Below are 52,884 nucleotides of genomic sequence, written 5' to 3'. Positions count from 1 at the left end.
CCGATGATCGGACCAGCGCTCGCCCGCTGGCAACGCGATTACCGCTGGGCGTGCGATCGGGTACAGGCCGAGGAAGTGCCGCAGGGCTTAATCCGTACCGGCCGCGTTCGTTCGTCCGTCCGAACGACGCCAGCCGAAATTCATTCAACCAGGAGTTTTTCCATGCCAGTTACTGTTGTCACCGGTTCGGCCTCGGGTATCGGCGCGGCTGTCTGCAAGGTTCTCAACGCTGCCGGCCATCGCGTCATCGGAATCGATCGCGGCGCTGCGGACACGAATGTGGATATCGTGGCCGATCTGTCCACCCCGGCCGGTCGCCAGTCGGCCGTCGATGCGGTCATCGAGCGCTGCAGCGGCGTGCTTGACGGCCTCGTGTGCTGCGCCGGCGTCGGTGTGACCGCACCCTCGGCCGGGCTCATCCTCGCCGTCAATTACTTCGGCGTCACCGCGCTCGTCGATGGCCTCAGCGAAGCGCTCGCGAAAGGCAAGCGGCCGGCGGCCCTGATCATCGGTTCGGTCGCTTCCACCCAGCCGGGTGCGGACAGCCAGCCGATGGTCGCGGCGATGCTCGCTGGCAACGAGGCCGACGCACGGGCGCAGGCCGATGTGCTTGGCGCGCCGCACGTCGCCTATGCCAGTTCCAAGTATGCGGTGACCCGCTACGCGCGTCAGAAAGCGGTCGTGTGGGGGGCGCGCGGAATGCGGCTCAACGTCGTCGCCCCCGGTGCCGTGGAAACGCCGCTGCATCAGGCTTCCAAGGAAGATCCGCGCTTCGGCGAGGCTGTGAAGAAGTTTGTTGCGCCGCTGGGCCGCGCCGGTCAGCCGGATGAAATCGCGGCCATGGTCGCCTTCCTGCAGTCGGACCAGGCCGCCTTCATCCACGGCAGTGTCATGTTCGTTGATGGCGGTATGGACGCGATGGTGCGCCCGGACCGCTTCTGACGGTGGGTGTCCGACGAGAACGATGAGACCGTCGAGCAGCGCTTCGGCAAGGTTGGCAGTCAGGCTTGAAGAGGTTGACGCCGCGGCGACGACTTGCCGGCCTGCTGACCTCGTCCAGATTGATGATGTAGCGCGCTCCCTTTCGAAGGACTATCGGACCATCGACATGGCAACGAGAAAACTGCAATGACCAAAGTCGCATTCATCACCGGCGCGAGCCGGGGGATCGGCCGCGAGACCGCGATCGCGTTTGCGCGCGCCGGCTTCGATGTCGCGATCAGTGCGCGCACCCTTGAAGAGGGCGAGTCGCACGCCCACGCCCTGCGCACTGCCGACGGCAGCCCGTTGCCCGGCAGCCTCGCGTCGACGGCTAAGGCATTGCGGACGTTCGGCCGCAAAGTGCTTGTGATCCGCATGGACCTGCTCGACGATGCGTCGGTACTGGCCGCTGGAGAGGCGGTCCTGAAGGAGTTCGGTCGCATCGACGTGCTGGTGAACAACGCCGTCTACCAAGGCAGTGACCTGAATCTTCCGTTCATGGACCTGGAACCCGCGACGCTGCAGCGCGTGTACCAAGGCTATGTGATGGCCCCCTTCCTGCTGACGCGCGCGCTGCTGCCGCGGATGATCGAACAGGGCGGCGGCGTGGTTATCAACGTGAGCTCCGGTGCCGGCGAGAGCGACCCTCCGGTCGCTGCCGGGCGCGGCGGTTGGGGTTATGGATATGGCGTGGGCAAGGCCGCAGTATCACGACTGTCCGGCATCCTGTCGGTGGAACTGGGCGAGCGCGGCATCCGCGCCTATACGGTCAATCCCGGCGTCGTTACCACCGAGGCGCTTAAGGCGACGATCGGCGACAAGGGGGTGATCGCGCTGCGCAACGGTTCCGCACCGCCGGAAGTTCCGGCCGCGGTGCTGCTGTGGCTCGCGACCGCACCGGAGGCGGAGCGCTTCCAGCGTCGCACTATCGCGGCCCAGCCCTTCGCGCGTGAGCAGGGCATTGTGCCCGAGTGGTGGGAGGCTGCTGCTCCGCGGGGGCAGGTGTGAGCGTTGCTGCGGGTGGTTCTGCGAGTGGGGAATTTTCATGAGTAACAATCGCGAATCAATGGAATTCGATGTCCTGATCGTAGGCGGCGGCCCGGCAGGGCTGGCGGCGGCGATCCGGCTCAAGCAGCTCGCCAGCGAGAAAGGCACGGAGCTGGCGGTATGCCTGATCGAGAAGGCTTCCGAGATCGGCGCCCACATCCTGTCGGGCGCAGTCATGGACCCGCGCGCGCTGACCGAACTGATTCCCGACTGGAAAGCGCAGGGCGCGCCGGTCAATACCCAGGTGTCCGAAGACCGCGTGATCTTCCTGAGCGAGACCGGCGGGCGCAAGGTGCCGAACAGCCTGCTGCCGGCCTGTTTCCTGAACCAGGGCAATTACATCGTGCGCCTGGGCAACGTCGTCAAGTGGCTCGGCGAACAGGCCGAGGCGATGGGCGTCGAAGTCTATCCGGGCTTTGCCGGCGCCCAGATCCTTTACGACGAGCGCGGCGCGGTCAAGGGCGTGGCGACCGGCGACATGGGCGTCACGCGCGACGGTCAGCCCGGCCCGGCCTACCAGCCCGGCATGGAGCTGCACGCCAAATACACGCTGTTCGCCGAAGGCTGTCGCGGCCATCTGGGCAAGCAGCTCGAGGAAAAGTACCGCCTGCGCGACGGCGTCGACCCGCAGACCTACGGCATCGGCCTGAAAGAGCTGTGGGAAGTGCCGGCCGAGCGGCACGTGCCCGGCCTGGTCGTCCACACTGCCGGCTGGCCGATGGACAGCGCCACGTACGGCGGCGGCTTCGCGTATCACCTCGAAGACAACCTCGTTGCCGTCGGCTATGTCGTGGGGCTCAACTACACGAACCCGCATCTGGCGCCGTTCGAGGAGTTCCAGCGCTACAAGACGCACCCCGAGATCCGCAAGTTCCTCGAAGGCGGCAAGCGGCTCGCCTATGGCGCGCGCGCGCTCGCAGCGGGCGGCCTGCAGAGCCAGCCGAAGCTGGTGTTCCCGGGCGGCGCGCTCGTCGGCGATGACGCCGGTTTCCTCAACGCCGCGCGCATCAAGGGCAGCCATGCCGCGATCAAGTCCGGCTCGCTCGCCGCCGAGGCGGCCTTCGGCGCGCTGGCCGCAGGGCGCAGCCGCGACGAACTGGCCGCGTTCCCCGATGCGTTCCGCGCGAGCTGGCTGTACGAGGAACTGCACCAGACGCGCAACTTCAAGCCCTACATGAAAAAAGGCCTGTGGATGGGGTCCTTGCTGTTCGGCATCGACCAGCAGGTGTTCCGCGGCAAGGCGCCGTGGACGCTGCACAACACGGCCGACCACACTGCGCTCAAGCCCGCGTCCGAGTGCTACAAGATCGCCTATCCGAAGCCCGACGGCGTGCTGACGTTCGACAAGCTGTCGTCCGTGTTCCTGTCGAACACGAACCACGAGGAAGACCAGCCCTGCCACCTGCAGCTGAAGGATCCGTCGATCCCGATCGCGATCAACCTCGCGAAGTACGACGCCCCCGAACAGCGCTACTGCCCGGCCGGCGTCTACGAGATCGTGCGCGACCCGGACGGCACCCACCCGCGCCTGCAGATCAACGCGCAGAACTGCGTGCACTGCAAGACCTGCGACATCAAGGATCCGACGCAGAACATCAACTGGGTCGTGCCGCAGGGCGGTGAAGGGCCGATCTACCAGGGGATGTGAGCCTCGGGATGGCGCAGTACCGGTTTCCCGGGGGTGTCGCAAATACGCTTTGGGACTTTAAGCTGCTTTCCTCTCCGCCCTTCTGCGTGACACCTTCGCTTTTTTTTTTGCTAAAGCGGCGCCGGTAACGGAGGTGGAGCGTTACCGGCGCTCCGGTGCGAATGCACCGTGTCAGTCATGGCTCAACGCGGCGCTGCAAGAACCTGTTCGGCGAAGTGTTCGTCGATCTGCACGCCCTTCGCAATGAGCTGGCGATACTTCACGAAGTCGATCGTGTCCTTGCCCGTGAGCTTGCGTGACTCGAACGCGTTGAACCCGAGCCACGCCTCGTTGTTCATGTTCGCCGCGAGCCAGTGGCGCTGCGCTGCCTTCTGCTGGTCCCAGAAGAACCTCTTCTTGCCGCGGATGGCGTCGATCGAATTCATCAGGCAGTTGGGGAAGAGGTTGGTGAAGCGCCAGATCAGCGCATTGACCTCCTTGTCCAGCAGCTCGAAATCGACCGTGCACTCGGCGATCACGGCCTCGGCCTCGTTCAGTGCCGCACCCTGGACCATTTCCCCGTACACCACCTGACCATTTTCGGCCCAGGTGTCGGTGCGCACCTTCGGGTTCGGAACCCATTCGCCAGCCTTCTTGAGCACCGGGACCACCTTTGAGATCATGCCCTTGAACTTCATCTTGTACGCACTCCACAGCTCGCACGAGACGCAGTTGTAGATCGCATCCTCCATCGACAGGAACCACGGGAGGAAATCCGTTGACCCGCCCACCGGAGCACTGCCGTGTTTCGGCCCCGCCTGGCCATACACTGCCATGTCCGACGAAACTGTGAGGTCGGTCGCCATGCCGATTTCCTGCCCGCCGGCAACTCGCATGCCGTTCACCCTGCAGATCACCGGTTTCTTGCAGTTGAGGATCGAATCCACCATCCCCACGAACAGGTCGATGTAATCGCCATACTCGGTCGGGCGACGCGAATAATAGGACGCGTATTCGGCCGTGTTGCCCCCGCTGCACCAGGACTTGTCGCCCACCGCCGTAAATACGGCTGCGACCACGTCGCGGTCAGATGAGGCGCGCTGGAAGGCTGCGATCACGCCCTTCACCATTTCAGTCGTGTAGGAGTTGTATTGCGCCGGGTTGTTCAGCGTAATCCAGGCCGAGTACAGGCCGTCGATCGCCTTCCCGTCCGGATCGGTGACCGGCCGGCGCTCGTAGATCACCGACGGTTGCTCCTCTCCGAAATATTCGTCTCCGATCAGCGAGTGGTCTTTCAACTCGTTGTCCCTGCGCAGAAAATCTAACGACATATATTCATCTCCGAGTGTGTGAAGCGGTGCCCGGGCGGCGCCGTTCATAGAAGGTCAGACGTGCCGGAGCCCGCAAGCCAGTGCTCTGCGCGCGTGCGAAACATCGCGATGACCGATTCCTTGTTGATTCAACCGTGCCTGATCTGCAGTTATTGGGACTGATTAATTGATTGACTGATCGGTCAGGCAATTTGAAGGCTATCCGAACCTGCTTGAGGACGAATCACCCAAACGGATGATGCGGAGGTCGCGCACTCGTCTACGGTAAGTGATCCATGAACCCCCTCCTTTTCAGGCGAGGGATTCAGTGGCCAAATCGGTACCATGCATATTCCACGGCAGCAGCGCCTCGAAGTCTTCCACGGAACGTGCCTTCGGCAGTTGCCTGAGCACTTTGCGCAGCCAGGTGTAGGGCTCGAGCCCGTTGGCCTTGACGGTCTCGATCAACGAGTAGATCAGCGCGCTGGCCTGGGCGCCGGCTTGCGTGTCGCAGAACTGCCACGCTTTCCGGTTATCGAAACATTTCGATAAGCGCAATTATCCTCGGTCAACTATTAGGCAAGGTTTGCTCGCTACCGTCCGCGAAGCCTAGGGCCATCGGGGGTCTCAGCTCTCATTGCTGTCGGCGAACCTGCCATAAGAATTGGTGTTTCCTGTGAGTCCGATCCCTCACCACAGGAGCACACCATGCCTACGGATGCGTGCCTGACGAACTTTGCTCGTCGCGACTGGCTGACTGACGGCCCGCTCAACGACGTCGTCGCCCCCTACATCGAAGCGTTGCGCAACCAGCGCTATCCCGATCACACCATCCGCGCTTATCTGGGCGGTCTGGCCCATTTCAGCCACTGGATCAAGACTGACGAGATCAGGATGTCGCGCCTTGATGCTGCGCTCATCAAGCGCTTCTTGCACGACCACCTCCCTGCCTGCACATGCCCGGCGCCTTGCTATCCCTCTGCCGCCAGTTCAGGCGCAGCGCTACGGCATATGCTCCGCCTGCTGCCCGGCGACCCATCGGCAGCGACATTGACGGATCCGGTGGCGGTTGAACTCGAGCGGTTTGGCGAGTACCTCTCGAACATTTGTGGGTTGGCTCCCGTCACCCGTGACCGCCGAGTTCACCATGTCGGCACCTTCCTTGTTCGCGAGTTTGGAGTTTCAACTCCCGTGATCGCGCAGCTGTCCGCAGCGCGCTTGGATACATTCTTTGCCGAGTTGAGTTCACATTTGCGGCCGTCATCGCTGCGCGTCGTCGGCAACAGTCTGCGCAGCTACTTTCGTTACCGTGCCCTGCTGGGTGAGTCGACCGCTGCCTTGGCGGCCTCCCTGCCAAGAATTGCGGACTGGCGCCGCACCACTCTGCCCAAAGTGCTCGCGGACGCCGAACTGGATGCCTTCCTGAAGGCATTCGATCGCGCTGACCCTGTCGGACTGCGCGATTACGCCATCGCGCGCTGCCTGCTCGATCTTGGTCTGCGCGGCCATGAAGTCACCTACCTGACCCTGGAGTCGGTGGACTGGCGCAGCGCAACGCTGACGATCAGCAGCACCAAGAGCAAACGCGTGCAGCAGTTGCCCCTGCCGGAGTCCACCGGCGAAGCCATCGCTCAGTACCTACGGCGGGGACGACCGCAGACCGTGAACCGGGCATTGTTCGTACGACACCGCGCGCCCTTCGACAAACCGTTGGGCGTACCGGCGATCCGTAATTCGATGAATCGCGCCTTTGTTCGCTGCGGGCTGAGCGATCGGTTCTGCAACACCCATGTACTTCGGCGGACCATGGCGACGCATCTGCAGCGCTCAGGGGCCTCCGTCAAAGAAATCGCCGACTTCCTGCGCCACCAAAGCCTCGACACGGCCAACAGCTACGCGCGCGTCGATCTGGAAGGCTTGCGGGCCGTGGCCCTGCCGTGGCCCGGGAGTCGGTCATGAACGCCCCGGTTTCCTGGATGACTCGGGTCGAGACGTATCTGGCGTATCGCCGCCGTCACGGATTCGAGCTCAGCATCGATGCCACGCAGCTTCGATCCTTTGCCCGCTTTGCTGACCGATGTGGTACCGCAGATCACCTGACGGTGGCGCTGGCCAGCGCATGGGCACGGTCTTCGCAGCGCCCAAATCCGCTCACGTGGGCACGCCGTATCGACGTTCTGCGTGGCTTCGCACGCTTCTGCCTGCGCGACGATCCGGCGACGGAGATGCCACCACGAGGTCTCTTCGGCCCGGCGCACCGGCGCCTGGTGCCGCATATCTACACCGAGGCGGAGTTGATCGCGCTGCTCGATGCAGCCAATGGCCTGGCGCCGGAGCATGGTTTGCGGCCGGCGACTTGCCGGTGCATCTTCGGCTTGCTCGCCGCCAGCGGCCTGCGCATCTCCGAAGCGCTCGGGCTCACACGCGCCGACGTCGACCTCGAGGCCGGAATCCTCCGTATCCGGGAAGCCAAGTTCCACCGGCAGCGGTTGGTGCCGCTTCATCTGACCGTAACTGAGTACCTGGACGCATATGCTCTTCAGCGTGACCGGCTCGTGCCTCGACCCGCCTGCGACCGGTTCTTCCTGCGCGATGACGGCCATTGTGCGAATCGGCGCGACATCCTGTACGCCTTGCAGGCGCTGTGTCAGCAACTCGGCTGGCAGCCCCGCGGCGACTACCCGCATCACCGCCTGCATGACATGAGGCACACCTTCATAGTCAGGAGCACTTTGCGCTTCTACGAGCAGGGCATCGATGTCGACCGGGCCGTCCTGGCGCTATCGACGTACGTCGGACATGCCAAGGTGAGCGACACCTACTGGTACTTCACCGGTATTCCAGAACTGATGGCGATTGCCGCCGAACGCTTCCATCGTTACACCGAGGGAGCGACGCGATGAACCCCTTGCTCGCAGTTCCCGCCGACTTCGCCACCTTGCTCCAGCGCTTCTTTGCCGAACGTCTGATCCAGCAACAGAACGCCAGTCCGAGAACGGTTGTGGCCTATCGCGATACCTTCCGGCTGCTGCTGACCTATGCAGAACGAGAACGGGGCAAGCCACCGGCCAAGCTGACGCTGGGGGATTTCGATGCGGCACTGGTCCTCGACTTCCTCGCCCACCTCGAAACCGAGCGCCGCAACACGGTGCGCAGCCGCAACGCACGACTGGCTGCGGTGCGCGCCTTTGCCCATTACGTGGCCTTGCAATGCCCGCCGGCGTTGCAACTCGCGCAGCAGATTCTGGCAATACCCATGAAACGCTTCGAGCGGCCCCTGCTCGAGTATCTCTCCCGCGATGAGGTTCAAGCCGTTCTCGCCGCCCCCGACACGAGCACCTGGTGTGGTCGTCGTGATCGGATGATGTTCGCGTTGCTCTACAACACCGGCGCGCGGGTTTCCGAGATGATCGGCATCCGGGTCGCCGATGTCACGCTCGGCGCGACGTCCTCGGTGCGTCTGCATGGAAAGGGCCGCAAGCAACGAACCGTGCCGCTGTGGAAAGAAACGGCGGCCGAAATCCGTCACTGGTTGAAGTATGCAGATTTGCGCACCGACCAGCCCCTCGTCCCCAACCGCAGCGGGCGAGCGATGACCCGCACGAATGTCGCCGAGCGACTTGCCCTCGCGATCACGGCGGCGACGACGCAGTGTCCGCGGCTGGCGGGGCGCAGAATATCGCCCCATTCCTGGAGGCACACGACCGCCATGCATCTGTTGCAGGCCGGCGTCGACATCACGGTCATCGCCTTGTGGCTGGGGCACGAGAGCCCGGTCACGACCCATGGCTACGTCGAGGCCGACCTGGCAATGAAGGAACGTGCCCTCGATACGCTCGCGCCGCCGGAGACCAAGCGCAAACGCTACCGCCCAAGCGACGCTGTCCTCAAATTCCTCGAAAGCCTCTGAAATTATGCAAACTCAAGTACGCGGCCCGCCACACAAGTGGCCGATCCCGGCGGCAGACCTTGCCTAATAGTTGACCGAGGATAATTCCTGCCGACGACGAAGGGACGGATGGCGTTTTCGGCCGCGTAATGCCGACTCCCGGATTATGCCGATTCATGGGTTAAAGGTTCTGGTGTCGACTGACGTTCGACGATTTCAGAGTCGGCATTATTCATATGATTTCTTCAGGCTGGCAATCAGGCTGGTCGAGGAGCATTCATATGACCACGAACGACACATTCGAAGATGGCGCGTGCCCCGGGCTGCGCGAACATCATATTGACGCGTTTCTTGAGCATCTGCGCCAGGCGGGTTACTCCGAAGTAACACTGGGTAAGAAGCGACGGGTATTGAACGCCTTTTCGCGATGAATGCGGAGTCAGGGCTTCCGCACTCGGAAAGCATTTTCACTGATGGCATAGCACTTTCAAAATAGTCGTTAACCTTCAACATCTTATGCATTCATCTTGTGAACCCTTCGAAAATCACGTCTACTCTCGTCTTTTGGACGAAGAGCGTGAGTGCGACGCAAAGGGTATCCTTGATGAGCTGTCTGGACGAAATCGATGATCCGCGCAAACCGAGCAACGGTACCTTGCACGACTTCCGGGAGATTCTGGTGATCATGATCGCCGCTGTGCTCTCGGACTCCGACGCTGTCGAGGACATTGCCTTCTGGGCGCGCAAGAAGGAAGCGTGGCTGCGCCGCTTCCTCGTGCTCAAGAACGGCGTCCCGTCCGAGGAAACCTTCCTGCGCATCCTGCGGGCGCTCGACCCGAAGCAGTTCGAAGCGGCCTTCCGGCGCTGGGTCGGTGGCGTCGTGGGGGCGCTCAGCGACGATGCTGCGCTGAGCGGCACGATCGCCGTCGACGGCAAGACGGTGCGCGGCTCGGGCAGTGGCGGCGAAAGTGCAATCCACATGGTCAGTGCGTTCGCCACCGATCTGGGGCTCGTGCTCGGCCAGGAGAAGGTGGCGGCCAAGAGCAACGAGATCACCGCGATTCCCGAGCTGCTCGAGGCGCTGTCGTTCAAGGGACTGCTGGTCACCATCGACGCCATGGGGTGCCAGAAAACCATTGCCAAACAGATCGTTGCGAAGAAGGGCGACTACTTGCTGATGGTCAAGGGCAACCAGCCCAAGCTGCTTGAGGCGATCGAGACCGCCTTCATCGATCAACACGGGGGCGAGTCGGTCGACCGCGAACACCTGGTCGAGCGCGGTCACGGGCGCACCGTCGGTCAGATCGCCTCGGTGCTGCCAGCCAAGGGCATCGTCGATCCGGCCGAGTGGCCCAAATGCATGACGATCGGGCGTATCGACTCCATCCGTGTCGTCGGCGACAAGGAGTCCGAGCTTGAGCGACGCTACTACATCAGCTCCCGCGCGCTCAGCGCCGAGGAGCTGGCTGCAGCGGTGCGTGCGCACTGGGGCGTGGAGATAGTCTGTACGCAAATGACAAAAACGGACGTGCTCGCTGCTCCGGTCGGTGGGAATCACATAGTGGATTTCCACCGCGGTGTCCGTGACGATGACCCGATCGATCAGCAGTTCGACCAACTGGCGCTTCTGCTCGAAGCTGGCGTTATCCAGTCCAGCGCATACGCGGGCGCAGAAGTTCTCGATGGCGATGGCGGTGCCGGCGAGTTCCTCATGCCGGTCGGCTTGGGCGGACAACTGGCGCTCCTGTTCCGCCAACGCCTGATCGCGCTGTTCCAAGTCGCGACGCCGCCGCTCGTACTCAGGCAGGGCAATGACGTCGTGCAGGTAGGCTTCCGTCAGGCGGTCGATCTGCTGGCCCAGGCTGACCCGGCCTTGGCGCAGGTTCTCCCGGCGTGCCTGCAATTCCTGCGGCAACCACTGTCCGCCGTGCGCCCGCTCCAGCGCCCGCGTGAGTTCAGCCGGATGGGTCAGCACTTCGCACAAGTCGCGCCACACCAGATCATCGAGTTGGCCGGCCGGAGCAAAACGCGCATGGCAAGGCTCACGCCCCAACATGGCCCATCTGAGCTTGCTCGAACACATGTAATACGAATAGGGAGAACGGACCGCCGTGCGACCGATACAGGCATACCGGCAGTAGCCGCAGCTGACCAGCGCCCGCAGCAGGTAGGGGTGCGCCGTGTTGTTGCGTTGCGAAAAGCATCGATTCTTCGCCAACTCGCTTTGTACCAGGTCAAACTGTTCGGTGGCCACGATGGCCGGCACCGTCGCCACCGCAATCCATTCGGCGCGTGGCACCGGGATGCGGCTTTCGTGCGGCCGGCCAATCGGGTGGGTCGCCGAACGCCGGATACGGGGTGGGCGGTAACGTACTCGTCCAGTATAGACCTGGCCGGTATAGGCGGGATTCGTCAGTATCCCGTGCAAGGTGGCGACTGCCCACACCGACTTGCCGCCGGGCGACGGTATATGACGTTCGGCAAGCGTGCGCGCCAGTTGCAACAGGCTCACCTGGGGCTCCAGGTAAAGCGCAAAGATTTCCGCCACCACGGCGGCCTCGCCGGGTTCCAGCACCACCCCGCCCGGATCGCGCGGCCGATCGGGATGAAGGCGGTAGCCGTAGGGCGCCCGCGTCCAGGGCAACAACACTCCGGCGCGCAGCTTTGCCTGGCGGCCACGGCGCATCCGTTCGGTGATGAGGGTGCGTTCGTATTCGGCCACCGCTCCGCGAATCTGCAACAACAGCTGGTCGTGCGGATCCTGGCTCATCGGGCGGTCGAGAAATTCGACCTGGCAGCCATGCTCTTCGAATTCTTCCAGCAGCAGCATCTGATGGACATAATTGCGCGCCAGCCGATCCGGCGCCGTCAGCACCACCCGATCGATACTGCGCTCCCGTATGGCATCGCGCAGATGATCCAACCCGGGACGGTTCAGGCGCGCGCCGCTGAAGCCGTCGTCACGGTAGATGTTCTGATCCGTCAGGGTAAGGTCCTGTGCTTGGAGATGGGCTCGCAGGCGATCGAGTTGCTGATCAATGGTCTGCTGGTGGACTTGGTTCGAGGTCGATACCCTCACATACACGGCAACTCGCATCATCCTTCTCCTTTGCCGGTGGATGCGGAGGCGCCGCCGGACACCGGCTCCATTCCAGCAACAGCTGGTAGGCTCGATCCCACCGCTGCTGACCGTCCGGCAACGGCTTCGTCTGCCGGCGAATCTGCCATTGGTGTTTCATGGCCCCCTCCGCAGAGAACACTCTCCGCGGAAGGACACGCAGCATGCTGAGCCGTGCCCTGTCGCCGCCAGTCATGGCGCGGCGAGGTCAGTGTCAGCCGGACAAAGCGGGTGACGCAGAATTTGTCGTTTGTGATCAGACCATCGAAAACCGGCTTCACTGGGTCCTCGATGTCAGCTTTGGCGAGGACGCCAGCACGCTGTGCAAGGACAATGCGCCGCAGAATCTCTCGCTGCGTAAGCATCCGGCGAAGTCATCTGCGATGGAGCGCCGCGATTGAGGAGGATGGTGTCCACCATCAACGATCGTGGACACCATCATGGAGATTGCGAAACCGCAACGCCAGAAGCGGCAGCACAGCGAGGAATTCAGGCAGGCCGTTGTTCAGGCGTGCGGCGAGCCGGGAGCATCGGTGGCTTGGGTGGCGCTGGCCAATGGCGTGAATGCCAACCTGGTGAGGAAATGGATGAAGCTGTCCCGATTGCGGAGTCAGGACTTTTATCAAATGACCGTCGTGGTGCGGAAAGTTGGCGCAGTCACCGTGGCCTTCCGCTCAGGACGGTCGTTGTGGCGTGCCGTGCCTTGCGGCGCAGCAGCATCACCGGCGCGCAACGCTCCGGATCGTGATAGATACCCACGCAGTCGAGGCACTGAAAGCAATCGTCGTAGCGGATGGCGCCATTGCGGTCGATCGCGTCGTAGGCGCAGCGATGGCGGCAGCGCTGGCAGGGTTTTCCGCATTCGCTGCGGCGTGGCAGCCAGCGCAGCAGGCGCAGTTTGCCGCCGAGCACCATGGCGGCACCGAGCGGACACAGGTAGCGGCAGAAGAACTTGTAATACACGGTGCCGAGTGCGAGCAGCACTCCGGCATAGGCGACGAAGGGCCAGGTGCGGTCGAAGCCGACGGTGATCGCAGTCTTGAACGGTTCGACTTCGACCAGCTTCCCGGCCACTCGCGGCGCGAATGCTGCCGCGCCGACGAGGGCGAGCAGCAGCGCATAGCGGCCGCGGTCGAGCCACTGCGCAAGACGTCGCGGCAGGCGTCGCTGCGGCAGGCGACACAGGCGGCCCAGGTGCGCCGCGAATTCCTGCAGCGCGCCAAACGGGCACAGCCAGCCGCAGAAGGCGCCGCGGCCCCAGGCGAGAAAACTCGCCAGCGTGAAGGCGATGAGCAGCAGCGAGACCGGATCGTAGAGGTAGCTCGCGAGGCTCTGGCCGGCATAGAGCATCTTGACCGCGCCGGTGAGCTGCACGATCGACAGCTGGCCTTGCGCATGCCAGCCGAGGTAGCCGAGCGTGAAGGCGAGGAAGCCGAAGCGGAACAGCTTCAGCCGGCGCGGCGACAGGCTGATCCAGCGCGGGCGCGCGAGCACCGCGGCGAGCAGTGCGAGCGCCGCGCCGATCACTGTGAGATCGGTGCGCCGGTCCTGCCAGGCGATCAGCCAGTCGGGCGGCGGTGCCGGGGGGCGCTCGAAGTAGGACTCCGGCGCGCGGTAATTCACCTGCACGCCGCGGTGGGTGATCTCGGGCAGGATGGCGCCGCGCGCACGGGCCAGCGTCAGTCCGAAATCCTGCACGCTGCCGGGGTCGACGCCGGCCAGCGGCGCCGCCTTGAGGACCAGCGCTGCGTTCAGCGGTGGTGCGCCGGGCGGTGTGCGCGGATCGAGATCCGCATCGCGCAGCTCGAAGGGCACGCCGCCCTGCCTGAGCGTCAGGCGGGCCGGCGCGGTGCCGCGCACGAAGTGCTCGTCGAGGAACGAGGTGCGTCCGGCGGTGGCGACCCACCACGCCTGCTGGCCGGGCTCCAGCGCACGCTGCAGTTCGGCGAAGCCCGCGTCGCCGAGGATCGCGCGGCCGATGCCCGGTGGATTGAGCCAGGCGACGTAGAACTCGACGAAGGTCTCGTCGGGCGCGGCGAGTGCTGCTGGATCGAGTCCCGCGGCGTCGCTGTCGGCGAACAGCGCCTCGGCGTCGCGGTTGGCGAGGCGCAGCGTGGCGATCGCGCCGGTGTCGAGCAGATCATTGAAGCTGCGCTGCTCGTACCGGTCCTCGCGCGCCCGTGCGGGCGGGCCGGCGATGGACGGCGCCGCGAAGCCCAGGCGGGCGCGCGCGACCGCGACCGCGGCGGTGAGGACGGTCTGATTGACGATGCGGACCGACGCGGTGGCCTTGGTGATGCCGTCGAGCACGACCCGATTGCCGGCACCCTCCGCTGCGGAGGAGGCGCCGTAGACGGTCGATACGGTGATCGACTGGCTCAGGTTGCGGTTTGCGTACTGGCGCACGAACTCGTGCAGCGGGCTTTCGCCAAGCCCGCCGAGGAACACCGGCTCGTGCTGGCGCAGCACCTCGACGCTCATGAAGTTGCCGCGCGCATCGAGCGCGATCAGCAGGTTGATCGGCGTGCCTTCGAAGCCTGGAATGGGCGCGAGATCGATTGACTCGAACGCCCAGCCGACGGGGCCGTCATCGGGCGCGAGTTCGCTGCCGATCGGCCACACCGGCACGTCGCCGGCCTTGTCGCCGACGCGCAGCGGCGGGGCGAAGCGCCGTTCGAGGTCGGCGCGGGTCAGCTCGCCGGCGAAGGACGTCGTTGCAGCCATGGCGCCGATCAGCACGCACAGCACCGCGGCGAACCGGCGGATGAGCGTGCTCACGGCGTGGGAAGCGGTTCCGGTACGCGGCGCACGGTCATTGATGTCGCGCTTCACACCGTGATCAGGCCGCTGCGCACGGCGATCAGCGCGAGTTCGGCGGCATTGGTGGCGTTGAGCTTCTGCTTGATGTGGTAGAGATGCGTGCCGATGGTGCTCGGGCTGAGCTTGTGGGTGGTGGCGACCTGGTTCACCGAGTTGCCCTGCGCCAGTTGCAGGAAGACGGCGAATTCCTTGTCGGTGAGGGCATCGGCCGGATCGCCGTTGCCGCCGAACTGGGCCAGCGCCAGTTGCGGCGCCAGTTCCGGGTCCACGTAACGCTGACCGCGTGCGATCCGCGCCACGGCCCGCACCAGTTCGTGCGGCTGGGCGCGCTTGGACAGGTAGCCGGTGGCGCCGGCGCGCAGTGCGCGCAGCGGAATCTGCGCATCCTCGTGGGCGGAGAGCATCAGCACGCGGGCATCGGGGCTGCGCGCGAGCAGGCGTTCGAGCGCGGCGAGCCCGCCGATGCCGGGCATCGATACGTCCATCAGCAAGGCATCGGGGCGGTGTTCGGCGAAGGCCGCGAGCGCCGCCTCGCCGCTGTCGGCTTCGGCGACCACGTGCGCGCCGGCGCCTTCGAGCAGCATGCGAAAACCCATGCGGACGACGGCGTGGTCGTCGGCGAGGATGAGGCGGAGGCTTTCAAGCGGTGCGCAGGCCATCGGGGAGTTCCTCGCAAGGCGGGTTTTTCGGTAGATGCGCGCTCACGCGCAGGCCGCCGCCGGGCGGCGTGTCAAGGCGCAGTTCGCCGCGCCATTCGGCGACGCGCTCCTTCATGCCGGCGAGGCCGAAGCGTCCGGCACCGGGTTCGGCTGCCAGGCCGCGACCGTTGTCGCAGACTTCGAGCGCGACCGCATCGGACTTGAACTCCAGGCGCACTTCGACGCGCGACGCGCCGGCATGGCGGGCGACGTTGGTGAGACTTTCCTGCAGCAGGCGCAGCACGGTGAGCCCGAGCGCCTCGTCGGTCGCTGCTCCCGGCGGCGAGGTGACGCAGTCGACGCGGATATGCGGATGGTGGCCGGACCACAGGCGGCAGTAGTCGGCCACCGCGCGGTCGAGCTGGCCGTTGCCATTCGCGCTGGCCGGACGCAGGCGCTGCAGGATCGCGCGCACGCCGTCCTGCATCTGGCCGGTCATCGCGAGGATCGCCTGCGCGCTGCCGTAAATCTGCGGCTGGTCCTCGCAGCGCTGCAGGATCGCGCCGGAGATCGCGCGCACTGCGGTGATCGCCTGGCCGAGCTCGTCGTGCAGCTCGCGCGCGATCACGCGCCGCTCCTCCGCGAGGCGCGCCTGCACGGCGCGCGCAAACGCCTGGTCCTGTTCCAGCCGCAGGTTCTGCGCGCGCGCCTGGTCGAGGGTATCGGCAAGACGGTTGTAGCTGCCGGCGAGGCGGTCGAGTTCGATGACACGGTAGCCCGGCAGGCGGATATCGAAGCGGCCGTCGGCGCCGCGTGCAAGGGCCGCATCGATGCGGGCGAGCGGGGCGAGCGCGCGGTTCAGCGCCAGCCGTGCGGCGAGCGCGACGAGCAGCAGCAGCGCCAGCGCCGAGCCCAGTCCGGTGCTGAGGTCGTCCCAGGCGTCGAGGATCGCGCGCGAGGCGTCCGGGCGCAGCACGATGCGCTGATCGCCGGCATCGAAGTGGCGCGGGGCCACGGCCGGCGCGAGCCAGCCGGCAAACCACTCGGGCGCGAAGCGGCCGGCCTTGTAGGTCGGTTCGGGCGACAGGTACCTGCGCACGCCGTCGGCCGCGATCACTTCGAGCTGGTTGGCGCGCAGGCGCCCGACCGCGCGCAGATGCGCCATCAGCCGCACCGGCCCGTCGGTGGGGTCGCGCAGGGTTTCGGACACCAGCACGTCGATCCACTGCTGTGCGACATGGCTTGCGGCCTGGACTTCCTCGTGGATCGCCCGGCGCGTCTCGCGCACCCACCACCCGGCGCCCGCAAGCATGATCAGCGCGAGCGTGGCGATCAGCGCAAGGCCCACACGGGTGCCGAGCGTCGTCGACTTAGCATGCATCGCCAGCGCCCCGGACTGCCGGTTCGGCGGCGGGAAAGCGATGCGCGACCGGACGGCGGTACGCCTCCCCGGACTCGGCCCGGCGGCGGAACTGCGGCGGCATCGGGAGGGCAGGCATTTCAATCGCGTCGCGTCCTGCGCGGTGCATGCGCCGACAACGGCGACCGACTCGAAGGCCACGATTCGTCCGCACCAAACTGACAATCAACATGAAACCCCCTCCGCCGGGCGCGGGACGCCGCGCTATGACCGGCTTTCAGCAAGGCCTGTGCCATGGCGGTGACGCGGCGGGCCCGGGACTCGCGGATATCCGTGCTGTTCCGAAACGGAACGACTGCTGTCATTCGCTACAGGTTTACGGCGAGAAATTCCTGCGCTTGCGGCCGGGAATACCTATTTTGGTATATGCCTGCCGATGGCATGGCCCTTGCGGGAATGGCTGTCGAACCGGACGAACCTGTCCGGGGGCGTTCCCGAACAAAACGACGAGAAATGCAAGGAGGAAGGTAAATGAAGCAGATCCGGAAAAACATACGGGGGCCCGTCGCCGCCACGGTTCTCGCGCTCGCTCTCGCGGGCGTCGGAGTCGCCCAGGCGAAGGAAGTGACCGATGCGGACATCCTGAACGACGACACGGTCACCACGCAGGTGGTTACGCACGGCCTCGGCACGAAAGGGCAGCGCTTCAGCCCGCTGACGCAGATCAACCCGGAGACGGTCAAGAATCTCGTGCCGGTGTGGTCGTTCTCGTTCGGCGGCGAAAAGCAGCGCGGGCAGCAGTCGCAGCCGATCGTGCACGACGGCAAGATGTTCGTCACCGCGTCCTACAGCCGCATCTTCGCGCTCGACGTCAAGACCGGCGAGAAGCTGTGGAAGTACGAGCACCGCCTGCCGGACGGCATCATGCCGTGCTGCGACGTCGTCAACCGCGGTGCCGCAATCTATGGCGACCTGGTGATCTTCGGCACGCTCGACGCGCAGCTCGTCGCGCTGAACAAGGACACCGGCAAGGTCGTATGGAAGGAGAAGATCGAGGACTACAAGGCCGGCTACTCCTTCACCGCGGCGCCGCAGATCGTCAAGGGCATGGTCATCACCGGCAACTCCGGCGGCGAATTCGGCATCGTCGGCCGCGTCGATGCGCGCGATGCCAAGACCGGCAAGCTGGTGTGGACGCGGCCGGTCGTCGAAGGCCACATGGGTTTCAAGTACGATGCGGCCGGCAAAGAGGTCGAGAACGGCATCTCGGGCAAGACCAACGCGACGTGGCCGGGCGACCTGTGGAAAACCGGCGGCGCCGCACCGTGGCTGTCGGCCTACTACGATCCGGACGTCAACCTGATCTTCATCGGCACCGGCAACCCGTCGCCGTGGAACAGCTGGCTGCGCCCGGGCGACAACCTGTATTCATCCTCGACGGTCGCGATCGATCCGGACACCGGCAAGATCGTCTGGCACTACCAGACCACGCCGCACGACGGCTGGGACTATGACGGCGTCAACGAATTCGTGTCCTTCGAATACAAGGACCCGAAGACCGGCAAGACGGTCAAGGCCGGCGGCAAGGCCGACCGCAACGGCTTCTTCTTCGTCAATGACCGCACCAACGGCAAGCTGCTGAACGCCTTCCCGTTCGTCAAGCAGATCGACTGGGCGAAGGGCATCGACCTCAAGACCGGACGGCCGATCTACGATGACACGAAGCGTCCCGGCAACCCGTTCACCGAAGGCGGCGGCGACGGCAAGAAGGGCACGACCGTGCTCAACGCCCCGTCCTTCCTCGGCGGCAAGAACCAGATGCCGATGGCGTTCAGCCCGAAGACCGGCTACTTCTACGTGCCGGCCAACGAATGGGCGATGGACATTTGGAACGAGCCGGTGTCGTACAAGCGCGGCGCCGCCTACCTCGGCGCAGGCTTCACGATCAAGCCGCTGCACGACGATTACATCGGCGCGCTGCGCGCGGTCGACCCGGTCAGCGGCAAGATCGTCTGGGAAGTCAAGAACAACGCGCCGCTGTGGGGCGGCGTGCTGACGACCGGCGGCAACCTGGTGTTCTACGGCACGCCGGAAGGCTATCTGAAGGCGGTCGACGCGACCACCGGCGCCGAGGCGTGGAAGTTCCAGACCGGTTCCGGGATCATTGCGCCGCCGATCACCTGGGATGACAACGGCGAACAGTACGTCGCGGTCGTGTCGGGCTGGGGCGGCGCGGTGCCGCTGTGGGGCGGCGACGTCGCCAAGCGCGTGAACTTCCTCGAGCAGGGCGGTTCGGTGTGGGTGTTCAAGCTGCACAAATCCTGATGTGCTGACTCCCCGGCGGCAACAGCCGAAATCCGGGGGAGCGGTGGCGGCACTTGCGTGACAGCGCAGGTGCCGCCTGTGCAACGGCGCCGCCGCATCGATGCCGGGAGGAACGGTGAGATGGATGAGAACCGAATCGTCGCACGGCTGATTCTTGTTTTCGCGATGCTGATCGGGATCGCTGCTCTGTCCCGTGCGCCCGCTGCCGGGGCTGCAGAAGCTCCGGGCGGCGTGACGATTCTCGTCGAAGGCGAGGGGTGGGGCTCAGCCGATCGCGAGGAGATCGAAACACTGCTCCGTGCCGTCGCCGACGAGTTGATCAGCCGCCGCGGAGGTGTGCTCGATCAGCCGATCCTGGTCACGCATGCTCCCGGTAGCCCGGTAACCCTCTATGAAAGGGGAGGCGCCGGCGAATACCAGATACGGCTGTCGGCGCGCAACCGGAGCTGGGCGCAATACGCGTACCAGTTCGGACATGAGCTGTGCCACATCATGTCGAACTTCGCGGGCGCCGCCGGCGTCGCGGGGCGCAAGCGCAACCAGTGGTTCGAAGAGGCGGTTTGCGAAGCCGCGGGCCTTTACGCGCTTCGCAGCATGGCAACCCGCTGGCAGACCGACGCGCCCTATTCAGCCTGGAAAGATTACGCTGCGGCGCTGCGCGGCTATGCAGACCGCCTTGTCGCCGAGCCGCATCGCCGTTTGCCCGGAGGTGTTTCGGCGGGCCGATGGTTGCATGCGAAGCTCGATGTCCTCGCCGGCGACCCGTACCGCCGCGACGACAACGAGGTCGTCGCGAACCTGTTGCTGCCTTTGTTCGAACGGGCTCCCGAGCACTGGGCTGCGCTTCGCTACCTGAATCTGCATCCGGCCGACGCCACCGTCGACTTGTCACAGTACTTGCGTCACTGGCGCAGCAACGCGCCGCGCGAGCACCGGCAATTCATCGACGAGGTGGCGGGCGAACTCGGCCTTGGTGGCCTCCCGGATCTTCGCGACGTGCAACCCTCTACCGCAATCGCTGCGGCTGACCCGCCGCGTCCGGCCGGCGTTCAGGCCGGCAGCGCGGGTCCGCTCCCGCAATGAAGTTCGCGAGCACGCCCGGCCGGGATGCAGGCCCGGCGCGGGATGGCGTTAGTGGAAACCGGCCGAATCGCGGTCTGCGATCGCGTTTCTCATGCGAATCTCAAACCCCAGCCGCTGGACGTAGCGATCGAGATCGCGGTCGCCCACCGAGCTTCCGCGCGGGCCTTCCTCGCCGGGAACGTCGCCGGGCCGTCCGAACACGCCCGCGTCCTGTTTGAGTTCCACCCGTTCTTGCACTGCCCGCGCCTGCTCGTCGAAGGATTGATCCCTGACTTTGTCGGGAGCCGCCATGCTCGGCGGCACGATCAGCGCCAGTGTTGCCATCGCCGCCAGGAAAGTTGATCTGGTGTCCATGTTCCTTCTCCCGAATGCGTTGCTCCCTGGAGTTTCTGCCGGTCTGTGCCGAGCGTTTGCATTTCCACTATAGGTGTCGCCGGTGCGGACACAACGCTCGCTTCGAGGGTGCGTGCCAGCCTTCGAACCCTGCCGGAAGCGCCTCGAGGCGGCGTTGAGGGGGGCGGGGTGTGCGGAATGGCCGGCCTGGACCCGGTGTCACGGCCGGCGCCGGCGTGGTCAGAATGGCATATACCTTGCATGCACGGGGCCTGAAGGACGCCGAGGGCACGCACTCGTCGCCGGGATGATCGACAAGCTCAAGTCCGCAGACGAGCCGCCCATCGCGTACATATGGCGCAATCCGGTGACGAATCGCGTCGAGAACAAGCGCTCGTACGGGCGCCGCGAAGGCGGCGCGCTGATCGGTGTCGGGCATTACATCAACTAAGGAAGATCGAGACAGCCGGTATGACCAAGTCATCAAGAACCCTGCCGGGGAGGGCAGGCAGGAACGCTTTGCGGGACGATTCCGGTATCCGCGCAAGATACCTTCTGTCGATGACGACATGCTCGCAGCTCGCATTGGCCGCTGCGATGATGGCAGGCGGCAGCGCCGAGGCGCAGAACGCGATGCCGCCGCAGGCGGCGGAGGCGATGCTCGAGCCGGTGGAGATCATCGGCACGACGCTGTTGCCCGGTATCGGCCTGCCGCGTGAGCAGATTCCGGCCAATGTGCAGACGATGCCCGCGCAGAGCTTGCGCGAAGCGGGCGGGGTTTCGCTCGCCGAGAGCCTGCAGCGCCGGCTGCCGAGCATCAACGTGAATGAGATGCAGGGCAATCCCTACCAGGCGGACCTGAACTACCGCGGCTTTTCGGCGTCGCCGCTGCTCGGTACGCCGCAGGGGCTGTCGGTGTTCCTCGACGGCGTGCGCGTGAATGAACCGTTCGGCGACGTCGTGAACTGGGACCTCATCCCGCGCTCGGCGATCGCGTCGATGACGCTGGTGCCCGGCTCGAATCCGCTCTACGGCCTGAATACGCTGGGTGGAGCCCTGGCGCTCGAAACCAAGCGCGGCGACACTCATCCGGGCGGTGAGTTCGAGGTGTACGGCGGCTCGTTCGGCCGTCGCGGCGGTGCGATTCAACACGGCGGCACGCGCAACGAAGCGTCATGGTTCCTGGCCGCCGAAGGGCTCAAGGAGGACGGCTGGCGCGACCACTCGCCGACCGATGTCGGCCAGGTCTTCGGCAAGTTCGGCTGGACCGCCGGCGTGACGGACCTCGCGCTCACGCTCACCCACGCCCGCACCGATCTCGTCGGCAACGGCGTCGTGCCCGAAAGCCTGCTGCGCGCCGAGGGGCGCGAGGCCGTCTTCACCCATCCGGACCAGACCCGCAATCGCGGCACGCTGCTGGCGTTGTCCGGCAGCCACTGGCTCAACGACAGCGACCAGCTTTCCGGCACGGCCTACGTGCGGCGCACGCACACTCGCACCTTGAACGGCGATCTCGAAGACGATTTCGAGGCCGGCGACGATGAGAACGGCGCGCTCAACCGCACCGCGACGCGCCAGAATGCGGCGGGCGTCGCACTGCAGGGAAGCCGCATCGCCGGCGCGCACCAGTTCGCGCTCGGCGCGTCGCACGACCGCGGCCGCAGCAACTTCCGCCAGACCGGACAGGAAGGGGAACTCGACGGCAGCCGCGGCGTCCAGCCCACCGACGACGAGGAAGAGGTCAATGAACTGCTCGGCCGCACGCGCACCACGAGCATTTACGTCACCGACAGCGTCGCACTGACGCCGGCGGTGCAGATGACCGGTTCGCTGCGTTACAACCACACTCGTGTCATCAGCGATGATCGCCTGCGCCCGAACGCGCCGGGCAATCTCGACGGTGATTTCACGTATCGCAAATTGAACCCCGCGCTGGGTTTCACCTGGCAGATGAGTCCGGACCTCACGGGCTATGGCGGCTTCAGCCAGGGCAACCGGGCTCCGTCGCCGATCGAACTCGGTTGTGCCGATCCGGAAAACGCCTGCAGCCTGCCCAACGCGATGGCGGCCGACCCCTTCCTCGAACAGGTCGTGACGCGCACGTTCGAACTCGGCCTGCGTGGCCGGCTGTCGGATGATGTTCGCTGGAACGCCGGCGCGTTCCGCAGCACCAACCATGACGACATTCTCTTCGTCGGCACCGGCGGCAGCCTCGGCTACTTCACGAACTTCGGCAAGACGCGACGCGACGGCATCGAGCTGGGACTGGATGGCGAAACCGGCTCGCTGGACTGGCAGCTGCACTACAATTATCTGCGCGCCGTGTTCCGCTCTTCGGCCTGCGTGCTGGCCGAAAACAACAGCACCGCAGGCCGGGACGGCTGCGGTGAGGACGAGATCCTCGTCTCCAGCGGCGACCGCCTGCCGGGGCTGCCCGCACATAGCCTCAAGGTCGCGCTGTCCTGGCGCGCCACTGCGGCGCTGCGCGTCGGAGCCGACCTGGTTGCATATTCGAGGCAGTACGCCCGTGGCAATGAGAACAACGCGCATCGCGCCGGCGACGAGTTCGGCGGGCGCGGCAGGGTGCCGGGCTATGCCCTGTTCAACATGAGTGCCGACTATCGGCTGGGCAGCGGCTGGATGCTGTTCGGCCGCCTCGACAATGTCTTCGACAAGCGCTATTCGACGGGCGGCGTGCTGGCCGAGAACTCTTTCGTCGGCCCCAATAGCGCCTTCGCAGCGGATCCGGACGCGTGGCGCAGCGAGCAGGCCGTGGCTCCCGGTGCGCCGCGAACCGCGTGGATCGGCCTGCGTTATCGGTGGGGAAGCTGACGGGTGTTCCTGCAGCTGTTCCAACTTGAAACATTTCTGTTGCGGTGATTCCTCCCGCGGTGCGTCGAAGCGGATCACGTGTTGCTGCGAAATGCAGTAAATGAACGCTAAAAACTCCGAAAAGCGATCAAATCCTGATCACGAAACACTTGGCCCAAGCCTTGCGAAGAGCATGCAGGCGCGCTTGAACGCGTGGCCGCAATGCGCCGGCCGCCGATAGGGGCGGACCGTGACATGAACAAGGCAAAGAACAGGGCCAAGGAGGAAAGAATGAATAGCGGATTGAAAATGGCGGCGTCGGGTCGCATCGTGCTCATCACGGCAATGTGCGCGGCCGCCGTCGGACAGGCGCACGCAGTGAGCTTCTCGCAGGGCGATGCGACGCTCGACATCAACGGCACGATCAACGGTTTCTATGCGCACCGCACGCAGGAAGTCGGCGACGTCAAGACGAAGGACTCGGCACTGACGAACGGCCTGCTGCCCGGCTGGATCAACTTCGTGTTCACGACCAAGGTCGAGGGTCTCGACATCAAGGCCCACGTCGGCTTCGCACCCGGGATCAACGACAAGTCCGACGTCGTCGGCCTGCCGAGCGACCCGTCCTGCGGCGGCGATCGCGGCTGTGACAGCCCGTTCTCGCAGATCGATACCCGTAACCTGTACTTCCAGTTCGGCTCGAGCGACTGGGGCACGGTGAAGCTCGGCCGCGACATCGGCCTGTTCGGCCAGAAGATCATCCTCGCCGACATGACGCTGCTCGGGGTCGGTGGCAACAGCTACGCTGCGACGCCGTTCAACACCACCTTCGGCATGATCGGCCACGGCTACATGTACACAGGCTTCCAGCCGCAGATCACCTACACGACGCCGACGATGGGCGGCTTTTCGGCTTCCGCCGGCATCTTCGACCCGAACCGCTTTGCCGGCGACGAGACCGAGGATCCGGGCTTCCAGGCGATGCTGAACTACGACTGGAAGGCGGGCGACACGACGAGCGGCTCGGTGTGGGCGGGCGGGGTCCACCAGACGACCAGCGGCGACGGCAGCTTCGACGCCAGGGGCCTCGAACTCGGCGCGAAGCTCGGATTCGGCAATTTCGAGGCGGTAGCGTACGGCTTCGACGGCAAGGGGCTGGGCCTGTCGACGGTCGGCGCATTGTTCTTCTCACCGTTCGAGGAGACCAAGGGCAGGGGCTATTTCGTGCAGGGGATCTACAAGTTCGGCAAGACGAAGGTCGGCCTGAACTATGGCGAGAACCGCGACAAGGACGGGCTGCTGGCGGAAACGAACAAGTTCCGCTCGGCGACGTTCGGCGTCTATCACAGCCTCAACAAATACGTCACCCTGGTCGGCGAGTACAACCGCGAAAAAGGTACCGGCGCCGATCTCTTCCCCGGCGACCTGGAGACGCGGACGATTTCGCTCGGCGGCATCCTGTTCTTCTGATCGCGCAATTGCCCCGCCCGGATGGACTTTCCCGTCCGGGCGCGCCTTGCAGGCTGTTTTCCCGTAACAGCAGGAAACGGTAGCGCGGCTGCCCGCTTATTCGTAGATACTTTCGCCTTCCAAAATAAATGCCGACTGATCGGGCGCAAGCGCCGGGCGGTTGGCCCAACGAGAAGGGAAGAGCATCTGCAATGGATAACGGACTGACCAATGCGCAATGGTTCCTGCTGGTCGGCGGGCTGCTGCTCGTCAGGGGCCTCGCCTCGTCGATGATCCGGCGTCTGCCGGTAACAGCGGCGATCATCTATCTCGCCGTCGGCCTGATCGTGGGCCCGACGGTGCTGAACCTGTTCCACTTTAATCCGCTCAAGGAATCGGCGCTGCTCGAAGTGCTGACCGAAGCGGCGGTGCTGATCTCGCTCTATGCGGCGGGCGTAAAGATGCCGGTGCCGGTGAGCCTCGCGCGCTGGCGAGCGCCGATCCTGCTGGCATTCGCATCGATGGCCGTGACCGTGGGCCTGGTCGCGGCGTTCGGACATTACGTACTCGGGCTGCCGCTGGGCGCAGCGGTGCTGCTCGGCGCGATCCTCGCTCCGACCGATCCGGTGCTCGCAACCGACGTTCAGACGCGCCACCCCGGCGACCGGGACCGGCTGCGCTTCACGCTGACCTGCGAGGCGGGGATGAACGACGGCAGCGCGTTTCCGTTCGTGATGCTGGGTCTGGGCCTGCTCGGACTGCACGAGCTGGGCGAGTTCGGGCTGCGCTGGGCGCTCGTCGACGTGGTGTGGGCGACCGTCGCGGGGCTCGCGATCGGCGTCGCCTGCGGCATGACGATGGCGCATGGGGTGGCTCGCCTGCGCCGTGCTGACGCGGCCCACGGTCTGCTCGACGATTTTCTCGGCCTCGGCCTCATCGGCATCGTGTATGGCTTGAGCGTCATGGCGAGCGCGTGGGGCTTCCTCGCGGTGTTCTTCGCCGCCGTCGCGTTGCGGCAAACCGAACGCAGGCTCGCAGGCGCCGCGCCCGACAAGGCCGACCGGCTGCAGACGGGAGAGAACGCGGCGCGTGCCGCGCCGGTTCACGACGTGCCCACCCTCAGCGAGGGGTCGCTGATTTTCAAGGAGCATCTCGAGCGCCTCTCCGAACTGTTGCTGATCCTGCTCATCGGCGGCACGCTGTTCGTCGATTCGTGGAGCTGGCGCGCGGTCGGGATGGCGCTGTTCCTGTTCCTCGTGGCGCGCCCGGTGAGCGTGATGATCGGCCTGATCGGCACGCGCACGCCGTGGCGCATTCGCGGACTCGCCGGCTGGTTCGGTGTGCGTGGCATCGGTTCGCTGTATTACCTGATGTACGCGATCCAGCACGGCCTGCCGGAAGATGTCGCGCTGGAGCTGATTCACATGACGCTGATCGTCGTGACCCTGTCGGTGATCTTCCACGGCACCAGCGTCAAGCCACTGATGGAGCGTTTCTGGCCGGAGGGACGGCCGGCAGCGATCGGCACGCACCGGCGCGGGTGATTCAGGCCTTGCGCCACACGGTCGCGAGCCACGGTTGCTGGTCGCGCGGCAGGCCGGGCGGCCGGTAGTAATGCTCGATCTCGGTGAAGCCTGCGGCGCCGACATAGCCGCGCCAGGCTTCGAGGTCGTGGAAGCAGCCATAGCGCTCGCCATTGAAGCCTTCCTCGTTGTTGCCGCGCGGATTCGACGAGAACAGCACGCCACGCGGCTTCAACGTGGCGTGCAGCTTGCGCAGCACCTCGGGCAGCGCGGCGCTCGGGACGTGGAACAGCGAGGCGTTCGCGAACACGCCGTCGAAGCGGCCCGCGGGCAGATCCAGCGCGAGGAAATCCTGGTGCAGCACTTCGCATCCCGAATAGGCCCGCGCCATCGCCACGAACTCCTTCGCCCCGTCGAGGCCGACGGCTTCGTGGCCGAGCCGGCGCAGGCGCAGCAGATCGCGTCCCGGTCCGCAGCCGAAATCGAGGATTGAATACGGCGGCTCGCCTTCGATCGCATTCAGCAGCGCAGCCAGGTTCTGGCTGACGTCGTGGTCGCGCGTGCCCGACCAGTACGCCGCGGCGTTATGCTCGTAATGCGCGAGCGTCCGTGCCGTCGCCTCCGGTAGCGCGGGCGCGCGGCCGGAGGGCTTCTCCGGGTTGCTCATTGCCGCCCCTCCCGCTTCAACGATACTTCCGGTACACCGCGGCGGCGTCCTGGTGCGCGCGATCCAGCGTGCACAGCGACGGATCGTCGTCGTGCCCGCTGAAGAAATCATCGGCTTGCGCGCGCATCGTCATGCGGATCGCCTCGTCGTCTTCGACGTCGTATTTCTCGGTGATCAGCGTCGTGACTTCGTCCAGGTGTTCTTCGTAGGTCATTTCGCGTTTCCCCAATCGGGCGGCATCACTGCGAGGCCGGCGGCAACGGCGCGAACTCGGCCGGAATCCAGCTGTAGATGCCTTTGCCGTCGGCACGCACATGGCCGATGCCGGGGAACGGCAAGTGCATGCCCGCGACCAGCGTCTTCGTTGCCGCCAGCGAATACATCAGGCTTTTCCTCGTCGCCACCGCCTGCTCCTTGTCGACGTCGAACTCGAACGCGACCTCGGGCCGGGCGAACTGCACCGCGTGCGAATGCACGACATCGCCCCAGATTAGCAGCTTCTTGCCATTGGACTCCACCGCGTACGCGGTGTGCCCGGGCGTGTGGCCATATGCCTTCACGGCGCGGATGCCGGGGACCACTTCGCTGCCTTCGGCGAAGGTTTTCCATTGTCCGCGGGCCTGGTAGGGCGCGGCGGCGTCGACGGCCATCTTGAAGAACGGCTGTATCTCGGCAGGCGCTTGCGCCGCCATTTGCTGCGACAGCCAGAAGTCGTTGTCGGGCTGCGCGACATGGATGGTCGCGTTCGGAAACACCATCTGGCCGGCGGAATCCCCGAGGCCGCCGATGTGGTCGCCATGCAGGTGCGTGACGATCACCGTGTCGACCTGGGCCGGATCGTAGCCGGCCGCGCGCATGTTGCCGACAATGTGGCCCAGCCCCGGCCCGAACAGCTTCGCGGCGCCGGCATCGACGAGCACGAGGTTGCTGCCGGTGTTGATCAGGTAGGCGTTCACCGCGGTCTGCATCTTCGGCCCCGCAACGAACATCCGCGACAGCAGCCGCTCGAGGTCCTGTTCCTTGACGTTCTTCAGCAGCTGCGGGTCGAGTTCGATCGCGCCGTCATAGAGTGCGGTGATCTCGAACTGCCCGAGCATCGTGCGGTAGTAGCCCGGCACCTGTGTCTTGACCATCGGCGCCTCGGCCTGCGCGGGTGCGACCGGCGCGAGGACGGCGAGCGTGCCGCAAAAAGCAAGCATCCACTTGAAGGTTTTTTTCATCTTGTATGGCTCCCGGTGATAAATCGTTCAGCGGCTGATCGGCTTGTAGCGGATGCGTTTCGGCTTGGCGCCTTCCTCGCCGAGGCGCTTCTTCTTGTCGTCTTCGTATTCCTGGTAGTTGCCGGCGAAGAACGTCCATTGCGAGTCGCCTTCGGCCGACAGGATGTGCGTGCAGATGCGGTCGAGGAACCAGCGGTCGTGGGAAATGACGAGCGCGCAGCCGGCGAATTCGAGCAGCGCGTCTTCGAGGGCGCGCAAGGTCTCGACGTCGAGGTCGTTGGACGGTTCGTCGAGCAGCAGCACGTTGCCGCCGGCGATCAGCGTCTTGGCCAGGTGGAGTCGCCCGCGCTCGCCGCCGGATAGGTTGCCGACGATCTTCTGCTGGTCGCCGCCCTTGAAGTTGAAGCGGCCGAGGTAGGCGCGGCTGGGCATTTCGAAGCGGCCGACGGTGAGCACGTCGGCGCCGTCCGAGATCGCATCGAACACCGTCTTGTCGTTGGCGAGGCCTTCGCGAGTCTGGTCGACGGCGGCGATCTTGACCGTCGGGCCGACGACGACTTCACCGGCGTCCGGCTTGTCGCGGCCTTCGATCATCTTGAACAGCGTCGACTTGCCGGCGCCGTTCGGGCCGATGATGCCGACGATCGCGCCCGGCGGGATGCTGAAACTGACGTTGTCCATCAGCAGCTTGTCGCCGAACGCTTTCGATACGCCGTTGAATTCGATGACCTTGCTGCCGAGGCGCTCGCCGGGCGGAATGAAGATTTCCTGGGTCTCGTTGCGCTTCTGGTATTCGACCGTCGTCATTTCCTCGTAGCGCGCGAGGCGCGCCTTCGATTTGGCCTGACGCGCCTTGGGGTTCGAGCGCGCCCATTCCAGTTCCGTCTTCATCGCCTTCTGGTGGGCGGCTTCCTGCTTGCTTTCCTGCGCCAAGCGTTCGCCCTTCTGCTCGAGCCAGCTCGAGTAATTGCCTTTCCACGGGATGCCGTGGCCGCGGTCGAGTTCGAGGATCCATTCGGCCGCGTTGTCGAGGAAGTAGCGGTCGTGGGTGACGGCGACGACAGTGCCGGGGAAGCGCGTGAGGAATTGCTCGAGCCACTCGACCGATTCGGCGTCGAGGTGGTTCGTCGGCTCGTCGAGCAGCAGCATGTCGGGCCGCGACAGCAGCAGCTTGCACAGCGCGACGCGGCGCTTTTCGCCGCCGGAGAGCTTGCCGATGACCGCATCCCACGGCGGCAGGCGCAGCGCGTCGGCGGCGATTTCCATCTGCGTCTCGATGTCGGCGCCGGCGGTCGCGAGAATGTTCTCGTACTTCGCCTGATCTTCGGCGAGCTTGTCGAAGTCGGCGTCGGGTTCGGCATACGCGGCGTAGATCGCGTCAAGCTTCTCGCGCGCTTCGAGGATTTCGCCGAGGCCGGATTCGACTTCTTCCTTGACCGTCTTCGCCGCGTCGAGCTGCGGTTCCTGCGGCAGGTAGCCGAGGCGGATGCCCGGCAGGTGCTGCACCTCGCCGTCATATTCCTTGTCGACGCCGGCCATGATGCGCAGCACCGTGGACTTGCCGGAGCCGTTCAGGCCGAGCAGGCCGATTTTTGCGCCGGGAAAGAACGAGAGGGAGATATCCTTGATGATCTGCCGTTTCGGCGGCACGATCTTGCTCACGCGGAGCATATTCATAACGTACTGAGCCATTTACTAATCCTTTTATTCGCGCGTTTTCATGCGCTTAAAGTTTGCCTGTGACGGTAAGCGAAGATATCCTGAAGGATATTTACGCCAGAATTTACACCACAGAACACCATGGCACACTTCGAAAAACGGGGCGCCGGCTGGAGAGCGCATGTCTGCGTCGATCGTACTCGCAAGACGAAGACGTTCCCCACGAAGCGCGAGGCGAAAGCCTGGGCGGACGAGCAGGAGCAGGACGGCATTCTAGCGCGCCACACACTGCGCGATGCAATCAAGAAGTACCGGCCGATCGCGGAGGCGCACAAGGGCTCGCAGGCCGAACTGTCGCGGTTGGCGCAGCTTGAGAAAATGGAGTGCGTCGATCGGCCGCTCGACCAGATCACGCCGAAGATGATCGGCGCCTACCGGGACACGCGCGGTGAAGCGGTTGCGCCGGTCTCCGTGCGGCGCGAACTCATCATCCTGTCGGCGATCTTCCACACGGCCGTCGACGAATGGCACTGGCTGCACAAGTCGCCGATGGAGTCGGTGAAGCGTCCGGAGACAAGCAAGGCGCGGCGCCGCGGGATCGCTCAGGTTGAGATCGACGCCATCACCAAGGAGCTGGACAAGGCGCGGCAGGGGCCCCAGGTGGGGCAGATGTTTCGGTTCTCGCTGGAGACCGGCATGCGCCTGGGTGAGATCATCGGGCTACGCTGGGCCGACGTGGGCGAGAAGGCCGTCACCCTGCGCGACACGAAAAACGGCGACGCGCGCAAGGTGCCGCTCTCCACCGCTGCGCGCGAGATCATTAAGGCGCGCGAGAACCTGGACCCGAACGAAGTTTTCACCCTTTCCGCTCACGTCGCATCGAAGTGCTTTCAGCGGGCACGGGATGCGGCCGGACATCCAGATGTGCATTTCCACGATGCCCGATCCGAAGCGATCACTCGGCTGTCGAAGAAGCTCGACGTGCTCCAGCTCGCGCGGATGATCGGGCACCGGGATATCAAGAGCCTGCTTCATTACTATGCCGAGTCGGCAGAATCGATGGCGGACCGGCTGGGGTGATGTCGCGTTAACCCCAGTTTCGTAATGTTCACGGACGTGTCGCGTTAACGGTGGAAAGCGACATGTCGTTGAATTTTAGTTAGCCGTCTTCATGGCAGCACGCGCATGTCGTGGCTCATCGCCGTCCCACCGCAGCGCGAACAGGTGGCGCTCCACCCTCGGCCTTCGTCGAACTCCACGCCTTCGCCATCCCACTTGTGTTCGCACGGCCCGCCGCTGGCGCAGGCGCAATAGCAGGCGTTCGGGTTGTGGTTGCTGCGCAGCGTTTGGAGCGGCACACCGAGTTCATCCGCCAGGCGCTGGTGCGCTTCCATTGTTTTCCGGTTGCGCTCGGCGCGCAGCGCATCGAAGTCGGGTGCCGTTTCCATGTCAGAACGTCGTCGGTTGTGCAACGCCACGAGTCAGCGCCATCAGGCCGGTTTGCAGGTCGGTCGCGCCAATGCTCACCCATCGCTGGTCCAGCCCTTCGGTGCCACGCAGCTTCTGCACCAGTTCGCCAAGCTCGACGCCTCGCGCCTTGATCTCATTCATCAGGGCGGCTTCGGCTTCGTTCAGTTGCCGGTAGCCGGTGATCTTCGGTTGCACGAAAGTTTCCATTTTCAATCCTCAGTTTTGCGCCGGTCTTCGTAGCGGGCAGCCGGCTAACCCGTCAATCAACCCGGACCGCTGGCGCGGCCGGTTATTTCTGCGTTATGCCCCACTACCACGAATCCGAGGCCGCTTTGCCTGAGCGCTTCCAGGTTGTCGCGTCCGTAGGCCACCAGGGCAATGGGTGCCCCGCTGTTGAAATCCGCCCGCCGCCCGCAAACGTAGTGGAAATGCGGGCGCCCTTTGAGGAACAGCACGCCGTCTGCCGCTCCCCACACTGTTTCGTAGAACATCGCCGTCTCGGTGCGCGCCGGAATCAAGGCCACCCCGTTCCCGTGGTCGCGCATCCGCCGCAGCCACTTCACGGCCTCGCGACCGAATGGCGGGTTGCACCACACGCGCCCGGCCCACGGCTTGTTCAGGCCGTCATCCAGCATCGTGTAGTGGTTTGCCGCCGTCTCCCAGGGGCGTACCACTGGCGCGCACGGGTCAAGGTCAAAGGTGCCGAGCGCCCGCAGGATCTCGGGCGGCGTCAGCCATTCGTCGTTCTTCATCGCAGCGCTTTGGTGTCCGCTCAAACCCATCTCACTTGCTCCCCGTGTGGCACAACTCGTCAGTCGAGCCGACCTTGCGCGACAATGCCGCGCTCGTCGGCTCACTTTTTGCGTTGGGCGTCAAAGCCGGCATACCTTTTCACCAAAGCGCTCCTTTCGGTCATCTCCGTAGTAGCTCGATGCGAATTGCGGCCTGCGTTCTCGCCCCTTAAGGATTGCGCGATAGTCAATCTTTGGAGCGTTCATCGCCACGCGGCTTCCATCGAACTTGTAGGTTTCAACCTCAAGATCTCCGTGTTCGCTTTTGATCCGTTCCAGGCATTCAATCATTTCCGAAATCTTCATTTCTCTTCCTCGTAATCACATTGCCGCCCAACACCGCGTTCAAGGCCAGACTGGCCTGACGGCCAACGGCCTTAACTCTGTCCGTTGTGTGACAGAGCGCATGCCGGGTACTCGCCGCGGCGCAGCCAGAACAGGCTGCCGCCATCGAACTCATCCCTGTGCAACGGTGCGTGCTCCGGTTCGGTCATCTGGTCGCGTTCGCGGAGGTATTTGCGGGAGAGCGAATCCCATTCCGCGTCGCTCATCCCCGTGTCTTCGCCCGGCTCGATGTAGTACAGGTAGGCGGCTCGCAGCCAGCGGTGGTATTCCGTCATTTCAATCTCCAATCCGTCGAGCTCGTCATTCGAGCGGGACGCTTCGCGCCCCTCAATTCAGACGTTATGCTCATCACACATGCGGCGTCCGCTGCCACGAATCGAGCTTGTCGATCGCAGCCTTCAGCCCGCGGGCGATGCGCTTCGTCCCGCTGTGCTCTTCGAGCCGCGCCAGGAGCGTGACGAGCTTCTGGCGGGCCTCGTAGCTCTCGGCTTTGATCGCCTCGATGCGGCGTTTGGTGTCGCGTCCGACTCTCACTTCGTGTCCTCCAGGTATTCGCCCATCGACAGGGATGCGATCCGCTCGACGGCATAGCGCCCGCGGTGATCTTCGGCGCCTACTATCTTCGCCATCTTGAGGAGCAGCGCGTCGCGATACTCCGGCGTTGCCTTCTTGACGAGTTCGCAGTCGGAAAGCGCTGCCGTGCCTTCCGGCCAGCCGCACCAGCTCAGACGCTCGCCGATGACGCAGGCGACCACCCACTCCTCGCCGGTCGGAATGTGCCGGACGTGGTCGGCGGTGTCGATCATGGTCACGGCCGCACCTCCGCGCACTCGTACAACGCGAACGGCACCACATCCCGGCGCAGCGGCTTCGCGCGCTCGAACACGCACTGGATGTTCGACTCGGCCAGAATGCGCCCGACCGGCATCCGCACGGCCCGATAGCCGTATTCGACGAGGCGCGCGTACTCGGTTTGCGTGAACCACCTTCGCAACTGATCCTCGGAGCGGCAGCCGCAGCCGATGTGCATGCCGACGATGGCGCGCAGATGGACTTGGCCGAACTCCTGATACCACGGGATCAGCAGGTCATGGTCGTCGCGGTCTTCGACCCAGAGGCGGGAGAAGCCGGGCTTCCACGGACCGCGGCCGTCGCTGTCTTGGATGCGATAGATGATGTTCGTCACGCCGCACCTCCGAACAAATCAGCCGTCACCTCATCCCGCACCGCGCACGACGGGCCTTCCGGCGCATCGGCCGGCTCGAAGGCCGTGCACACCGGGTAGTCGTCCTCGTCATAGCGCCACTCGCGCGGATACTCCGGATCGTCGGTGTTGCACCTGAACGTCGCGCCGAGGATCTGGCAGTAATCGTCGTCGTTGGCATCATCGACCCTGACGCTGCCGTTCGTCACACGATCACGCTTGCAGTGGCCGCACCATGCAGCGATGAACGATGCGCCTGAGGTGCCGCTGGACGGCCGGTAGAGCTTGATCGGTGTGGTCATGCTTGTGCTCCGAAAAGATCCACTTGAACCGGGTCCGCCTTCTCCGCCATCGCCCTGCGCCGAGCATTCCCGGCCCAGCCCAGCAGCGTGAAGCTGAAGCCGCGATGCCGGCGGGTGAAGTGGCGCGACTGCGCGAGATAGACGCGGGCGCAGTGGATGAGAGAGGTGCGGGTCATGCCGCACCTCGCTGCTGGATCGTCTGCACGACCTGCTTCCGCACTGCCGCGACGCACTGGCTGAACAGCGTCGCCGGCTGCCGAGTCCAGAAGTCCCGGCTTGTCTCGACGAGCGCATGCAGCGCGTTCAGCTCGCCCGAGTTCGCGCCAAACTTTCCGGTCTTCTGCTCCCGGTCGCGGATGGCTGTCAGCGCGCCCATTGCAATGCGCGTCACCTCCCGCACCGCTTCGTGATCGGCCTTGACGGCGCTGACCGCGATCTTGTGGCACGCGCCGAACATCAGCACATTGCGGCACTCGGCAAGATGGTTCCAGTGCTGGCCAGTTGCCCACCCGCCGCGGAAGGCAGAGAGCGCAGCGCGTTCGGTCATCTCGATCTCGTCGTATTGGCCGATCATGTGGCGGTTGTGCTGGATGTTTTCGAGGCGCGCACGCTTGGCAATGGCCTGACGGGCTCGCAGCATGGTGAGGTTGCTCATTGCTCTACTCCAATCGCGGCGCGCACCAGATCCAGTTGCGTGCGCAGATCCACCAGTTCATAAAGCTGTTCGCGATACACGGCCAGGCAACGGGCGATCTGTTCGCGCAGATGTGCGTTCTCGGTCTCAAGCCGGGCTATGCGGGCTTGCTCTTTTCGCGTCATCGCGACGGCATCCAATACAGGTTCTCGCCCTTGTGCTTGCGCTTCTGGATCTTCTCGGCCGCGAGCAGGATCTTCAGGTCTTCGTCGATGATGCTGCTGCTCGCGTCGGTCTCTTCCGCGAGTTCGAGGGCCGTCATCGGCCCATCGCGCAGCGCTTCGAGGATGGCCTCGCGGCGCGCGGCAGCGGTTTGACGGACCGCCGCCGGGGCGCCGCCGGAGCGCACTGCGCGCGAGCCTTCGGGTACGTGCTGGGTCCCGGAGACGGTTTTTTTCGGCAGCGGCGCGAGGCCCATCAGCATGGAGATGGTCGTCATTGCGCTGCCCTCCACACTGCGCCGCGCTTGGCTGTGCCGACATGGACGAGCGCATACACGTCGCAACGACCTGAGCCGTTGCATGCGGCAGCCATTGCGGCAGCTTGGGCGCTGTCGTGCTTCGTCAGTACGCGCGGTCGACGCTTCGGCGCGCGGACGAGGTAGCCTGCCGGCGCGATGCTCCCGATCTCCGGGCTGACGGTGTTGTCGAGCTGCTCGCGCAGGGCCGCATTCGCGGTGCGCTCGGAGCCGAGGAGGTGTTCGAGCTTCGCGTTCAGGGCGCGGGCGTTCGCCAGCTCGACGGTAATGAGCTGCGCGGCACGTTGTGCGATCTCGACCTCGGTCAGGTCGCTTGGGTCGATGTCGCCGCCGATGACGACGCCGAGCGCTGCGCGGATGGCATCGAGTTCGGTGGTCGTTTCGGCAAAATCGGCGGACACCCTGAGTCCCAGTTCGGCCATCTCCGACCGCTTGTGCACGGCGTTGGCAAGCTCGTAGAGCATGATCCGCCCGTCATCGCCGATCGCGGCGCGGATGTCGGCGATGACATTGAGCAGGCTCGCCACCTGCTGCTCGGCCTCGTCTGCGCGATTCTGCTGTGCGGCGGTCCGCTCAATAGGGTTGAGTGAAACCGTAGCCGGGTCGTATTGCGGCGCCGGGATTGCATGGACGTCCGCCTCGCCGCCCTCGCTGTCGCCGACCGGCAAGCAATCATCGACGGCCGTCGCCTGATCCACACGATCGATCGGCCGCAGCAGCCCATACCGCCCGTCGTACCGCCCGCGACCGGGGATGTGCTCGATCTGGCCCTGATTCGCCAGACGACGCAGTTCGGCGCGCACGACCGGCTCGGCGTGCCCGGTCTCGCGCATGATCTCGCGTACCGTGAGCAGGGTGTGGGAGGCGGCGAGGGCGTCTTCCACGGTGATGATTTTGTCTGCAGCGCCCATCAGAACATCCCCCCGTCGTCGTCACTGTCGGTGTCCGGCTCCACGTCCGGCGGCGTGAGTGTCATCGTGATGTCCTGCTGGATCAGCTCGCACAGGCGCCCCATCTGCTCCGGCGACGGATTGCACTGCAGGCGCAGGCCGAGCGAGACGCTGCCGCCGTTGATCGGGGCGAACGTCAGTTTTCCGACCTTGCAGTCCGGGATGTTGATGTCGGGGATGCCGGATATGCCGATATGCACGCGGAACGTGTAGCCGACGCTGTCCCAGTCCCACTTGACCGGACTCTTGATCTCGGGGAAGCGCAGCAGCGGCATGTGGCCCGGGTCTTCGGGGATCAGTTCGCCCTGGGTGTCGTCCTTGCGGAAGAACGAGCCCTTGAGCGACGGGTGGATCTCGGACAGCACGTCGTTGGTCGTCTTGATCTCGAGCTTGATGTCGGCGCCGAGGGCCTTGTCCTCGCCGTGGCATTCGGCGCGCGGATTGACGGACGAGAGGCGGGCGGTGTGTTCTTCGAATACGAGTTGCATGGTGCGGTGGGCTCCGGTGGTTGTGGTCTTATTCGCCGGCCGGGTCGGACTGGTCGGCGGCGTCGTAGTCCTTCAGGAAATCGTCCTGCGCGTCGGTGACTTCGCCGGTCTCGGGATCGACGGTCGTGCTGGATGCGGCCTGCTCGGCTTGCGCCTTGAGGGCCGCGACACGGCGTCCGTACGCTTCTCGCGCGGCGCTCTTGTCGGCGTCGGTGCCGAGCTTGCCGGCGGACTCGGCAGCGGCGTGCATGGCGTCGGGGGTGGTGGCCTGCTCGATCTCGTCGAGCACGGCGTCCAGCGTGACAGCGCGCGCTTCGGGCTTTTTTGCGGCGCCGAGCCGGGACTTCAGTGCGTCGGTCTTGCTCGCGGGCTTGGGCGTGTCGATGACTTCGGCGGCGCCCATGTCGCGCTCGGGGGGCATGTCGCGCACTTCTTCGGCACTGTGGATGCCCTTGAGCGCATCCGGGAACGCATCGCGGAGCGCGAACGAGCGAGCGCGCATCTGCATCATGCGTTTCGGGAATTGCTGCCAAGGGCCTTGCTTGCCGAGCAGGCCGGCGCGCTTGGCATCCTCTTTCGTGAAGGTCCAGACGACTTCAGGCTGCCCGGCGCGCTTGATGGTGCACGTCGTGCCTTCGTCCGTGACTTCCTCCTTGATCCACTCGAAGGCGTGATGACCTTTCACGAGCGCGAGCATCGCGTCGCCCCACAAGGACGGACGCCCGTTGATGACGGCGATGTTCTGCATAGCCTGCATCGGCTGCAGGCCGAGCTCCATCCCCCACTGAATCGCCACCAGGACGTTCCCCGGATTGCGCTGGTAGTCCTTCGGGACGATGCTCGACGAAGCGAGAATGTCGGCGAAGCGCATGGCCTCGTCGAGATCCTTCGGCGCCAGGGAGAAGTTCTGTTTCGGTGCCGCCAAGGCGGTGACGTTGTTCATGCTTTACTCCTTCTTGCGGATTGGTAGTCGTTCTTGCACTTCGTGTGATACCCACCGAGAGACACCAGACGGAGGTTCTCCGGGGAGTCCCACGTCTTACAAAATTGGCATTTCCGGTAGTTGGGATTGCCGGCCACGTCCATCGCCTCCTGTCGCCGATGAAGCAGCGCGTGGTACGCATCGTTCGGGCAGATGACGAGATTCGTGGGGGCGTTGTTGAGCCTGTCGCCATCGACGTGATGCACGCGGGCCGTACGTGGCAATCGCTTTCCGAGCGCCCGTTCTGCAATGGCGACGTGTTCGAGCGCCCGACGCCCACTGACGTGGATCGAGCGATAGCCGGAGGAGATGACCGTCCCGGCGCCGTTCTCAGCCCTGAACGTCCCGGCAGTGGGGGCGCCGTACGCGTTCATGTGCTTGTAGTGCGTGTTGCAAAGCCCCTTTGCCCTTGCGGCCTCCCCGCATCCATCCACGGCGCATGGAGCGCCATTCGTCCTTGGGTGATAGGTCTCCCCGACATCCGGGGAGCCAAATTTCCGGAGCTTGAGGTAGTGCTTGTTGCACAGCCCCTTCGATCTGTGCTTCCCGTCGCACCCGGTAACGCTGCACGTTTTCATTTGAGAACGAGCCTCCTCGACCCGGCGGTTTCTGTGGTGTGCTTCTCGATCAGCTTCTCGGCGATCGGGACGTATTCGGCGAGCTCCTTCGCTGCCGACTTCCAATCGGTCTTGCTCGACGCTCTCGCGGTCTTGTAGGTGCAGAGCGTCGAGCCGTTCCAGCGGAGCACCGCCGCGTCGCGCATGAACGCGGTGAGCGTGTCGCGTGCGGCCTGCTCGTCGGCTTCGAGCACCTTGATGCGCTCCTTCAGGTCGGCGAGCTCGGCGACGACGCGCGCGATCTCCTCGTCGGCCTCGATTTGCTGCTCGTTGTCCTGCGGGTAGAGGAGGCGCACATCGGCTTCGCTCTGCGGCTCCGGCGCGACGTCGGCGATGACGTGCTGGCGCCACCATTCAGCGGCACGGCGCAGCAGTTCGTCCTCAAGGTCGCGGTCGCGCGCCATGTGATAGACGCGCAGTTCCTGGTTGCCGAACAGCACGGCCAGGTCCGAGAACTGGCAGCCGGTGAGTGCCTTGTAGATCGACACCTGGACGAGATAGCCGGTCGGGATCTGGTCGGTTCCGGCCGGGCCCCATTCACTTGCATCGCTCGCAGCGAAGGCCGACGCGGTCTTGCATTCGAGCAGGCGATCGGTGCGGATTTCGCTGCGATGCGACGCCACCTTCGCGCCGTCTGGGATCACGAGGCGGTCGACGTGGCCGATCACCATCGGGTAATCCGGGTGCCGAAGCATCGGGTTGAACCGCTGCACGCGCCGGCCCGTCGCTGCGGTGTATTCCTCGGCGACGAATTGCTCCGCGAACGTGCCGAAGCGCATCTGCAGGGTTTCGTCCTGCTCCGCGGCCCTGCCAGTTTTCGCCATCCATACCTCGACCGGCGAGCGGTATTTCGACAGGCCGAGCACGGCGCCGATGTCAGAGCCACCCAGCCCCGTCTGCCGCTCGGCGAGGAATGCGGCGCGCTTGTCCGGCGCGTTCATGCGACCCCCTTCGCGCGCTGGCCGGCCTCGCGAGCGATGTCCTGCGACGAGCGCGGATCGTTCTCGGCACGCAGCCGGCGCAGCCGCGCTTCGAGGTCGTTGATGTGCGCGTCCGACGATGCGCGCGCCCAATCGATGTCTTGCTCGAGGCGGCGGATGGTGGCGGCGCGCGACTTGCTGGTCGCCTTGCGCAGGCTGCGGCGTACGAGGGTAATGAGGCTCATGACTGCCGGCCCTCCGCCTTGACGATGGCGGCACGCAGCAGGCGCAGCGCGACCGCTTCCGGGTCGGAGCTGTCTTCGCGCCACTTCTGCGCTGCGAGCACGGCCTCGGCTGCGCGGGCTGCGGCGAGCAAGGCGTCGCGCTGCGCGGCCAGTCGTGCGACATCCTCACGTGGCCCGAGCAGGCCCCCGGTGCGCGTGATCTCTTCAAGTTCGCTCGTCTCGATCGGAGCGCAGGCATTCACGCAGGCGACGATGCGGCGGGCGTCTCGCTTCGCCAGGTCATCCCACGCAGCAACGTAACCATCTTCGTCGGCGTGGCCGTCTTCGTGAATTTCGGAGACACCGACGTCGCGGTTCAGACTGTCGAACAAGGCCCGGCCCTGCGCGTCACAAATGGCGAACGACTGGAATCCTCGGCTTGTATCGGGGCCGCCGCCGTATTCGCCGTCGTTGTCGATTTCTTCGACGCCCCACGGCTCCGGCGTGTGGCTCGCGCTCATGCCGCCACCTGCGCGCGGTAGTGATCGTCCTCGGCCTCGCGGTCGAGCTTCTCCAGCTGCTGGCGCGCCTGCTCGCGACAGAACGCCTCCCAGTACGCATCGATCTTCGGATGCAGCCACGGCCCGAAGGCCTTCGGGCCGCGGCGGTACGCCTCGCGCATCTCGGCCTGCTCGGCCTCGTCGAGCCCGGCGAGGATTTCGCCCGTCGCCTCGTTGATGTCCTTCGCGGACATGACCGGCCCGATCTCGCGGTCATAGATCTCGGCGGCGAGGATCTCGATCGCCTCGTCACGCGTCTCGTCGGCGTCGCAGCGGGACAGGTAGTTGTGCAGCAGCCGGGCACTGCTGCGGTCGAGCATGGCTTCTACGTCGTGGCGCGGCGCGATCAGGTCGCGGCGGGGGTTTCGGTGCGTGATCAACATGACGAAGCTCCTGTGTTGTGGTGACCGCTTAGGCCGGTCAATCCCGCACTGAGGTATGCGCAACCCCGAGATCAGCCCCCGGTCAGCGGATGCGGACGTTTTTGGCGGTCCGCCAGCGCAACCGGCATTTCGGATGCCGGCCGTCCGTTTAGCGCTTGCGCCGTCGCGCCTTGTGCAGATGCGAGCCGACGTGCCAACCGCCGCACAGGTGGCAGCGGTAGGCCGAGATCGGCTCGCTGTGGGTATGCGCGCTGCGCGAGGCCACGCGGCGGGCCAGCGCCGGGTCGGTGAAGCGGTGCTTGCCGGCGCAGCTCGCCTCTTCACGCTCCTGCGGCGAGGCCGGGGCGCACAGCCGGTCGGGGAGGTGGGCGCTCATTCGTCGGCCACTCCGAAGCCGGCGAGATTGCCGAGCAGGATCAGCACGGCGGCGCAGGTGGCCATGGCGAAGTCGGTGACGGCGCGCATGTCAGCGGCCCGTCCCGGAGGCGAGGGTGCGCACGAGCTCGGCATGTGCGGCGAGTGCGTCGACCACCAGGGAGTAGAGCGACACGGAGACCGCCGCTGCGGCGGCCACGGCCACCACGGCCACCAGCCGCCGGGCGCGACGCCGGGCGACGAGGATTTCGGTAACGTATGAGTCGGACATTTGCGATCTCCTGACGGCTGGGGGCTTCGGGTGTTGCGTTGAGGTGATTAAACATCATGTTTATTAAAAGGTCAACGTGGTGTTTAAACTTTTCTCGCACGCTGGCACAATCTCCCCACGCTCGAGCGACGGGCGCAAAAAAACCCGCCGGGCCGGGGCCGGGCGGGCTCTCTCAGGAGATCGACGTGAAACTACGTATTGAGGCAGATCAGTTCATTGTGGAACCGGCTACGAGTGACGAACAGGCACGACTGGCCGAACTGGCTGAGAGCGGGGCGAACCTGAGTGTTAATCCAGATTCCGCTCGAGCCAGTCATTCACATCTTTCGGCCCCCACCCCGAGTACGGCTTCTTCAGGGTAATCACATAGAGGTTGTCGTTGTTGTCGAGCAGCGGTCGAAGCTGCTCGAACACTTGACTTGGTGAAAGATGTGTCTGGACAGCGTAGGACGACTCAGAAAGGCGAGCCCAAGACCAAGTGTCCTTGATCTTCTTGACGATCGGCGGACGGCGGATTTCGTTGTTCAGGTCGTAGGTAATGAGAAGAGCGGGCATGGAGGCCTCCGTATGGTGGACGGAGCGGAGAGTCTTGCCCGAAGAGCGGGGCGGCGCATCAAGCGAAAGGCATAGCTGCGTGAGGGCCGTCACGACCCCGCGCAAAAAAGCCGCCTCGTGGGCGGCTACAGATCAGTAAAACAGCGCGAAATTACGGGTAGATACCGATCAGGCAACGCTCGAACGGTGGCCTGACGCATGACAACTGTCATGCCCCGACCGGAGAATCAGCCCATAGCGGAGCATGTTCCGCAGGGACTACGGTAGCGACATGGATAGCCACGTCAGGGAGGAAAATATGAAAACGCAGTATGTTGTTCTCGCACCGATGGTCGCCGCCCTGGTCGGGTGCGCATCCCCCGCGCCAGTGCCGGTCAACTTCCAGATGAGTCATCAGAAAGTTGCGCGCACGGCACATCATTGGGACGTCGTGGCCGATGACGTGGTCTCCGAGACGCTGCGGGAGATTGCCGAAAAGGCGCAGTTGCAGGGACGCGGCGTGTTCGTCGCACCGACCCGCAACTCCGCGTTCAACACGGCGTTCCGTGAGTTCATGATCACCCGCATGGTCAATCGCGGCGCGAACGTCAGCGTCTGCAGGGGCGAGACGGGTGGAGCGGGCGGATTCGCTGCCAGCGCGCCGGATGTCGAAATCGTGTACGACATCCAGCTCGTGAAGCACGGCGACGACCTGCCAGCCTACCAGCCGCCCCGATGGACCTTGCTCGCCGCAGGTGTCGCGGTGGTGCGAGATGTCATCCTCGATGGTCACGGGACGGCCGGAACGATCGGCGGTATCGCACTGGGCGAGTGGGGCGCCGGTCACTGGGCGAATCCAACCCGGACGGAGATCATCGTCACCACGACGATTGCGGAGAACAATCGCTTTGTCTCACGCAAGAGCGACATCTACTACGTGCCCGAGAATGACACGAAGCTTTTCATGCAGCGCGTGGCGCAACGCTCGCCGTGCCCCGGAGAGAAGCAGATGGCTGCGGCCGGGGAGGAAGAGTCGAATGCCGAGTTTGCGCGCCAGCAGATGATCGAGCGCGGCATGGCTCGCTCGAATCCGAAGTGGCGCAGTTCTGCCGCCTACTCATACTGATCGCGCTGACGCCCGCAAAATCCAGCGAGGGAATGCCTTTCGGGCCCGCTCCGGCGGGCTGAGGCAGGCGTCATCTTGAGGGCTCGTGCTATCCTTCGCCCCATGAGCACGATCACCTTCGACACCCTCGAATTCACCCGGAAGCTACGGGAGGCCGGCTTCGACGAGAAGCAGGCGGAAGCGGTGGTGCGCGTCATGGCCGACGCCCAGTCCTCGCTGGTGACGCGTGAGCATTTCGACGTGGAAACCAAGCTGACGCGCGAACACTTCGACGCCAAGATTGACCTGCTGCGCGCGGAGAATTCCCACACCCGCTGGATGCTCGGCATCCTCACGGCGCTGGCGATCGCCAATTTCGCCAAGCAGTTCTTCTGACGCTGCGGACCATGAGCACGATCACCTTCGACACGCACAAGTTTGTGCGCAAACTGCGCGACGCCGGTTTCGACGAGAGGCAGGCCGAGGCGGTCGCGGAAGCCTTCAGTGAGGCTCACGTCGACGCCAATCCCGTCACGCGGGATTACCTCGATGTGAAGCTCGACCACGTCAGCGCGAAGCTGCGGGCCGAAATCGAGGCAGCCAAGGCTGACATCATCAAGTGGGTGGCGGGCCTGCTGCTCGCGCAGGCCGCGCTGGTCGCCGCGCTGGTCAAGCTGCTCTAGGATTCGCGCGTGACTGCTTCAACACGGCTCATCGCCGCAGAGGGCGATGCGTAAGCCCCGCCTCTACAGCATCCAATCCCGACACGCCCGAGAGTGCGAACAGGTTCTGAGCGAGCTGCTGGAGTTGGCGAAGGCGGGCCGACTCACCGGACTCAACTGGTCGGCCATCACCAACGGTCGTGAAGTCGCGTCCGGACGCGCGGGCGTCATGGCGCATGACGACGGGCTCGCGCTGCTCTCGTCTTTCCGCAAGGCGGCTAAAATCGCCGACGATTCGGAGCCGCGCTGAGACCGCATCCGGCGGCCGCTGCGTGTATGCGCGGAAATTCTTGAATTCCGTTGTTTTTGTGCATACAATAAATCGCATGGAAATCACCTTCGACCCGGCCAAGAACGCCCGCAACCTCGCGGATCGCGGGCTGTCATTCGAGCGGGTCGCAGAGTTCGATTTCGAGACGGCGGTGATCGTCGTGGATACAAGGCGCGACTACGGCGAAGTTCGCTTTCGGGCGTTTGGGTGGCTGGATAGCCGCTTGCACGCTTTGGTCTTTGCCCGAGTTGCGAAGGGAATCCGCGTCATCAGTTTCCGCAAGGCGAACAAGCGCGAGGTGCGAAGGTATGAGCAAGAAACCCAACCCTGAGTTGATCGACGACGACAACCCGGAATGGACGGAGGAAGACTTTCGGCGCGCTCAGCCGGCCGCCAAGGTCCTGCCGCCGGATCTGTACGCCGGGCTGCTGGAAATGAATCGGCAGGCCAAGCTGCGCGGCCGCCCGAGGGCCGCCGTGACGAAAGAGCGCATCACCATTCGGCTGTCGCCCGACGTGGTGCAGACCTTCCGCGCCACAGGCGACGGCTGGCAGACCCGCGTGGACGCCGCGCTGCGCGACTGGCTCAAGACCCACTCCCCGACGTGAGCCGGGGTAGTCGCGTTAAAATACCGCCCTTGCAGGCGTGGAGCGCTACCTCCACGTAGCCTGCGTCCAGACGGCTGCGGGATCCCCAAGAGTCCCCCGACCCAGGCGCACTGCATCTCCCCTCGGCCCGCTTCATGCGGGTTTCTTTTTGCGCCCCGGCTCGCCGCGTTGCCGCGGGATCACCCGCTTGCCGTCGTAGATCATCTCGCCGCCGATCTTCGCGAGTCGCGCCATGACCTCGGCGTCCGACAGCTTGTCGGCCGGCTTCTCCGGCTCGGCGGCGATGCCCAGCGCCGCTTCGATACGCTGCCTCGCTGCTTCGCCGTCCTCGACCAGATCCTCGTACCGAACGCCCAAGGCTTGCAGGACACCGGCCACGGCGCCCCTGACCACCTCGTAGGTAATGGCGGGCGCAGGAGAGGATAGTGCGCCGGAAAATTCGTTTTGGATACCCGGAGCGGGCGGCGAAGCCGGGGCATTTGTCTACGGGGCGGGGGATCTTTGTCCCGGGGGCGTCAGGGCGCAACTCCACCATTTCGCCCTGCGCGAACTCAAGCCAAAGCGGGCGGCACCCAACACGCATCGCGAGCGCCCCCATCTGTTCCTTTGGAACTCCTCTCTCCTCCCAGTTTTTGAGTCTCTGCTGCGAGATGTTAAGGAATCGTGCAAGCGTTGAAGGACGCTCCGACACCTCTTGGGGGTGGAGAGTTTGCGCAGCCAAGACGAGGCGATCGTACTCCTCAGACATAGGCGGGACGCTACCAAATCTAAACAGTGTGTTGTTACACGCTACGTTTGCAATTGAGTTAAACATGGTGTTTAATAACTCTCACTATGGACGCAAACGAAACTTCCCGAATCATTGCCGCTGTCGGCGGCGATGCAGCATTTGCCCGGCTTCTTGGACTGAAAGCGTCTCAGCAGCGCATCAACAACTGGAAGCGTCGCGGCATCCCTGCTGATGTTGTCGTCGCGAACTACGAGCTGATCCAGCGGCTGCGCGCCGAATACACCCAGGAGTCGAACTAAATGGCTCGAAATTTCAACAGCACATGTACGCGGTGCGGCCAAATTCACGCCAGATTTGCCGACATCTGCGGCCCATGCTCTTTCGCGGACGAGGAATCGGCAATTCCTAAAGTTCATTGCGCGCTCTGTGGAGACGTAGTTCAGAGAGGCAGGCGCGGAATCAGTCCGTACTGTTCGCATGAATGCGCGAGCGCCGTCTCTGATGCGCGCGCACATGTTGGCGCGAGTATCGCTAAGGCTGTTCGCAAAGGGGATCTGCCGCGCCCGTCTTCTTGCGCTTGCGTCGATTGCGGCGCCCCGGCGACAGACTACGATCATCGGCGCTACATGGCACCTCTTGATGTCGTCCCGACATGCCGAGCATGCAATCTGAAGCGCGGCCCGGCCCTCGACATCATCCCGCTCGTCCTGAAGCATTTTCGGGCTCGACTCGGCATCGCCGAGTTCATGGCGAGGCGCCGGGCAGAGTCTGAGCGCCGTGCATTTAGGGATGTTGCCTGACATGTGCCCTCCGTTTCAGAACGGCGAGATCCCGAAGGCGCGCCTGATGTACCTGCGGCTGGCGAGACCGGACGTGTTCGAGTCCGAAAAGGCTGCTCCAGCTCATCGCGAGGCCGAGCCCCAATCTGCCTGCACCCCCTCCGAATCAACCGCCATCACCTCGTCATGATCGCGGCGCCCGCTGTCTCCTCCCCGCCGCTTATCGGCGGTTTCGCGCCGGACTCACTCGGGTCCGGCGCGCCTTTTTGCGATTTCTGAGGCCACCTCCAGATGGCAGAAAAACTCAACGAGACCCTCGGCGTCAAGCTCTGCGAACACCAGCTGCGCCAGCTGCGCGGCGTCGCCGAAGCGGCCGGCACCACCCCGAGTGAGCTGGTGCGCCACCTGATCGAGAAGCACCTGGAGGCTGAGCGCGAACGCTACCGCTCGCTCCATTCCATCTTTGCCGACGGCGCGTGATTAACCAAAAACAACGGGGGGGAACCATGGAAAACGAAACGAGAAGTGTCATCACCTTGAAGTTCGCGGCACTTGTGCTTGCCGGGTTGGCGTTCGCGGCGGTGCTGACGCTGCTGGCGCTGGCGGTCGGATGGGTGATCGCATGAGCGCGCAAAAAGAACTCGTGAAATACGTTGCTAATCAAAAGTTTGGCGAATGGACTCTTGTATCACGCGTCGATAACGACAGGTGGCGCACTCGCTCGTGCTACTGCCTCAGATCGGAGCATCTGAACAGCGAAACGCTGAGATGGAGCGCAGCGCAAAGGGATTCGGGTTGAAGGGATGAGCGTTGAAGCCATTTCCTGGGCGCTCGCCCAGCCCGTCCAGCACTCCAGCACGAAGTTCGTGCTCGTGGCGCTCGCCAACTGTTCGGATGGCCGATCGTTCGAGTGCTACCCGTCCATTGCCTATCTGTGCGACGCGACGGCCCAGAACCGCAAGACCGTGATGGAAAACATCAAGCGGTTGATCGACCTCGGCTGCATTGAGGACACCGGGGAGCGGAAGGGGAAAACCGGGCAGATCAAGGCCTATCGCCTGAACGTTAAAACAGCACCGAAAACGGTACTGTTGGAAGGCGTCATGGTGGCCTCTGTTCAGGCTTCAAACGATACCGAAAACGGAACCGTTAAAGAGTCCCGAAAACGGAACAGTACCGAAAACGGAACAGTACCGAAAACGGACGGAAAGAGTACCGAAAACGGACAGGAAAGAGTACCGAAAACGGGACACGGAACCGTCAGTGAACCGTCAGTGAACCAAAAGCAAGTGCACGGGCGCGCAAGCGCACCCGACACCGTCGCGCCGATTGCAAATCGAAAACCGCAGATCACCTTCGATGCGTTCGTCGAGCGTCGAAAGGTTGCAGGCGAAAAGCTCATCCCTGCAGACGACCCGATCTTCGACTGGGCTGAAGGGGCAGGCATCCCCGACGACTGGCTGCGCCTCGCCTGGTCCGAATTCTCCGCCCGGTACCGTGGCAACTCGAAGCGCTACGCCGACTGGCCGGCGACCTTCCGAAATTGCATCCGTGGCAACTGGTTCAAGCTCTGGCGAATCTCCGATGGCGGTCAGTACGCGCTGACGACCGAGGGCGAGATGGCGCGGCGGGCCGCAGCCACCCGAGCTCGCAAACCCGAACAGGAGGAGGCCGCATGACCAGCCTGACCGCCATCACCGCCGAGCAGATCGTCCTCGGCTGCTGCCTGCAGATGCGTGACCTGTCCGACCGCATCGATGGTCTGCGCCCGGATCACTTCGCGGTCGAGTCCCATCGCGTGGCCTTCGCCGAGATCTGTGCTGCGTGGGGCCGCGGCGCGCCGCTCGACCCGGTGTCGCTCGACGACATCCTGCGCAACCAGGTGCCGCCGGTCGGCGACCTGTCGTACTGGGTCGAGTGCGCGGAAGCCGGGTACAGCACCGCGCTGCTGCCGGCCCACGTCTCGACGGTGCGGAACAAGGCGATTCGCCGCTCGCTGCTCGCCGCGGCCGACCGGATCGCGGGGTTCGCGCACGAGGAGGGCGACGTCACGGAGCACCTCGCCAGCGCCTCGGCGGCGGTCGCGAAGATCCTCGACGGGGCATCCGTGAAGGGGCCGCGGCTCGTCGGGGAGGTCATCCGCGAGCATCTGCAGGCAATCGGCCAGCGCTGGGACGGCACGATCGAGGGGCAGACCACCGGATTCCGTGACCTCGACGCGAAGATCCGCCTGCGCCCCGGGAACCTGGTGCTCGTCGCGGCACGGCCAGCGATGGGAAAGACCAGCCTCGCCATGCAGATCGGCGCGCACATCGCAAAGGACGGCGTCGTCGTCGCGTTCTCGCAGGAAATGGCGGACACCGAACTCGTCGATCGCCTGCTCGCGTCCATCGGCCGCGTGAAGCTCGCCAAGATCATCTCCGGCGGGCTCGACCACGGCGAGCAGTCGCGATTCGGCTATGCGTCGGAGCAGGCGCAGGCCCTCAAGCTCTACATCGACGACCAGCCGGCGCTGCGCATCGCCGAGATCCGCGCCAAGGTCATGACGGTGCGCCGCAAGCATCCGGTCGCGCTCGTGATCGTCGACTACTTGCAGCTGATGGCCGGTGACGGACAGAACCGGAACGCGGAAATCGAGCAGATCAGCCGCGGCCTGAAGTCGATGGCGAAGGAGCTGCAGTGCCCCGTGATCGCCCTGTCGCAGCTCTCGCGAGCGTGCGAGGCGCGGCCCAACAAGCGCCCGATGCTCTCCGACCTGCGCGACTCCGGGGCGATCGAGCAGGACGCCGACCTCGTCCTGATGATCTACCGGGACGAGATCTACAACCCCAATTCGCCGGACGCCGGAACGGCCGAGATCCTGATCCGCAAGAACCGCCAGGGGCCGACGGGCGAGGTGCGCCTGACGTGGCTCGGGGAATACACGTCGTTCGCGGACTGCGCGTACCAGGAGGCGCGCGAGGACTACACGCCGATGCGCAGCAGGAGGGGATTCGATGAATGACGACACGAGGATCGACATGGACACAACAGCATCTCCGGGACTGTTTGGCGCGATGGCTGATGCAGCTGCCGAAGGAGCAGCGGCAGGAGTTCTATCGTTCATGGGACCGGAAGCACGGGCCGGCCAGCACCCGGGAACTGATGGCGGATGTGCGGGCAGCCTGGGAGCGCTCGACATCAGCTTCGTGATCCCCGGCGAGCCGAAGGGTAAGGGCCGACACCGCTCGCGCATTGCGAAGATGGGCGACGGACGCCAGTTCATCGCCAACTATGCCCCGAAGGACACCGTCGAGTACGAGAACCTGGTGCGGATGGCCGCAAGCCGTGCGATGGCGGGGCGCGCGCCGAGTGAACGTCCCGTGCTCGTCGAGCTCGTCGCGACCTGTTCGGTACCGGCCAGCTGGTCGCAGAAGAAGCAGCGCGCGGCGCTGATGGGCGAGGTGATGCCGACGGGGAAGCCCGACATGGACAACTCGATGAAGGCGATCCTCGACGGGCTGAACAAGATCGTGGTCAAGGACGACGCGCAGGTCTGCCGCATCGGCATGAGCAAGCAGTACGGGGAGAAGCCGGGCGTGTTCGTGCGCGTCGCGGAACTGCATGCGAGGGCGGCGCGATGAAAATCAAAATGACGATCGACGAATGCCTGGACTTTGCCGACGAGTGGAGTCGCGGCATGACGATCCACGAAGGGTCTCAGGGCTGGCGAGTCGTGTGCATGCTGCTGGCCGAAGAAGTCCGGCGCATGCGGCAGCAGATCGCGGACGCGCCGTCGGCATTCATGGACACGCGCGACGTGCTCGGCATCTGCGCGCCGACGGAGGCCGATTTCCCGGCGCTGTACGCGCTGCAGGGGTGCCGCGTGCGGCTGGTGCTCGACGACGCAGGGCAGGGCGACGGAGCATGACCGATCTCATCGTCCGCCTGCGCCAACTCGCGAGCCTCGGCGTGGGGATTGCCGCCGAGGCAGCTGACGCGATCGAGCAGCAGCAGGGCGTCGTCGAGCCGATGCGTGATGCGCTGTCGTGGTACGCCGAGCCGGGGAACTGGAAGCGCCCGACGCGCGGACGGAGCTGGTCGAACGCACCGGCGGCCGACGACCGCGGTTCGCGGGCGCGAGGTGTGATGCTCGAGCAGGGAGCGGGTCAGGGATGACGGCCGTCACGCAGACGCTGTTCCGCGAGTTTGTGATCCGGACGCCGGATACGGCGAAGGGGCTGGTCGCATACCTCAAGCAGCACGTTGGCCCGGCAGTTCAGCGAGGCCGGCCGCTCCGCGTGATCGTTACCGAGGAAGAGACCCGCCGCACGAACGAGCAGAACCGCTTCTTCCACGGCCCGGTGCTCGACGCCATCGCCGAACAAGCGTGGTGGGGCGGCAAGCAGTACCCGAAAGAGTTCTGGAAGGAGTACTTCCGCCGGCGCTACCTGCTGAAGGACGAATACCAGACTCCGGACGGCGAGATCGTTCAGACCTACTGGAGCACGGCGGACCTGTCATCCGGCCGCTTCTCCGCGTTCCTCAACCAAGTGCAGGCGGAAGCCGCGAGCGAATGGGGCGTCGAATTCCAATGAAGATCGTTGATGAAGCGAAGTACCTCGCCAAGCGCAGAGCAACGTTGTTCGCCAACGCCATCCGTAAGGAGATCGGTTGCGTCGAGTTCCAAGGATATGCGGACAAGGTAACGGGGTACGGCTATTCGAAGTTCTTCGGGAAGACCGTATATGCGCATCGTCTGGCGTGGGAACTCGACTGTGGGCCGATACCTGACGGTCTTCAAATCAACCATACCTGCGACAACAAGCTGTGCATCAACACGGCTCACATGTACCTGGGGACCCACCTCGACAACATGTCTGACGCGAAGGAGCGTGCGAGGTTTAAGCGGTTTCGAGGCGAACAGAACGCGCAGGCGAAACTGACGGAGATGGATGTCATGCAGATCCTGGGTGACCGCAGAACGCATCATTCAATCGCGGCAGAGTTTGGCGTGTCGCGCTCCGCTGTGCAGATCATCAAGGCCGGCAAGAGGTGGCGCCATGTCCAACAAGGGTAAGGCTCACATGGGCCGCGTCGCGCAGCTGCCGTGCTGCCTATGCGGCACGCACGGCGTGCAGGTCCATCACATCCGCGAAGGGGGCGCAGCAGGAGCGGGCGAGAAGGCCAATGACTGGCTGACCCTGCCGGTCTGTCCCAGCTGCCACACCGGGACGCACGGCATCCACGGCAACAAGTCGATGCTGAAGCTCAGCGGGAAGAGCGAGCACGAGCACCTGGGCGAGACGCTGGAGCGGCTGTACGGGGGCCTGCGCTGATGGGGAAGATCATCGACATGACCGGTAAGCGCGTTGGAAGGCTTACGGTGCTGCGATTTGGCGGCCAGAACGGCGGCAAGGGATCGTACTTCTGGATTTGTCGTTGCGACTGCGGCAATGAAACTCGCGTCAATGGGCAGAAACTCCGAAACGGCAACACGCGCTCATGTGGATGCTTCCAGCATGAGAATGCTGTGCGGCGTGCGACGCGGCACGGCCACTCCGCCGGCGGGAAGGTTTCCGGTACGTACGTCTCGTGGACCCAGATGATCCAGCGCTGCAAGACCGAGACAAACCCCCAGTACCCACTCTACGGCGGTCGAGGGATCACGGTTTGCGAGAGCTGGATGTCGTTCGACAACTTCCTTTCAGACATGGGTGAGCGCCCTGAGCGCATGACGATCGACAGGATCGATACGAACGGGGACTACGAGCCAAACAACTGCCGTTGGGCCACTCAGAAGGAACAGCAGAACAACCGCCGCAACAACCGTCTTCTGACTGCTTACGGAAAGACGCAGACGCTAGTGTTTAATTGCGTAAGTTAACAATAGTATTACGAAGCTGTGACCCGCGAACCTCTCGTTTGCGCCAGACGAATGGCGCTGCGTTTTCGTTGTAGGCGGCAGTGAAGGCATGGATGGCCTCAATGAGTTGCTCGACGCTTCGGAAGCTCGCGTTGTTCAGCGTCTTTCGCTGGAAGATGCCGAACCAGATTTCGACTTGGTTGAGCCAGCTCGCACTGGTAGGCGTGAAGTGAAAGGTGACGTTCGGATGTGCGGCGAGCCAGTCCTCGTTCTTCTTGTGGGTGTTCAAGTTGTCCAGGATGACGTGGATCTGCCGGTCGACGGGCTGGTCGGCAACGACCTCGTCCATGAAGGCCTGGAAGTCGGCGCGCTTTTTAGTCTGCGTCGTCTTGCCTCGGATGACGCCGGTGGCGACCTCCAATGCGGCGAACAAATTGACGGTGCCGTGCCGCTTGTAGGTGCTCTTCATTCCCTGGACGACCTTGCCACTGCTGGTCTGCACGTAGCCGCGCGCCCGCTCGAGGGCTTGAATCGAGGGCTTCTCGTCGACGCTGATCACCAGGGCGTTCTCGGGCGGGTTCAAGTACAGCCCGATTATGTCGGCCGCTTTGGCGGCAAACTCCGGGTCCGTGCTGACGCACCACGAACGGTGGCGCTGCAACTGGATGCCTTCCTTGCGCAGGATGCGCCACACCGCGTGATCGGACACGCTCAGCGCCTTGGCCAGCGAGCCCCCATCCCAGCTCGCCATGCCGGCCGGTGGCGGCAATTCGAGCTGTGCCAAGATTCGGTCGCGCAACTCGACACCGTACTTGGCGGGCTTGCCGGGCCGGGGCGCGTCGCGAAGCCCTGCGATACCTTGCTCGGCAAAGCGTCGGCGCCACAGCCCGACCGTATTCGGTCGAACACCGAGCTCGCTGGCAACCTCGTCATTGCGCTTGCCATGCAGGCACGCCAGAACGATGCGCGCACGCTCGACCAGGCGAACCTCGCCGCTCCGACTTCGAGACAGACGCTCAAGCTCCGACATCACTTCTGCCGGACACGACAACTCAACCGCCACTCGCGCCATGAGACCCCCTTGTGTCAAGCGAAGTGGGTATCATAATACTATCTTGTATTAACGCAACTAAACACTAGCGCAGTGGCTCGACGAGCTTGGATTGAATCTCGTCACCGTCCAGCGGCGGTTGCGCCGCGGAATGTCGCATGAAAAGGCACTTTACCAAGGGGACTACCGTGAGCACGCCTAAATGTGCGCTCGGGCGCCTACTGCCGAACACGCCCGACTTAGAGGAGGTAAAGCGCCGCGGCTACTACGAGGACGGCATCCTCGTGATCGACATGCGCCGCGACCACATGGATTGGACCGAGCG

General features: G+C 64.5%; 68 protein-coding genes and 4 pseudogenes (1 of these 72 only partly in view). 35 read left to right on the top strand and 37 right to left on the bottom strand.

The window, feature by feature from the left end:
- The first annotated feature begins 3 nt into the window (after positions 1–3).
- From GO606_RS14075 to GO606_RS14065, 3 genes are all read left to right on the top strand, one after another.
- Positions 4–942: an SDR family oxidoreductase gene (locus tag GO606_RS14075; RefSeq protein WP_246979582.1), complete on the top strand. Its 939-nt coding sequence runs from the start codon at positions 4–6 to the stop codon at positions 940–942.
- Positions 943–1,128: 186 nt separating this feature from the next.
- Complete coding sequence (locus GO606_RS14070; RefSeq protein WP_169119908.1) at positions 1,129–1,989, top strand: SDR family NAD(P)-dependent oxidoreductase; 861 nt, start codon at positions 1,129–1,131, stop codon at positions 1,987–1,989.
- Between the two features lie 37 nt (positions 1,990–2,026).
- Positions 2,027–3,676: an electron transfer flavoprotein-ubiquinone oxidoreductase gene (locus GO606_RS14065; protein WP_211166784.1), complete on the top strand. Its 1,650-nt coding sequence runs from the start codon at positions 2,027–2,029 to the stop codon at positions 3,674–3,676.
- A 182-nt stretch (positions 3,677–3,858) separates the two neighbouring features.
- On the opposite strand, the gene oah is transcribed toward GO606_RS14065, so the two are convergent.
- The gene (gene oah / locus GO606_RS14060) at positions 3,859–4,986 is read right to left on the bottom strand and encodes a 6-oxocyclohex-1-ene-1-carbonyl-CoA hydratase (protein ID WP_169119916.1); all 1,128 of its coding nucleotides are present in this window, start codon (positions 4,984–4,986) and stop codon (positions 3,859–3,861) included.
- Positions 4,987–5,277: 291 nt separating this feature from the next.
- Positions 5,278–5,496: pseudogene (locus GO606_RS14055) on the bottom strand (transposase domain-containing protein); the annotation flags it as partial.
- Between the two features lie 177 nt (positions 5,497–5,673).
- Between GO606_RS14055 and GO606_RS14050 the strand changes: the two are divergent.
- The 5 genes and pseudogenes from GO606_RS14050 to GO606_RS14030 form a co-directional block, all read left to right on the top strand.
- Positions 5,674–6,924, top strand: a complete 1,251-nt coding sequence (locus GO606_RS14050) for a tyrosine-type recombinase/integrase (RefSeq protein WP_169120822.1) — start codon at positions 5,674–5,676, stop codon at positions 6,922–6,924.
- Positions 6,921–7,868 carry a tyrosine-type recombinase/integrase gene (locus GO606_RS14045; protein ID WP_169120824.1) on the top strand — a complete coding sequence of 316 codons (948 nt, stop codon included), beginning with the start codon at positions 6,921–6,923 and terminating at the stop codon, positions 7,866–7,868. The genes GO606_RS14050 and GO606_RS14045 overlap by 4 nt, the downstream gene beginning before the upstream one ends.
- A complete protein-coding gene (locus GO606_RS14040; protein WP_169120826.1) occupies positions 7,865–8,875 on the top strand; it encodes a site-specific integrase in 1,011 nt (336 codons plus the stop codon). Before GO606_RS14045 ends, GO606_RS14040 begins: the two co-directional genes overlap by 4 nt.
- A 260-nt stretch (positions 8,876–9,135) precedes the next feature.
- Positions 9,136–9,285 (top strand): hypothetical protein, encoded by a 150-nt coding sequence (locus GO606_RS14035; protein WP_169120911.1) that lies wholly within the window; start codon positions 9,136–9,138, stop codon positions 9,283–9,285.
- Positions 9,286–9,458: 173 nt separating this feature from the next.
- A pseudogene (locus GO606_RS14030) lies at positions 9,459–10,352 on the top strand (ISAs1 family transposase); the annotation flags it as partial.
- Between the two features lie 543 nt (positions 10,353–10,895).
- Here the strand turns inward: GO606_RS14030 and GO606_RS14025 are convergent.
- Positions 10,896–11,951, bottom strand: a pseudogene (locus tag GO606_RS14025) (recombinase family protein); the annotation flags it as partial.
- Positions 11,952–12,136: 185 nt separating this feature from the next.
- Between GO606_RS14025 and GO606_RS14020 the strand changes: the two are divergent.
- Together GO606_RS14020 and GO606_RS14015 are read left to right on the top strand one after the other, a co-directional pair.
- Positions 12,137–12,373, top strand: a complete 237-nt coding sequence (locus tag GO606_RS14020; protein ID WP_169119141.1) for a transposase — start codon at positions 12,137–12,139, stop codon at positions 12,371–12,373.
- A gap of 39 nt (positions 12,374–12,412) precedes the next feature.
- Positions 12,413–12,562: pseudogene (locus tag GO606_RS14015) on the top strand (transposase); the annotation flags it as partial.
- A 67-nt stretch (positions 12,563–12,629) separates the two neighbouring features.
- On the opposite strand, the gene GO606_RS14010 reads toward GO606_RS14015, so the two are convergent.
- Genes GO606_RS14010 through GO606_RS14000 form a run of 3 tightly spaced genes read right to left on the bottom strand, consistent with a single transcriptional unit; the run spans position 12,630 to position 16,811 of the window.
- Positions 12,630–14,750, bottom strand: coding sequence for a 4Fe-4S binding protein (locus tag GO606_RS14010; protein ID WP_246979581.1), 2,121 nt, complete (start codon positions 14,748–14,750; stop codon positions 12,630–12,632).
- 50 nt (positions 14,751–14,800) lie between these two features.
- Positions 14,801–15,451: a response regulator gene (locus tag GO606_RS14005; RefSeq protein WP_169119142.1), complete on the bottom strand. Its 651-nt coding sequence runs from the start codon at positions 15,449–15,451 to the stop codon at positions 14,801–14,803.
- Positions 15,432–16,811 carry an ATP-binding protein gene (locus tag GO606_RS14000; RefSeq protein WP_169119143.1) on the bottom strand — a complete coding sequence of 460 codons (1,380 nt, stop codon included), beginning with the start codon at positions 16,809–16,811 and terminating at the stop codon, positions 15,432–15,434. Before GO606_RS14000 ends, GO606_RS14005 begins: the two co-directional genes overlap by 20 nt.
- A gap of 510 nt (positions 16,812–17,321) precedes the next feature.
- Between GO606_RS14000 and GO606_RS13995 the strand changes: the two genes are divergently transcribed.
- Together GO606_RS13995 and GO606_RS13990 are read left to right on the top strand one after the other, a co-directional pair.
- Complete coding sequence (locus GO606_RS13995) at positions 17,322–19,115, top strand: methanol/ethanol family PQQ-dependent dehydrogenase (RefSeq protein ID WP_169119144.1); 1,794 nt, start codon at positions 17,322–17,324, stop codon at positions 19,113–19,115.
- A 120-nt stretch (positions 19,116–19,235) separates the two neighbouring features.
- Entirely contained in the window at positions 19,236–20,198 is a 963-nt protein-coding gene (locus GO606_RS13990) for a hypothetical protein (protein ID WP_211166700.1), read from the top strand.
- A 48-nt stretch (positions 20,199–20,246) separates the two neighbouring features.
- Here the strand turns inward: GO606_RS13990 and GO606_RS13985 are convergent, their stop codons facing one another.
- Entirely contained in the window at positions 20,247–20,552 is a 306-nt protein-coding gene (locus GO606_RS13985; protein ID WP_169119145.1) for a hypothetical protein, read from the bottom strand.
- Positions 20,553–20,838: 286 nt separating this feature from the next.
- Here GO606_RS13985 and GO606_RS13980 point away from each other — a divergent pair, with 286 nt between their 5' ends.
- The 4 genes from GO606_RS13980 to GO606_RS13965 all read left to right on the top strand — a co-directional run bounded on the left by GO606_RS13980 (position 20,839) and on the right by GO606_RS13965 (position 26,335).
- Positions 20,839–20,982: a hypothetical protein gene (locus GO606_RS13980; protein ID WP_246979580.1), complete on the top strand. Its 144-nt coding sequence runs from the start codon at positions 20,839–20,841 to the stop codon at positions 20,980–20,982.
- Positions 20,983–21,092: 110 nt separating this feature from the next.
- Entirely contained in the window at positions 21,093–23,363 is a 2,271-nt protein-coding gene (locus tag GO606_RS13975; RefSeq protein WP_211166701.1) for a TonB-dependent receptor, read from the top strand.
- A gap of 324 nt (positions 23,364–23,687) precedes the next feature.
- On the top strand, positions 23,688–24,812 hold the full coding sequence (locus GO606_RS13970; protein ID WP_246979638.1) for a porin: 1,125 nt from the start codon (positions 23,688–23,690) through the stop codon (positions 24,810–24,812).
- 191 nt (positions 24,813–25,003) lie between these two features.
- On the top strand, positions 25,004–26,335 hold the full coding sequence (locus GO606_RS13965) for a cation:proton antiporter (protein ID WP_211166702.1): 1,332 nt from the start codon (positions 25,004–25,006) through the stop codon (positions 26,333–26,335).
- A gap of 1 nt (position 26,336) precedes the next feature.
- Here GO606_RS13965 and GO606_RS13960 read toward each other — a convergent pair whose 3' ends face one another.
- Genes GO606_RS13960 through ettA form a run of 4 tightly spaced genes read right to left on the bottom strand, consistent with a single transcriptional unit; the run spans position 26,337 to position 29,893 of the window.
- Positions 26,337–26,981 (bottom strand): class I SAM-dependent methyltransferase, encoded by a 645-nt coding sequence (locus GO606_RS13960; RefSeq protein WP_169119147.1) that lies wholly within the window; start codon positions 26,979–26,981, stop codon positions 26,337–26,339.
- A gap of 16 nt (positions 26,982–26,997) precedes the next feature.
- Positions 26,998–27,195, bottom strand: a complete 198-nt coding sequence (locus GO606_RS13955; RefSeq protein WP_011239269.1) for a hypothetical protein — start codon at positions 27,193–27,195, stop codon at positions 26,998–27,000.
- Between the two features lie 25 nt (positions 27,196–27,220).
- Positions 27,221–28,201, bottom strand: a complete 981-nt coding sequence (locus GO606_RS13950; protein ID WP_169119148.1) for an MBL fold metallo-hydrolase — start codon at positions 28,199–28,201, stop codon at positions 27,221–27,223.
- A 27-nt stretch (positions 28,202–28,228) separates the two neighbouring features.
- Positions 28,229–29,893, bottom strand: coding sequence for an energy-dependent translational throttle protein EttA (gene ettA, locus GO606_RS13945; RefSeq protein WP_169119149.1), 1,665 nt, complete (start codon positions 29,891–29,893; stop codon positions 28,229–28,231).
- Between the two features lie 108 nt (positions 29,894–30,001).
- Here ettA and GO606_RS13940 point away from each other — a divergent pair, with 108 nt between their 5' ends.
- Complete coding sequence (locus GO606_RS13940; RefSeq protein ID WP_169119150.1) at positions 30,002–30,940, top strand: tyrosine-type recombinase/integrase; 939 nt, start codon at positions 30,002–30,004, stop codon at positions 30,938–30,940.
- Between the two features lie 89 nt (positions 30,941–31,029).
- Here the strand turns inward: GO606_RS13940 and GO606_RS13935 are convergent, their stop codons facing one another.
- The 24 genes from GO606_RS13935 to GO606_RS13820 all read right to left on the bottom strand — a co-directional run bounded on the left by GO606_RS13935 (position 31,030) and on the right by GO606_RS13820 (position 41,469).
- Entirely contained in the window at positions 31,030–31,308 is a 279-nt protein-coding gene (locus GO606_RS13935; RefSeq protein WP_169119151.1) for a hypothetical protein, read from the bottom strand.
- A gap of 1 nt (position 31,309) precedes the next feature.
- On the bottom strand, positions 31,310–31,525 hold the full coding sequence (locus GO606_RS13930) for an Acb2/Tad1 domain-containing protein (RefSeq protein WP_211166703.1): 216 nt from the start codon (positions 31,523–31,525) through the stop codon (positions 31,310–31,312).
- Between the two features lie 68 nt (positions 31,526–31,593).
- Entirely contained in the window at positions 31,594–32,082 is a 489-nt protein-coding gene (locus tag GO606_RS13925) for a DNA N-6-adenine-methyltransferase (RefSeq protein WP_211166704.1), read from the bottom strand.
- Positions 32,083–32,202: 120 nt separating this feature from the next.
- Complete coding sequence (locus tag GO606_RS13920; protein ID WP_169119154.1) at positions 32,203–32,427, bottom strand: hypothetical protein; 225 nt, start codon at positions 32,425–32,427, stop codon at positions 32,203–32,205.
- Positions 32,428–32,498: 71 nt separating this feature from the next.
- Positions 32,499–32,741: a hypothetical protein gene (locus tag GO606_RS13915; protein WP_169119155.1), complete on the bottom strand. Its 243-nt coding sequence runs from the start codon at positions 32,739–32,741 to the stop codon at positions 32,499–32,501.
- Positions 32,742–32,814: 73 nt separating this feature from the next.
- Positions 32,815–33,000, bottom strand: a complete 186-nt coding sequence (locus GO606_RS13910) for a hypothetical protein (protein ID WP_169119156.1) — start codon at positions 32,998–33,000, stop codon at positions 32,815–32,817.
- Positions 32,997–33,278, bottom strand: a complete 282-nt coding sequence (locus GO606_RS13905) for a hypothetical protein (RefSeq protein WP_169119157.1) — start codon at positions 33,276–33,278, stop codon at positions 32,997–32,999. Before GO606_RS13905 ends, GO606_RS13910 begins: the two co-directional genes overlap by 4 nt.
- Positions 33,275–33,652: a hypothetical protein gene (locus GO606_RS13900; protein ID WP_169119158.1), complete on the bottom strand. Its 378-nt coding sequence runs from the start codon at positions 33,650–33,652 to the stop codon at positions 33,275–33,277. Before GO606_RS13900 ends, GO606_RS13905 begins: the two co-directional genes overlap by 4 nt.
- On the bottom strand, positions 33,649–33,972 hold the full coding sequence (locus tag GO606_RS13895) for a hypothetical protein (protein ID WP_169119159.1): 324 nt from the start codon (positions 33,970–33,972) through the stop codon (positions 33,649–33,651). Before GO606_RS13895 ends, GO606_RS13900 begins: the two co-directional genes overlap by 4 nt.
- Positions 33,969–34,148: a hypothetical protein gene (locus tag GO606_RS13890; RefSeq protein ID WP_169119160.1), complete on the bottom strand. Its 180-nt coding sequence runs from the start codon at positions 34,146–34,148 to the stop codon at positions 33,969–33,971. The genes GO606_RS13895 and GO606_RS13890 overlap by 4 nt, the downstream gene beginning before the upstream one ends.
- Positions 34,145–34,627 (bottom strand): hypothetical protein, encoded by a 483-nt coding sequence (locus GO606_RS13885; protein ID WP_169119161.1) that lies wholly within the window; start codon positions 34,625–34,627, stop codon positions 34,145–34,147. Before GO606_RS13885 ends, GO606_RS13890 begins: the two co-directional genes overlap by 4 nt.
- Positions 34,624–34,791: a hypothetical protein gene (locus GO606_RS13880; RefSeq protein WP_169119162.1), complete on the bottom strand. Its 168-nt coding sequence runs from the start codon at positions 34,789–34,791 to the stop codon at positions 34,624–34,626. The genes GO606_RS13885 and GO606_RS13880 overlap by 4 nt, the downstream gene beginning before the upstream one ends.
- Complete coding sequence (locus GO606_RS13875) at positions 34,788–35,105, bottom strand: winged helix-turn-helix domain-containing protein (RefSeq protein WP_169119163.1); 318 nt, start codon at positions 35,103–35,105, stop codon at positions 34,788–34,790. Before GO606_RS13875 ends, GO606_RS13880 begins: the two co-directional genes overlap by 4 nt.
- Entirely contained in the window at positions 35,102–36,055 is a 954-nt protein-coding gene (locus tag GO606_RS13870) for a helix-turn-helix domain-containing protein (protein ID WP_169119164.1), read from the bottom strand. The genes GO606_RS13875 and GO606_RS13870 overlap by 4 nt, the downstream gene beginning before the upstream one ends.
- Positions 36,055–36,582, bottom strand: coding sequence for a hypothetical protein (locus GO606_RS13865; RefSeq protein ID WP_169119165.1), 528 nt, complete (start codon positions 36,580–36,582; stop codon positions 36,055–36,057). Before GO606_RS13865 ends, GO606_RS13870 begins: the two co-directional genes overlap by 1 nt.
- A 28-nt stretch (positions 36,583–36,610) precedes the next feature.
- Entirely contained in the window at positions 36,611–37,525 is a 915-nt protein-coding gene (locus GO606_RS13860; protein ID WP_169119166.1) for a recombinase RecT, read from the bottom strand.
- Complete coding sequence (locus GO606_RS13855; RefSeq protein WP_169119167.1) at positions 37,522–37,938, bottom strand: HNH endonuclease; 417 nt, start codon at positions 37,936–37,938, stop codon at positions 37,522–37,524. Before GO606_RS13855 ends, GO606_RS13860 begins: the two co-directional genes overlap by 4 nt.
- Positions 37,939–38,138: 200 nt before the next feature.
- A complete protein-coding gene (locus GO606_RS13850) occupies positions 38,139–39,122 on the bottom strand; it encodes a YqaJ viral recombinase family nuclease (protein ID WP_169119168.1) in 984 nt (327 codons plus the stop codon).
- Positions 39,119–39,346, bottom strand: coding sequence for a hypothetical protein (locus tag GO606_RS13845; RefSeq protein ID WP_169119169.1), 228 nt, complete (start codon positions 39,344–39,346; stop codon positions 39,119–39,121). Before GO606_RS13845 ends, GO606_RS13850 begins: the two co-directional genes overlap by 4 nt.
- The gene (locus GO606_RS13840; protein WP_169119170.1) at positions 39,343–39,846 is read right to left on the bottom strand and encodes a hypothetical protein; all 504 of its coding nucleotides are present in this window, start codon (positions 39,844–39,846) and stop codon (positions 39,343–39,345) included. Before GO606_RS13840 ends, GO606_RS13845 begins: the two co-directional genes overlap by 4 nt.
- Positions 39,843–40,268 (bottom strand): hypothetical protein, encoded by a 426-nt coding sequence (locus tag GO606_RS13835; protein ID WP_169119171.1) that lies wholly within the window; start codon positions 40,266–40,268, stop codon positions 39,843–39,845. Before GO606_RS13835 ends, GO606_RS13840 begins: the two co-directional genes overlap by 4 nt.
- A 148-nt stretch (positions 40,269–40,416) precedes the next feature.
- Positions 40,417–40,644, bottom strand: a complete 228-nt coding sequence (locus GO606_RS13830) for a hypothetical protein (RefSeq protein ID WP_169119172.1) — start codon at positions 40,642–40,644, stop codon at positions 40,417–40,419.
- A gap of 90 nt (positions 40,645–40,734) precedes the next feature.
- Positions 40,735–40,914 (bottom strand): hypothetical protein, encoded by a 180-nt coding sequence (locus GO606_RS13825; RefSeq protein ID WP_169119173.1) that lies wholly within the window; start codon positions 40,912–40,914, stop codon positions 40,735–40,737.
- Positions 40,915–41,202: 288 nt separating this feature from the next.
- Entirely contained in the window at positions 41,203–41,469 is a 267-nt protein-coding gene (locus GO606_RS13820) for a hypothetical protein (protein ID WP_169119174.1), read from the bottom strand.
- Positions 41,470–41,740: 271 nt separating this feature from the next.
- Here GO606_RS13820 and GO606_RS13815 point away from each other — a divergent pair, with 271 nt between their 5' ends.
- From GO606_RS13815 to GO606_RS13790, 6 genes are all read left to right on the top strand, one after another.
- Positions 41,741–42,574 (top strand): hypothetical protein, encoded by an 834-nt coding sequence (locus tag GO606_RS13815; protein ID WP_169119175.1) that lies wholly within the window; start codon positions 41,741–41,743, stop codon positions 42,572–42,574.
- A gap of 102 nt (positions 42,575–42,676) precedes the next feature.
- Positions 42,677–42,949, top strand: coding sequence for a CCDC90 family protein (locus tag GO606_RS13810; RefSeq protein ID WP_169119176.1), 273 nt, complete (start codon positions 42,677–42,679; stop codon positions 42,947–42,949).
- 11 nt (positions 42,950–42,960) lie between these two features.
- Entirely contained in the window at positions 42,961–43,236 is a 276-nt protein-coding gene (locus GO606_RS13805) for a CCDC90 family protein (RefSeq protein ID WP_169119177.1), read from the top strand.
- A 46-nt stretch (positions 43,237–43,282) separates the two neighbouring features.
- Positions 43,283–43,525 carry a hypothetical protein gene (locus tag GO606_RS13800; protein ID WP_169119178.1) on the top strand — a complete coding sequence of 81 codons (243 nt, stop codon included), beginning with the start codon at positions 43,283–43,285 and terminating at the stop codon, positions 43,523–43,525.
- Positions 43,526–43,601: 76 nt separating this feature from the next.
- On the top strand, positions 43,602–43,877 hold the full coding sequence (locus tag GO606_RS13795) for a BrnT family toxin (RefSeq protein WP_169119179.1): 276 nt from the start codon (positions 43,602–43,604) through the stop codon (positions 43,875–43,877).
- A complete protein-coding gene (locus GO606_RS13790) occupies positions 43,855–44,154 on the top strand; it encodes a BrnA antitoxin family protein (RefSeq protein ID WP_169119180.1) in 300 nt (99 codons plus the stop codon). Before GO606_RS13795 ends, GO606_RS13790 begins: the two co-directional genes overlap by 23 nt.
- 132 nt (positions 44,155–44,286) lie before the next feature.
- Here the strand turns inward: GO606_RS13790 and GO606_RS13785 are convergent, their stop codons facing one another.
- Positions 44,287–44,532: a hypothetical protein gene (locus GO606_RS13785; RefSeq protein WP_246979579.1), complete on the bottom strand. Its 246-nt coding sequence runs from the start codon at positions 44,530–44,532 to the stop codon at positions 44,287–44,289.
- A gap of 456 nt (positions 44,533–44,988) precedes the next feature.
- On the opposite strand from GO606_RS13785, the gene GO606_RS13780 reads away from it, so the two are divergent.
- From GO606_RS13780 to GO606_RS13730, 11 genes are all read left to right on the top strand, one after another.
- On the top strand, positions 44,989–45,183 hold the full coding sequence (locus GO606_RS13780; RefSeq protein ID WP_169120505.1) for a YdaS family helix-turn-helix protein: 195 nt from the start codon (positions 44,989–44,991) through the stop codon (positions 45,181–45,183).
- Positions 45,184–45,954: 771 nt separating this feature from the next.
- The gene (locus tag GO606_RS13775) at positions 45,955–46,143 is read left to right on the top strand and encodes a hypothetical protein (RefSeq protein ID WP_169120506.1); all 189 of its coding nucleotides are present in this window, start codon (positions 45,955–45,957) and stop codon (positions 46,141–46,143) included.
- A 323-nt stretch (positions 46,144–46,466) separates the two neighbouring features.
- A complete protein-coding gene (locus GO606_RS13770) occupies positions 46,467–47,342 on the top strand; it encodes a helix-turn-helix domain-containing protein (RefSeq protein WP_169120507.1) in 876 nt (291 codons plus the stop codon).
- Entirely contained in the window at positions 47,339–48,667 is a 1,329-nt protein-coding gene (dnaB, locus tag GO606_RS13765; protein ID WP_169120508.1) for a replicative DNA helicase, read from the top strand. Before GO606_RS13770 ends, dnaB begins: the two co-directional genes overlap by 4 nt.
- 100 nt (positions 48,668–48,767) lie before the next feature.
- Positions 48,768–49,286 carry a RusA family crossover junction endodeoxyribonuclease gene (locus GO606_RS13760; RefSeq protein WP_169120509.1) on the top strand — a complete coding sequence of 173 codons (519 nt, stop codon included), beginning with the start codon at positions 48,768–48,770 and terminating at the stop codon, positions 49,284–49,286.
- A complete protein-coding gene (locus tag GO606_RS13755; protein WP_169120511.1) occupies positions 49,283–49,573 on the top strand; it encodes a hypothetical protein in 291 nt (96 codons plus the stop codon). Before GO606_RS13760 ends, GO606_RS13755 begins: the two co-directional genes overlap by 4 nt.
- Positions 49,570–49,821: a hypothetical protein gene (locus GO606_RS13750; protein WP_169120513.1), complete on the top strand. Its 252-nt coding sequence runs from the start codon at positions 49,570–49,572 to the stop codon at positions 49,819–49,821. The genes GO606_RS13755 and GO606_RS13750 overlap by 4 nt, the downstream gene beginning before the upstream one ends.
- A complete protein-coding gene (locus GO606_RS13745; RefSeq protein WP_169120515.1) occupies positions 49,818–50,240 on the top strand; it encodes a recombination protein NinB in 423 nt (140 codons plus the stop codon). Before GO606_RS13750 ends, GO606_RS13745 begins: the two co-directional genes overlap by 4 nt.
- Positions 50,237–50,722, top strand: a complete 486-nt coding sequence (locus GO606_RS13740; protein WP_169120517.1) for an HNH endonuclease signature motif containing protein — start codon at positions 50,237–50,239, stop codon at positions 50,720–50,722. Before GO606_RS13745 ends, GO606_RS13740 begins: the two co-directional genes overlap by 4 nt.
- Positions 50,706–50,981, top strand: a complete 276-nt coding sequence (locus GO606_RS13735) for a DUF968 domain-containing protein (RefSeq protein WP_169120519.1) — start codon at positions 50,706–50,708, stop codon at positions 50,979–50,981. Before GO606_RS13740 ends, GO606_RS13735 begins: the two co-directional genes overlap by 17 nt.
- Positions 50,981–51,529, top strand: a complete 549-nt coding sequence (locus GO606_RS13730) for a hypothetical protein (protein ID WP_169120521.1) — start codon at positions 50,981–50,983, stop codon at positions 51,527–51,529. Before GO606_RS13735 ends, GO606_RS13730 begins: the two co-directional genes overlap by 1 nt.
- Here the strand turns inward: GO606_RS13730 and GO606_RS13725 are convergent.
- A complete protein-coding gene (locus GO606_RS13725; RefSeq protein ID WP_169200649.1) occupies positions 51,513–52,580 on the bottom strand; it encodes an IS630 family transposase in 1,068 nt (355 codons plus the stop codon). The two genes, GO606_RS13730 and GO606_RS13725, sit on opposite strands and share 17 nt — an antisense overlap.
- A gap of 167 nt (positions 52,581–52,747) precedes the next feature.
- Here GO606_RS13725 and GO606_RS13720 point away from each other — a divergent pair, with 167 nt between their 5' ends.
- A protein-coding gene (locus GO606_RS13720; RefSeq protein ID WP_246979578.1) for a hypothetical protein crosses the window boundary here: on the top strand, positions 52,748–52,884 show its 5' portion. The gene runs 76 nt beyond the window's last position; the window shows 137 of its 213 coding nt (coding positions 1–137); it begins with the start codon at positions 52,748–52,750; the stop codon falls past the right edge of the window.

The organism is Aromatoleum anaerobium (assembly GCF_012910705.2).
Taxonomy (GTDB): Bacteria; Pseudomonadota; Gammaproteobacteria; order Burkholderiales; family Rhodocyclaceae; genus Aromatoleum; species Aromatoleum anaerobium.
The sequence above is the reverse complement of the archived record's forward strand: the minus strand, read 5'-3'. Positions and strand labels throughout refer to the sequence as shown.

Bases quoted from the DNA above. Each gene is read 5' to 3' on its own strand.
- GO606_RS14075 (WP_246979582.1), top strand. From the start codon at position 4: ATGATCGGACCAGCGCTCGCCCGCTGGCAACGCGATTACCGCTGGGCG.
- GO606_RS14070 (WP_169119908.1), top strand. From the start codon at position 1,129: ATGACCAAAGTCGCATTCATCACCGGCGCGAGCCGGGGGATCGGCCGC.
- GO606_RS14065 (WP_211166784.1), top strand. From the start codon at position 2,027: ATGAGTAACAATCGCGAATCAATGGAATTCGATGTCCTGATCGTAGGC.
- oah (WP_169119916.1), bottom strand. From the start codon at position 4,986: ATGTCGTTAGATTTTCTGCGCAGGGACAACGAGTTGAAAGACCACTCG.
- GO606_RS14050 (WP_169120822.1), top strand. From the start codon at position 5,674: ATGCCTACGGATGCGTGCCTGACGAACTTTGCTCGTCGCGACTGGCTG.
- GO606_RS14045 (WP_169120824.1), top strand. From the start codon at position 6,921: ATGAACGCCCCGGTTTCCTGGATGACTCGGGTCGAGACGTATCTGGCG.
- GO606_RS14040 (WP_169120826.1), top strand. From the start codon at position 7,865: ATGAACCCCTTGCTCGCAGTTCCCGCCGACTTCGCCACCTTGCTCCAG.
- GO606_RS14035 (WP_169120911.1), top strand. From the start codon at position 9,136: ATGACCACGAACGACACATTCGAAGATGGCGCGTGCCCCGGGCTGCGC.
- GO606_RS14020 (WP_169119141.1), top strand. From the start codon at position 12,137: ATGCTGAGCCGTGCCCTGTCGCCGCCAGTCATGGCGCGGCGAGGTCAG.
- GO606_RS14005 (WP_169119142.1), bottom strand. From the start codon at position 15,451: ATGGCCTGCGCACCGCTTGAAAGCCTCCGCCTCATCCTCGCCGACGAC.
- GO606_RS14000 (WP_169119143.1), bottom strand. From the start codon at position 16,811: ATGCATGCTAAGTCGACGACGCTCGGCACCCGTGTGGGCCTTGCGCTG.
- GO606_RS13995 (WP_169119144.1), top strand. From the start codon at position 17,322: ATGAAGCAGATCCGGAAAAACATACGGGGGCCCGTCGCCGCCACGGTT.
- GO606_RS13990 (WP_211166700.1), top strand. From the start codon at position 19,236: ATGGATGAGAACCGAATCGTCGCACGGCTGATTCTTGTTTTCGCGATG.
- GO606_RS13985 (WP_169119145.1), bottom strand. From the start codon at position 20,552: ATGGACACCAGATCAACTTTCCTGGCGGCGATGGCAACACTGGCGCTG.
- GO606_RS13980 (WP_246979580.1), top strand. From the start codon at position 20,839: ATGATCGACAAGCTCAAGTCCGCAGACGAGCCGCCCATCGCGTACATA.
- GO606_RS13975 (WP_211166701.1), top strand. From the start codon at position 21,093: ATGACGACATGCTCGCAGCTCGCATTGGCCGCTGCGATGATGGCAGGC.
- GO606_RS13970 (WP_246979638.1), top strand. From the start codon at position 23,688: ATGTGCGCGGCCGCCGTCGGACAGGCGCACGCAGTGAGCTTCTCGCAG.
- GO606_RS13965 (WP_211166702.1), top strand. From the start codon at position 25,004: ATGGATAACGGACTGACCAATGCGCAATGGTTCCTGCTGGTCGGCGGG.
- GO606_RS13960 (WP_169119147.1), bottom strand. From the start codon at position 26,981: ATGAGCAACCCGGAGAAGCCCTCCGGCCGCGCGCCCGCGCTACCGGAG.
- GO606_RS13955 (WP_011239269.1), bottom strand. From the start codon at position 27,195: ATGACCTACGAAGAACACCTGGACGAAGTCACGACGCTGATCACCGAG.
- GO606_RS13950 (WP_169119148.1), bottom strand. From the start codon at position 28,201: ATGAAAAAAACCTTCAAGTGGATGCTTGCTTTTTGCGGCACGCTCGCC.
- ettA (WP_169119149.1), bottom strand. From the start codon at position 29,893: ATGGCTCAGTACGTTATGAATATGCTCCGCGTGAGCAAGATCGTGCCG.
- GO606_RS13940 (WP_169119150.1), top strand. From the start codon at position 30,002: ATGGCACACTTCGAAAAACGGGGCGCCGGCTGGAGAGCGCATGTCTGC.
- GO606_RS13935 (WP_169119151.1), bottom strand. From the start codon at position 31,308: ATGGAAACGGCACCCGACTTCGATGCGCTGCGCGCCGAGCGCAACCGG.
- GO606_RS13925 (WP_211166704.1), bottom strand. From the start codon at position 32,082: ATGAAGAACGACGAATGGCTGACGCCGCCCGAGATCCTGCGGGCGCTC.
- GO606_RS13920 (WP_169119154.1), bottom strand. From the start codon at position 32,427: ATGAAGATTTCGGAAATGATTGAATGCCTGGAACGGATCAAAAGCGAA.
- GO606_RS13915 (WP_169119155.1), bottom strand. From the start codon at position 32,741: ATGACGGAATACCACCGCTGGCTGCGAGCCGCCTACCTGTACTACATC.
- GO606_RS13895 (WP_169119159.1), bottom strand. From the start codon at position 33,972: ATGACCACACCGATCAAGCTCTACCGGCCGTCCAGCGGCACCTCAGGC.
- GO606_RS13890 (WP_169119160.1), bottom strand. From the start codon at position 34,148: ATGACCCGCACCTCTCTCATCCACTGCGCCCGCGTCTATCTCGCGCAG.
- GO606_RS13885 (WP_169119161.1), bottom strand. From the start codon at position 34,627: ATGAGCAACCTCACCATGCTGCGAGCCCGTCAGGCCATTGCCAAGCGT.
- GO606_RS13880 (WP_169119162.1), bottom strand. From the start codon at position 34,791: ATGACGCGAAAAGAGCAAGCCCGCATAGCCCGGCTTGAGACCGAGAAC.
- GO606_RS13875 (WP_169119163.1), bottom strand. From the start codon at position 35,105: ATGACGACCATCTCCATGCTGATGGGCCTCGCGCCGCTGCCGAAAAAA.
- GO606_RS13870 (WP_169119164.1), bottom strand. From the start codon at position 36,055: ATGGGCGCTGCAGACAAAATCATCACCGTGGAAGACGCCCTCGCCGCC.
- GO606_RS13865 (WP_169119165.1), bottom strand. From the start codon at position 36,582: ATGCAACTCGTATTCGAAGAACACACCGCCCGCCTCTCGTCCGTCAAT.
- GO606_RS13860 (WP_169119166.1), bottom strand. From the start codon at position 37,525: ATGAACAACGTCACCGCCTTGGCGGCACCGAAACAGAACTTCTCCCTG.
- GO606_RS13855 (WP_169119167.1), bottom strand. From the start codon at position 37,938: ATGAACGCGTACGGCGCCCCCACTGCCGGGACGTTCAGGGCTGAGAAC.
- GO606_RS13850 (WP_169119168.1), bottom strand. From the start codon at position 39,122: ATGAACGCGCCGGACAAGCGCGCCGCATTCCTCGCCGAGCGGCAGACG.
- GO606_RS13845 (WP_169119169.1), bottom strand. From the start codon at position 39,346: ATGAGCCTCATTACCCTCGTACGCCGCAGCCTGCGCAAGGCGACCAGC.
- GO606_RS13840 (WP_169119170.1), bottom strand. From the start codon at position 39,846: ATGAGCGCGAGCCACACGCCGGAGCCGTGGGGCGTCGAAGAAATCGAC.
- GO606_RS13835 (WP_169119171.1), bottom strand. From the start codon at position 40,268: ATGTTGATCACGCACCGAAACCCCCGCCGCGACCTGATCGCGCCGCGC.
- GO606_RS13830 (WP_169119172.1), bottom strand. From the start codon at position 40,644: ATGAGCGCCCACCTCCCCGACCGGCTGTGCGCCCCGGCCTCGCCGCAG.
- GO606_RS13825 (WP_169119173.1), bottom strand. From the start codon at position 40,914: ATGTCCGACTCATACGTTACCGAAATCCTCGTCGCCCGGCGTCGCGCC.
- GO606_RS13820 (WP_169119174.1), bottom strand. From the start codon at position 41,469: ATGCCCGCTCTTCTCATTACCTACGACCTGAACAACGAAATCCGCCGT.
- GO606_RS13815 (WP_169119175.1), top strand. From the start codon at position 41,741: ATGGATAGCCACGTCAGGGAGGAAAATATGAAAACGCAGTATGTTGTT.
- GO606_RS13810 (WP_169119176.1), top strand. From the start codon at position 42,677: ATGAGCACGATCACCTTCGACACCCTCGAATTCACCCGGAAGCTACGG.
- GO606_RS13805 (WP_169119177.1), top strand. From the start codon at position 42,961: ATGAGCACGATCACCTTCGACACGCACAAGTTTGTGCGCAAACTGCGC.
- GO606_RS13800 (WP_169119178.1), top strand. From the start codon at position 43,283: ATGCGTAAGCCCCGCCTCTACAGCATCCAATCCCGACACGCCCGAGAG.
- GO606_RS13795 (WP_169119179.1), top strand. From the start codon at position 43,602: ATGGAAATCACCTTCGACCCGGCCAAGAACGCCCGCAACCTCGCGGAT.
- GO606_RS13790 (WP_169119180.1), top strand. From the start codon at position 43,855: ATGAGCAAGAAACCCAACCCTGAGTTGATCGACGACGACAACCCGGAA.
- GO606_RS13780 (WP_169120505.1), top strand. From the start codon at position 44,989: ATGGACGCAAACGAAACTTCCCGAATCATTGCCGCTGTCGGCGGCGAT.
- GO606_RS13775 (WP_169120506.1), top strand. From the start codon at position 45,955: ATGGCAGAAAAACTCAACGAGACCCTCGGCGTCAAGCTCTGCGAACAC.
- GO606_RS13770 (WP_169120507.1), top strand. From the start codon at position 46,467: ATGAGCGTTGAAGCCATTTCCTGGGCGCTCGCCCAGCCCGTCCAGCAC.
- dnaB (WP_169120508.1), top strand. From the start codon at position 47,339: ATGACCAGCCTGACCGCCATCACCGCCGAGCAGATCGTCCTCGGCTGC.
- GO606_RS13760 (WP_169120509.1), top strand. From the start codon at position 48,768: ATGGGACCGGAAGCACGGGCCGGCCAGCACCCGGGAACTGATGGCGGA.
- GO606_RS13755 (WP_169120511.1), top strand. From the start codon at position 49,283: ATGAAAATCAAAATGACGATCGACGAATGCCTGGACTTTGCCGACGAG.
- GO606_RS13750 (WP_169120513.1), top strand. From the start codon at position 49,570: ATGACCGATCTCATCGTCCGCCTGCGCCAACTCGCGAGCCTCGGCGTG.
- GO606_RS13745 (WP_169120515.1), top strand. From the start codon at position 49,818: ATGACGGCCGTCACGCAGACGCTGTTCCGCGAGTTTGTGATCCGGACG.
- GO606_RS13740 (WP_169120517.1), top strand. From the start codon at position 50,237: ATGAAGATCGTTGATGAAGCGAAGTACCTCGCCAAGCGCAGAGCAACG.
- GO606_RS13735 (WP_169120519.1), top strand. From the start codon at position 50,706: ATGTCCAACAAGGGTAAGGCTCACATGGGCCGCGTCGCGCAGCTGCCG.
- GO606_RS13730 (WP_169120521.1), top strand. From the start codon at position 50,981: ATGGGGAAGATCATCGACATGACCGGTAAGCGCGTTGGAAGGCTTACG.
- GO606_RS13725 (WP_169200649.1), bottom strand. From the start codon at position 52,580: ATGGCGCGAGTGGCGGTTGAGTTGTCGTGTCCGGCAGAAGTGATGTCG.